This window comes from Nocardia sp. NPDC051981 (assembly GCF_040680715.1).
GTDB lineage: Bacteria > Actinomycetota > Actinomycetes > Mycobacteriales > Mycobacteriaceae > Nocardia.
The window spans coordinates 281,035-338,705 of record NZ_JBFAXK010000005.1 but is presented as its reverse complement, the minus strand read 5'-3'; the positions used below and the strand labels follow the sequence as shown (position 1 = coordinate 338,705).

Annotated in this window: 44 protein-coding genes and 3 pseudogenes (2 of these 47 only partly in view); 23 read left to right on the top strand and 24 right to left on the bottom strand. The window is 67.8% G+C overall.

From position 1 onward, the window contains the following. The 4 genes from AB0L60_RS12945 to AB0L60_RS12930 all read right to left on the bottom strand — a co-directional run. Positions 1 to 1,910, bottom strand: the 5' portion of a protein-coding gene (locus AB0L60_RS12945; protein ID WP_364611837.1) for a Pls/PosA family non-ribosomal peptide synthetase. The gene continues 1,990 nt to the left of window position 1, outside the view; 1,910 of the gene's 3,900 nt are visible here — the first part of the coding sequence; the start codon lies at positions 1,908 to 1,910; its stop codon lies off the left edge, out of view. A gap of 164 nt (positions 1,911 to 2,074) precedes the next feature. Then, positions 2,075 to 3,019: a PHB depolymerase family esterase gene (locus tag AB0L60_RS12940; protein ID WP_364611834.1), complete on the bottom strand. Its 945-nt coding sequence runs from the start codon at positions 3,017 to 3,019 to the stop codon at positions 2,075 to 2,077. 47 nt (positions 3,020 to 3,066) lie between these two features. Then, the gene (locus AB0L60_RS12935; protein WP_364611831.1) at positions 3,067 to 3,603 is read right to left on the bottom strand and encodes a gluconokinase; all 537 of its coding nucleotides are present in this window, start codon (positions 3,601 to 3,603) and stop codon (positions 3,067 to 3,069) included. 8 nt (positions 3,604 to 3,611) lie between these two features. Further along, positions 3,612 to 5,021, bottom strand: coding sequence for a gluconate:H+ symporter (locus tag AB0L60_RS12930; RefSeq protein ID WP_364611828.1), 1,410 nt, complete (start codon positions 5,019 to 5,021; stop codon positions 3,612 to 3,614). 141 nt (positions 5,022 to 5,162) lie between these two features. On the opposite strand from AB0L60_RS12930, the gene AB0L60_RS12925 reads away from it, so the two are divergent. Next, on the top strand, positions 5,163 to 5,882 hold the full coding sequence (locus AB0L60_RS12925) for an FCD domain-containing protein (RefSeq protein WP_364611825.1): 720 nt from the start codon (positions 5,163 to 5,165) through the stop codon (positions 5,880 to 5,882). Positions 5,883 to 5,930: 48 nt separating this feature from the next. On the opposite strand, the gene AB0L60_RS12920 is transcribed toward AB0L60_RS12925, so the two are convergent. Then, entirely contained in the window at positions 5,931 to 6,377 is a 447-nt protein-coding gene (locus tag AB0L60_RS12920; protein ID WP_364611822.1) for a hypothetical protein, read from the bottom strand. A 249-nt stretch (positions 6,378 to 6,626) separates the two neighbouring features. On the opposite strand from AB0L60_RS12920, the gene AB0L60_RS12915 reads away from it, so the two are divergent. From AB0L60_RS12915 to AB0L60_RS12905, 3 genes are all read left to right on the top strand, one after another. Next, positions 6,627 to 8,129, top strand: coding sequence for a serine/threonine-protein kinase (locus AB0L60_RS12915; protein WP_364611819.1), 1,503 nt, complete (start codon positions 6,627 to 6,629; stop codon positions 8,127 to 8,129). Positions 8,130 to 8,307: 178 nt separating this feature from the next. Further along, positions 8,308 to 9,522, top strand: coding sequence for a cytochrome P450 (locus AB0L60_RS12910; RefSeq protein ID WP_364611816.1), 1,215 nt, complete (start codon positions 8,308 to 8,310; stop codon positions 9,520 to 9,522). Positions 9,523 to 9,532: 10 nt separating this feature from the next. Next, positions 9,533 to 10,762: a cytochrome P450 gene (locus AB0L60_RS12905; protein ID WP_364611813.1), complete on the top strand. Its 1,230-nt coding sequence runs from the start codon at positions 9,533 to 9,535 to the stop codon at positions 10,760 to 10,762. Between the two features lie 95 nt (positions 10,763 to 10,857). Here AB0L60_RS12905 and AB0L60_RS12900 read toward each other — a convergent pair whose 3' ends face one another. After that, complete coding sequence (locus AB0L60_RS12900) at positions 10,858 to 12,276, bottom strand: amidase (RefSeq protein ID WP_364611810.1); 1,419 nt, start codon at positions 12,274 to 12,276, stop codon at positions 10,858 to 10,860. Between the two features lie 265 nt (positions 12,277 to 12,541). Between AB0L60_RS12900 and AB0L60_RS12895 the strand changes: the two genes are divergently transcribed. Both AB0L60_RS12895 and AB0L60_RS12890 read left to right on the top strand, forming a co-directional pair. Beyond that, entirely contained in the window at positions 12,542 to 12,949 is a 408-nt protein-coding gene (locus AB0L60_RS12895) for a hypothetical protein (RefSeq protein ID WP_364611807.1), read from the top strand. A gap of 212 nt (positions 12,950 to 13,161) precedes the next feature. Then, positions 13,162 to 14,187, top strand: coding sequence for an alpha/beta hydrolase family protein (locus AB0L60_RS12890; RefSeq protein ID WP_364611804.1), 1,026 nt, complete (start codon positions 13,162 to 13,164; stop codon positions 14,185 to 14,187). Between the two features lie 10 nt (positions 14,188 to 14,197). Here AB0L60_RS12890 and AB0L60_RS12885 read toward each other — a convergent pair whose 3' ends face one another. Next, the gene (locus tag AB0L60_RS12885; protein WP_364611801.1) at positions 14,198 to 14,722 is read right to left on the bottom strand and encodes a PadR family transcriptional regulator; all 525 of its coding nucleotides are present in this window, start codon (positions 14,720 to 14,722) and stop codon (positions 14,198 to 14,200) included. 118 nt (positions 14,723 to 14,840) lie between these two features. Here AB0L60_RS12885 and AB0L60_RS12880 point away from each other — a divergent pair, with 118 nt between their 5' ends. Continuing rightward, entirely contained in the window at positions 14,841 to 16,145 is a 1,305-nt protein-coding gene (locus AB0L60_RS12880) for a carotenoid oxygenase family protein (protein ID WP_364611798.1), read from the top strand. A gap of 215 nt (positions 16,146 to 16,360) precedes the next feature. Here the strand turns inward: AB0L60_RS12880 and AB0L60_RS12875 are convergent, their stop codons facing one another. Both AB0L60_RS12875 and AB0L60_RS12870 read right to left on the bottom strand, forming a co-directional pair. Beyond that, positions 16,361 to 17,893, bottom strand: a complete 1,533-nt coding sequence (locus AB0L60_RS12875) for a hypothetical protein (RefSeq protein WP_364611795.1) — start codon at positions 17,891 to 17,893, stop codon at positions 16,361 to 16,363. After that, a complete protein-coding gene (locus AB0L60_RS12870; RefSeq protein WP_364611792.1) occupies positions 17,893 to 18,519 on the bottom strand; it encodes a hypothetical protein in 627 nt (208 codons plus the stop codon). Before AB0L60_RS12870 ends, AB0L60_RS12875 begins: the two co-directional genes overlap by 1 nt. A gap of 119 nt (positions 18,520 to 18,638) precedes the next feature. Here AB0L60_RS12870 and AB0L60_RS12865 point away from each other — a divergent pair, with 119 nt between their 5' ends. The 3 genes from AB0L60_RS12865 to AB0L60_RS12855 all read left to right on the top strand — a co-directional run bounded on the left by AB0L60_RS12865 (position 18,639) and on the right by AB0L60_RS12855 (position 21,627). Beyond that, positions 18,639 to 19,016 (top strand): hypothetical protein, encoded by a 378-nt coding sequence (locus tag AB0L60_RS12865; protein WP_364611789.1) that lies wholly within the window; start codon positions 18,639 to 18,641, stop codon positions 19,014 to 19,016. A gap of 603 nt (positions 19,017 to 19,619) precedes the next feature. Continuing rightward, a complete protein-coding gene (locus AB0L60_RS12860; protein WP_354845378.1) occupies positions 19,620 to 21,251 on the top strand; it encodes an ABC-F family ATP-binding cassette domain-containing protein in 1,632 nt (543 codons plus the stop codon). A gap of 130 nt (positions 21,252 to 21,381) precedes the next feature. After that, the gene (locus AB0L60_RS12855; protein WP_033087059.1) at positions 21,382 to 21,627 is read left to right on the top strand and encodes a helix-turn-helix domain-containing protein; all 246 of its coding nucleotides are present in this window, start codon (positions 21,382 to 21,384) and stop codon (positions 21,625 to 21,627) included. A gap of 157 nt (positions 21,628 to 21,784) precedes the next feature. On the opposite strand, the gene AB0L60_RS12850 is transcribed toward AB0L60_RS12855, so the two are convergent. From AB0L60_RS12850 to AB0L60_RS12835, 4 genes are all read right to left on the bottom strand, one after another. Further along, positions 21,785 to 22,744 (bottom strand): MvdC/MvdD family ATP grasp protein, encoded by a 960-nt coding sequence (locus AB0L60_RS12850; RefSeq protein WP_364611784.1) that lies wholly within the window; start codon positions 22,742 to 22,744, stop codon positions 21,785 to 21,787. Between the two features lie 11 nt (positions 22,745 to 22,755). Beyond that, positions 22,756 to 23,220 carry a hypothetical protein gene (locus AB0L60_RS12845; RefSeq protein ID WP_364611781.1) on the bottom strand — a complete coding sequence of 155 codons (465 nt, stop codon included), beginning with the start codon at positions 23,218 to 23,220 and terminating at the stop codon, positions 22,756 to 22,758. A 192-nt stretch (positions 23,221 to 23,412) separates the two neighbouring features. Next, positions 23,413 to 23,829, bottom strand: coding sequence for an acyl-CoA thioesterase (locus tag AB0L60_RS12840; RefSeq protein ID WP_364611778.1), 417 nt, complete (start codon positions 23,827 to 23,829; stop codon positions 23,413 to 23,415). A gap of 345 nt (positions 23,830 to 24,174) precedes the next feature. Next, entirely contained in the window at positions 24,175 to 24,672 is a 498-nt protein-coding gene (locus tag AB0L60_RS12835; protein WP_364611775.1) for a cupin domain-containing protein, read from the bottom strand. Between the two features lie 71 nt (positions 24,673 to 24,743). On the opposite strand from AB0L60_RS12835, the gene AB0L60_RS12830 reads away from it, so the two are divergent. Further along, complete coding sequence (locus tag AB0L60_RS12830) at positions 24,744 to 25,250, top strand: MarR family transcriptional regulator (RefSeq protein WP_364611772.1); 507 nt, start codon at positions 24,744 to 24,746, stop codon at positions 25,248 to 25,250. 159 nt (positions 25,251 to 25,409) lie between these two features. Further along, positions 25,410 to 25,569, top strand: a pseudogene (locus tag AB0L60_RS12825) (SfnB family sulfur acquisition oxidoreductase); the annotation flags it as partial. Between the two features lie 81 nt (positions 25,570 to 25,650). Here the strand turns inward: AB0L60_RS12825 and AB0L60_RS12820 are convergent. Both AB0L60_RS12820 and acnA read right to left on the bottom strand, forming a co-directional pair. Further along, positions 25,651 to 26,217 (bottom strand): helix-turn-helix domain-containing protein, encoded by a 567-nt coding sequence (locus AB0L60_RS12820; protein WP_364611769.1) that lies wholly within the window; start codon positions 26,215 to 26,217, stop codon positions 25,651 to 25,653. A 201-nt stretch (positions 26,218 to 26,418) separates the two neighbouring features. Continuing rightward, entirely contained in the window at positions 26,419 to 29,211 is a 2,793-nt protein-coding gene (gene acnA / locus AB0L60_RS12815) for an aconitate hydratase AcnA (RefSeq protein WP_364611766.1), read from the bottom strand. A 248-nt stretch (positions 29,212 to 29,459) separates the two neighbouring features. Here acnA and AB0L60_RS12810 point away from each other — a divergent pair, with 248 nt between their 5' ends. Both AB0L60_RS12810 and AB0L60_RS12805 read left to right on the top strand, forming a co-directional pair. After that, entirely contained in the window at positions 29,460 to 29,999 is a 540-nt protein-coding gene (locus tag AB0L60_RS12810; RefSeq protein ID WP_364611763.1) for a DUF6676 family protein, read from the top strand. A gap of 297 nt (positions 30,000 to 30,296) precedes the next feature. Next, on the top strand, positions 30,297 to 31,712 hold the full coding sequence (locus AB0L60_RS12805) for an NlpC/P60 family protein (RefSeq protein WP_364611760.1): 1,416 nt from the start codon (positions 30,297 to 30,299) through the stop codon (positions 31,710 to 31,712). A gap of 766 nt (positions 31,713 to 32,478) precedes the next feature. Here AB0L60_RS12805 and AB0L60_RS12800 read toward each other — a convergent pair. Further along, a complete protein-coding gene (locus tag AB0L60_RS12800) occupies positions 32,479 to 33,477 on the bottom strand; it encodes a hypothetical protein (RefSeq protein ID WP_364611757.1) in 999 nt (332 codons plus the stop codon). A 125-nt stretch (positions 33,478 to 33,602) separates the two neighbouring features. On the opposite strand from AB0L60_RS12800, the gene AB0L60_RS12795 reads away from it, so the two are divergent. Both AB0L60_RS12795 and AB0L60_RS12790 read left to right on the top strand, forming a co-directional pair. Beyond that, on the top strand, positions 33,603 to 33,902 hold the full coding sequence (locus AB0L60_RS12795; RefSeq protein WP_364611754.1) for a helix-turn-helix transcriptional regulator: 300 nt from the start codon (positions 33,603 to 33,605) through the stop codon (positions 33,900 to 33,902). Next, positions 33,899 to 34,672: a hypothetical protein gene (locus AB0L60_RS12790; RefSeq protein WP_364611751.1), complete on the top strand. Its 774-nt coding sequence runs from the start codon at positions 33,899 to 33,901 to the stop codon at positions 34,670 to 34,672. Before AB0L60_RS12795 ends, AB0L60_RS12790 begins: the two co-directional genes overlap by 4 nt. 186 nt (positions 34,673 to 34,858) lie before the next feature. On the opposite strand, the pseudogene AB0L60_RS12785 reads toward AB0L60_RS12790, so the two are convergent. Both AB0L60_RS12785 and AB0L60_RS12780 read right to left on the bottom strand, forming a co-directional pair. Continuing rightward, positions 34,859 to 35,062: pseudogene (locus AB0L60_RS12785) on the bottom strand (response regulator transcription factor); the annotation flags it as partial. A 614-nt stretch (positions 35,063 to 35,676) separates the two neighbouring features. Continuing rightward, positions 35,677 to 36,588 carry a LysR family transcriptional regulator gene (locus AB0L60_RS12780; RefSeq protein ID WP_364611748.1) on the bottom strand — a complete coding sequence of 304 codons (912 nt, stop codon included), beginning with the start codon at positions 36,586 to 36,588 and terminating at the stop codon, positions 35,677 to 35,679. A gap of 102 nt (positions 36,589 to 36,690) precedes the next feature. Between AB0L60_RS12780 and AB0L60_RS12775 the strand changes: the two genes are divergently transcribed. Beyond that, positions 36,691 to 37,599, top strand: a complete 909-nt coding sequence (locus AB0L60_RS12775; protein WP_364611745.1) for a DMT family transporter — start codon at positions 36,691 to 36,693, stop codon at positions 37,597 to 37,599. Positions 37,600 to 37,755: 156 nt separating this feature from the next. Then, a complete protein-coding gene (locus AB0L60_RS12770) occupies positions 37,756 to 38,289 on the top strand; it encodes a TetR/AcrR family transcriptional regulator (protein WP_364611742.1) in 534 nt (177 codons plus the stop codon). Between the two features lie 240 nt (positions 38,290 to 38,529). On the opposite strand, the gene AB0L60_RS12765 is transcribed toward AB0L60_RS12770, so the two are convergent. Beyond that, positions 38,530 to 39,519 (bottom strand): WYL domain-containing protein, encoded by a 990-nt coding sequence (locus AB0L60_RS12765; protein ID WP_364611739.1) that lies wholly within the window; start codon positions 39,517 to 39,519, stop codon positions 38,530 to 38,532. Positions 39,520 to 39,633: 114 nt separating this feature from the next. Here AB0L60_RS12765 and AB0L60_RS12760 point away from each other — a divergent pair, with 114 nt between their 5' ends. Both AB0L60_RS12760 and AB0L60_RS12755 read left to right on the top strand, forming a co-directional pair. Beyond that, entirely contained in the window at positions 39,634 to 40,095 is a 462-nt protein-coding gene (locus tag AB0L60_RS12760; RefSeq protein WP_364611736.1) for a VOC family protein, read from the top strand. A 447-nt stretch (positions 40,096 to 40,542) separates the two neighbouring features. Beyond that, the gene (locus tag AB0L60_RS12755; RefSeq protein WP_364611733.1) at positions 40,543 to 41,013 is read left to right on the top strand and encodes a diadenosine tetraphosphate hydrolase; all 471 of its coding nucleotides are present in this window, start codon (positions 40,543 to 40,545) and stop codon (positions 41,011 to 41,013) included. A 73-nt stretch (positions 41,014 to 41,086) separates the two neighbouring features. Here the strand turns inward: AB0L60_RS12755 and AB0L60_RS12750 are convergent. The 3 genes and pseudogenes from AB0L60_RS12750 to AB0L60_RS12740 form a co-directional block, all read right to left on the bottom strand. Continuing rightward, positions 41,087 to 41,947, bottom strand: a pseudogene (locus AB0L60_RS12750) (cupin domain-containing protein); the annotation flags it as partial. Between the two features lie 106 nt (positions 41,948 to 42,053). Further along, positions 42,054 to 42,749 carry an alpha/beta hydrolase gene (locus tag AB0L60_RS12745; RefSeq protein ID WP_364611730.1) on the bottom strand — a complete coding sequence of 232 codons (696 nt, stop codon included), beginning with the start codon at positions 42,747 to 42,749 and terminating at the stop codon, positions 42,054 to 42,056. A gap of 275 nt (positions 42,750 to 43,024) precedes the next feature. Next, a complete protein-coding gene (locus AB0L60_RS12740) occupies positions 43,025 to 43,630 on the bottom strand; it encodes a TetR/AcrR family transcriptional regulator (protein WP_364611727.1) in 606 nt (201 codons plus the stop codon). Between the two features lie 56 nt (positions 43,631 to 43,686). Here AB0L60_RS12740 and AB0L60_RS12735 point away from each other — a divergent pair, with 56 nt between their 5' ends. Continuing rightward, complete coding sequence (locus AB0L60_RS12735; protein ID WP_364611724.1) at positions 43,687 to 44,925, top strand: cytochrome P450; 1,239 nt, start codon at positions 43,687 to 43,689, stop codon at positions 44,923 to 44,925. 64 nt (positions 44,926 to 44,989) lie between these two features. Then, positions 44,990 to 45,337, top strand: coding sequence for a nuclear transport factor 2 family protein (locus AB0L60_RS12730; RefSeq protein ID WP_364611721.1), 348 nt, complete (start codon positions 44,990 to 44,992; stop codon positions 45,335 to 45,337). Here AB0L60_RS12730 and AB0L60_RS12725 read toward each other — a convergent pair. Beyond that, the gene (locus AB0L60_RS12725; protein ID WP_364611718.1) at positions 45,322 to 45,636 is read right to left on the bottom strand and encodes a TMEM175 family protein; all 315 of its coding nucleotides are present in this window, start codon (positions 45,634 to 45,636) and stop codon (positions 45,322 to 45,324) included. The genes AB0L60_RS12730 and AB0L60_RS12725 overlap by 16 nt on opposite strands. A 774-nt stretch (positions 45,637 to 46,410) precedes the next feature. Between AB0L60_RS12725 and AB0L60_RS12720 the strand changes: the two genes are divergently transcribed. Continuing rightward, positions 46,411 to 47,103, top strand: a complete 693-nt coding sequence (locus AB0L60_RS12720) for a hypothetical protein (protein WP_364611715.1) — start codon at positions 46,411 to 46,413, stop codon at positions 47,101 to 47,103. 9 nt (positions 47,104 to 47,112) lie between these two features. On the opposite strand, the gene AB0L60_RS12715 is transcribed toward AB0L60_RS12720, so the two are convergent. Continuing rightward, on the bottom strand, positions 47,113 to 57,671 hold the 3' portion of the coding sequence (locus tag AB0L60_RS12715; RefSeq protein ID WP_364611712.1) for an amino acid adenylation domain-containing protein. The gene runs 7,654 nt beyond the window's last position; the window shows 10,559 of its 18,213 coding nt (coding positions 7,655-18,213); its start codon lies beyond the right edge, outside the window; it ends in the stop codon at positions 47,113 to 47,115.

The following is a 57,671-nucleotide window of genomic DNA, read 5'->3' as shown; positions in this document are numbered from 1 at the left end:
CCCGACCGGGCGGCGACATTGCCGACGATCGCCAGCCAGGTCAGCCATTGCAGACCGGTCAGGGTGGTGAGCGGAATCGTCGCCAGCACCTGGAACAGCTGTGCCGACCGGGGCACCGGCCGGACCAGTCGCTCCTCGACCGCGGCGGTCGGCGCGAAACCGTCGAGCAGGGCGGCCAGAGCGCCCAGTCGCGGATGGTCGTAGAGGTCCGCGACGGCGATGCGCGGCTGCCGTTCCCGCAGCGCCGCCACCAGCTGGGCGGCCGCCAGCGAGCCACCGCCCAGATCGAAGAAGTCGGCGTCCGGGTCGGTGACCTCCGCGCCGAGAATCGAATCCCACAGTCCCGCGACCCACCGCTCGGTCTCGGATAGACCGTTCTCGGGGGTGGCGGCGATGGCCTTGGGCAGCGGCCAGGGCAGCGCGTCGCGGTCGACCTTGCCGGAGGTACGGGTGGGCAGTTCCCCGACCACGGCCAGCCGCGGCACCAGCGGGGCAGGAAGCTGTTCGGCGAGAATGGTTCTCGCGGCGGTGAGGTCGAAATCGGCGCCGGGTCCGGTCAGGTAGCCGACCAGGATCTTGTTGCCCGCCTTGGTGGTCCGGATCGCGGCCGCCGCGCCCGTCACACCCGGCAGATGCTGCAGCGCGTTGTCGATCTCGCCGAGCTCGATGCGGCGGCCACCCAGTTTGATCTGATCGTCGGCCCGGCCCAGGAAGACCAGTCCCTCGCGATCGTTGCGCACCAGATCGCCACTGCGGTAGGCGCGTTCCCAGCCGACCGACGGCAGCGGCGCGTACTTCTCCGCATCCTTGGCCGGGTCGAGATAGCGCGCCAGCCCGACGCCGCCGATGACCAGCTCACCGGATTCGCCCTCGCCCACCGGATCTCCGGCCGCGTCGACGACGGTCAGGTCCCAGCCGTCCAGCGGCAGCCCGATCCGGATGGGGAAGCCGCCGTCCAGCAGCGCGGCGCAGGCCACCACGGTGGCCTCGGTGGGGCCATAGGTGTTCCACACCTCGCGCTCGGAATCCTGGTCGCCGGCAAGCCGTTCGGCCAGCTCGGGCGGCACCGCCTCACCGCCGAAGATGAGCAGCCGCACGGGCTCGAGCGCCTCGGCGGGCCAGGTGGCCGCCAGCGTGGGCACGGTCGAGACGATGCTGATCTCCCGGCGGACCAGCCACGGCCCCAGATCGGCGCCGGTCCGCACCAGCGCGCGCGGCGCCGGGACCAGGCAGGCGCCGTTGCGCCACGCCAGCCACATCTCCTCGCACGAGGCGTCGAAGGCGACCGACAGTCCGGCCAGCACCCGATCCCCGGGACCGATCGGCGCGTCCTGGAGGAACAGCCGTGCCTCGGCATCGACGAACGCCGCGGCATTGCGATGGGTCACCGCAACACCTTTCGGTGTGCCGGTGGAGCCGGAGGTGAAGATGATCCACGCGTCGTCGGCGGGCGTGGGCGCGGCCGTCGACATCACGCCGTCGCCGGATTCCCTTGCCACTCCGGTGGATTCGATCCCGGCCGCGGTCACGATGGCCGAGACCCGGGCCTCCCCGAACACCAGCCGGGCGCGTTCGTCGGGATCATCGGCGTCCACCGGCACGTACGCGGCTCCGGCGTGCAGGACCGCGAGGATCGTGATGTACAGCCCGCGCGTGCCGGACGGCATCCGCACCCCGACCCGGTCGCCCGCCCGCACCCCGGCCGCGGCCAGGCGCTCGACCTCGAGCGCGATCTCCGCGAGCAGCTCCGCGTATCCGAGTTCCACCTCACCGTCGTCGAGGGCGGGTGCGTCGGGGTACGCCGCGGCGGTGGCGGCGAGAATATCGACCAGGGTGCGGGCCGGCGGTGCGAGGGCGGCCCGCAGCATCGGGTTCGCGACTATCTCGGTATCGGCCTGCTGTTGCGGCATTAGGTGCTCCCCACCTCTCGTGGAACCATCCGGCGCTTGTGCGTTGGTTGTTTCATACGAGAGTTACCGACAGGCAAACTGTGAGGCGGCCATTGGTCCACGGTACCGGTACGTCCCGGTCGTCCCGTGTTCACCTGGCGGTGATGCGTGGATTCACCCGGCGGCTAGGCGTGGAACTGGGCGAAGAATTGCCAGATCACGTCGGTGGCGTCGAACTGGTGGGTGACCTTGCCGACAATCACCTGCGGCAGGTATTGCGGGCCGTCCGGCCAGGTGTGGCCGCCCTCGGCGATCGAATAGAGCTGGACCTCGGCGCCGTTCGCGCAGTCGGAGGACTGGACGGTCACGGTGGTGCCGTCGTCGGTGCGCTGCGGGAGCGTGGTCGTGGTTGCCGCGTCGCAGGAGTTCTTCTCCCGCCACAGCTGCTGGGTGGCGTCGACCGAGAGCACCGGGCTCGAGCCCGCGCCGTGGTGGCCGGAGGTGACGCGCACGACACCGCCGCCATAGGGGACGATCGGGTCGGAGGTGCCGTGGATCTCCAGGATTGGCAGGGAATGGGTTGGGGTGCAAGCGGATACGTCGGCCTGGGGGAGCGGGCCCGCCACCGGGGCGATGGCCGCCAGCTTCCCGGACAGGCGGCAGCCGAGGTCCTCGGTGAACATGCCGCCATTGGACATGCCGGTGGTGTAGACGCGGGTGGGGTCCACGGAGTCGTTCGCGATGATCCGGTCGATCACGGCCGCAACGAAGCCCACGTCGTCGATATTCGCGGCGCTGGCATTGGTGTCGTCGCCGCGGCCGTCGTTCCAGGACTTCTCGTAGCCGTTCGGGTAGACGGCGATGAAACCGTCGGCGTCGGAGGCTCTGTCGAAGCCGAAGGAACCGGCCATGTTCTCGGCATTGCCGCCGCCACCGTGGAAGGCGAGCACGGCGGGCAGCAGGCCCTGGGGTCGGTTGGCGGGGTAGTGGACGATGTATTGCCGCTGCAATCCACCGTATTCGAGGGTGACGGTGGTGTCGCCGGCGGCGCGGGCCTGCGGGTGCCCGCACCCGGCGGCCATGAAGGCGGTGGACAGCAGGATCGCCGCGGCGAATCTCGGTGCGTGCACGCGAGTGATCGTAGAGAGGCAGCCTGAAGCTGAGCTGAAGCTTTGTGTCAGCTGTGAGCCTGGATGGCGGCCAGTGCCGCGGCGGCGACTTCGCGTGGGGGAGGGCCGATTTCGATGCTGAGAATATGCTCGTCGGGACCCGGCGCCTCCAGGGTGCCGAGCTGGGAATCGAGCAGGCCCGGCGGCATGAAATGGTCCATGCGCGCGGTGAGGCGGCGCTGCAACTCGTCCCGGGATCCCGTGAGATGCAGGAAGGTCAGCACCGCGCCGGGGTGCCCGACGAGGCTGCCGCGCAGCACGTCCCGGTAGGAGCGTTTCAAGGCCGAGCAGGTCACGACGGCCGAGCGGCCCGCCGTGAACTCGTCGGACATCCAGGCCGCGATGGCCTCCAGCCACGGCTCCCGATCGGCGTCGGTGAGGGCGTGGCCCGCGGCCATCTTGGCGATATTGGCGGGCGGGTGCAGGTCGTCGCCCTCCAGGAGATCCCAGCCCAGGCTGCTGACCAGCATGCCCGCGACCGTGGATTTCCCGGATCCGGCGACGCCCATGAGCACCACGATCTGCGGTCGCGCGGGGGTTGCCATCACTGCTCCTAGACGACCGCGCTCAGGGCGAGCACGCCCGCCAGCCCGGCCAGTGAGATCACGCATTCCATCAGGCTCCACGACTTCAGCGTCTGCACGACGTCCAGGCGCAGATACTCCTTGACCATCCAGAACCCGGCGTCGTTGACGTGCGACAGGAACAGCGAGCCCGAGCCGATCGCCAGCACCATGAGCGAGACGTGGGAGGTGCTGAGCCCGGCCGCGACCGGAGCGAGAATGCCCGACGCCGTCACCGTCGCGACGGTGGCCGACCCGGTGGCGACCCGGATCAGGGCGGCCACGAACCAGGCCAGCAGCAGCACCGGCAGGCTGCTGTCACGAATCGCGTCGGCGATGGTGCCGGCGATACCGGTGTCGACCAGCACCTGTTTGAAGCCGCCGCCCGCGCCGACGATCAGCAGAATTCCCGCGACCGGCGGCAGCGCGCTGTTCATGGTGTCCGCCAGGGCGTCCCGCGTCATGCGGCCGCCACGGCCGAGCACGATCATGCCCACGATCAGCGCGATACCCAGTGCGACGACCGGGGTGCCGAGCACATCGAGAACCTTCTTCACCTGGGACCCGGACTTCGGCGAGACCACGTCGAAGACCGCGCTGCCCAGCATCAGCACGACCGGCAGCAGGATGGTGGCCAGCGTGGCGGTGAAGCTCGGCCGCGGCCCCTGCTCCGCGGCGGGTCGCCCGGCGGGGCCACCGGTCGAGAACAGTTCCGGCACCGGCACATTCACCCAGCGCGCGACCAGCTTCCCGAACAGCGGCCCCGCGATGATCACCGTCGGCACCGCCACCAGCACGCCGAGACCCAGCGTCAGTCCGAGATCGGCCTTGAGGGCCGCCACCGCGACCAGCGGACCCGGGTGCGGCGGCACCAGCCCGTGCATGGCCGACAGGCCCGCCAGCGCCGGAATCGCCACCGCCATCAGGGGAAGTCGCGACCGGTTGGCGACCAGCAGGATGACCGGCATCAGCAGCACCACGCCGATCTCGAAGAACATGGGCAGGCCGATGATCGCGCCCACCAGGCCCATCACCCACGGCAGCGCCCGCGGCCCGGCCCGGTTCACCAGGGTGTCGACCACCTGATCCGCGCCGCCGGAATCGGCGAGCAGCTTGCCGAACATGGCGCCGAAGCCGATCAGGATGCCGACGCTGCCCATGGTCGAGCCGAAGCCCTTCACGAAGGAGGCCACGGTGTCGGCCGCGCCCAGCCGGGCGACGAGCCCGACCGCGACCGCGCCGATGGCCAGCGCCAGGAACGGATGCATTTTCAGCCAGGTGATGAGGCCGACGATGAGCGCGACACCGAGCACGGCCGCGGTGATGAGCTGGGCGCTGCCGGTGTGCCGGGTGGCCGCGTCGGCCAGGTTCGCGGCAGCGAGGGGTTCGAGGTTGGGCATGACGCTTCTTCGAGTCGAGGTGGAGTGATCCAGGGCACAGAGCCCAATATGGAGGACTATATCAAGCCGTATCGCTAATAAGTACTACGTATTCCCCTCTGGATGCCGATAGATATGCCTCGGATGTGTGACACTGAACCCATGGTCGACCGTGCCGAGTCCTTGCCCCTGCACGAATCGGTGCTGGATCGGCTAGGCGCCGACATCGCCTCCGGCGGCATCGCGCCCGGCACGCGCATCTCCTCCGATGAGATCGCCACCCGCTTCGACGTCTCCCGCACCGTGGCCCGCGAGGTCGTGCGGGTGCTGGAATCCCTGGGCATGGTCAGCATCCGCCGGCGCGCGGGTATCACCGTGCTGGACCCCGCGCACTGGCATGCGCTGGACCCCAAGCTGATCCGCTGGCAGCTCGCCGGCCCGCACCGCTTCGCCCAGCTGGCCTGGCTGGCCGAACTCCGTTCCGGCATCGAACCACTGGCCGCGCGCGGGGCCGCCGCGCACGCGACGCCGGAGCAGTGCGCGGCCCTGACCGCGGCGGTCATGGGCATGTCGGCCACGGCCCGCGCCGCCAACAGTGCCGCCTATCTCGACCACGACATCGCCTTCCACGCCACCCTGCTGGCCGCGTCCGGCAATCCGCTGCTGCAGGTCTTCGCCCCGATCATTCGCGAAGTCCTCACCGGCAGAACCGAACACGAGCTCATGCCGGCGCAGGCCAATCCGCAGGCCCTGCAGCTGCACGCCGCCGTCGCCGCGGCGATCCAGTCCGGCGACGGCCCCGTCGCCGAATCCGCCATGCGCGAGATCGTGTCCGAATCCGCCACCGCGATCGCCTGCCTGCGGCCGGCGACGCCCGAATAGCGCTGCGGCCAGGGCACACAGCGCTCGCTCAGGGCACACAGCGCCTGCTCAGGGCACGATCAGATACCACTCCGCCCACGGGCCCTGCAGCGGCCAGCTGTTGGCGAACAGCTTGGCAAGTCCCATCCCGACCCACAGGTCGACCGTCTGGGTCTCACCCGGACCAGCGCCGGTGCGCACATAGACATCCCGCGAGCCGCCGCCCGCGGACCCCAGCCAGCCCAGCACGATGTGATTGCCGCACGGCCCACCCAGATAGCCCCTCGGTGTCACGTGCGCGGTCACATGGCCGGGCATGCCGTGCGCGGCCTCCAGACCCACCGCGATTTGTCCCGCACAGAAATTCGCGTCCCCGAAGGTGAACACCGTGGTGCCGAACGGCGCCCACTGCGGCAGCCAATCCGCCTGCGCCGGGGCCGCGCTCACCCCGCCGACGCCCAACGCGAGCCCGGCGGCCGCGATCACCCCCGCCAGCATCCGTACAGTCCTCATCATCGGATGTCCTTCCGGCCGGCCGAATTCCACGACCGCACAGCCCGGCTCCCGCCATCCGGCCCAGGACGACCCCGACGACTCGCCCCGTTGCGCGCGGAAGTCGTTCCCCTCCAGCGTATCCAATCCGCACCCCCCGTTTACCCCCGTTTCGTGCCGGATGCCGGGCCGCGGAACCTGCTGGGGCGGGCGGCGGACTCGGCCCCGGCTGGCCGGTATTGTCTGCGGTGCACGTGGATCGGGAGGATTTGGTTGGCTGAGCAGCTCCGAACCGGCGTGGTCTTCGCCGGATATCGGGTCGAGCGACTACTGGGTGCCGGTGGGATGGGCGAGGTGTATCTGGCCCATGATCGGGACCTACCCAGGTTCGTCGCATTGAAGCTGCTCAATCGCGTGGCCAGCGATGACGACGAGACCCGGCAGCGTTTCCTGCGGGAGGCGAACATCATTGCCCGGCTGTCACATCCGAACATCGTCACCATCTACGCCCGCGGCGAGGAACAGGGACAGCTGTGGCTGGCCATGGCCTACGTCGACGGCTCCGATCTGGCCGCCGAACTGCTGGACGGGCCCCTGGAGCCCGCCCGCGCCGCCGCCATCACCGCCGACCTGGCACGCGCCCTTGACTACGCCCACGAGGCGGGCGTGCTGCACCGCGACGTCAAGCCCGCCAATGTGCTGCTGACCGCCCAGCCGCGAGAGTGGGCGCTGCTCACCGACTTCGGCATCGCCGAGTCCCGGCACGAGGTGCGCGGCATCACCGAGAACGGTGAGGTGGTGGCCAGTTTCCAGTACACCGCGCCGGAGCGTTTCAGCGGCGAGGCCCGGGTCGATCGCCGCGCCGACGTCTACTCCCTCGGCTGCACGCTGTTCGAAATGCTCACCGGTGCACCGCCGTTTGCCGACACGGATCTGCCGCGGCTGATCTACCGGCACGTCCGGGCTCCGGTGCCCTCGGTGCGGGAACGGAATCCGGCGCTGCCCGCCGCTCTGGATCCGGTGCTGGCCCGGGCGATGGCGAAGAATCCCCGGGCCCGATTCGCCAGCTGCATCGAGCTGTCGGTCGCGGTGAGCGAGGCGATCGAGAGCGCGCGGCCTCGGACACCGGCGCCGTCGCTTCGGGAGACGCACAGCCACAAGGCGATTCCATCGTCGCGCCAATGGACGCGATCGCGCACCCTGCTGGTGTTCCTGGCCGTGGCGCTGCTGGCCGGAGCGGCGGCCGCCGCCGTCGGAATCCTGACCACGCTCGCCGACTCCGGCCCGCACAGTGCGGCCGGGGCCCCGACCAGCTCCACGGCGGCAGGACCCACCCGCCGCAGCACGAGCATCGTCCCCACCTCGATCACCGCGTCCGCGGGCGCGGGCGCGGCCGCCGACGGCTGCCAGTCCCGCCGCACCCCCGACGGGGTGACCGGCACCGATCCGGGCGGCATCGCCAGCGGCCCCGACGCCGTCCTCGCTTTCGAGTACGCCTACTACGTGCTCCGCTCCGGCAGCGTCGCACGGGAATTCGTGGCCGAGGACGCGGCGAACGTCGCGGACGCCGCCAAGATTCAGAGCGGCATCGACTCGCTGCCCATCGGCACCCGCTACTGCGTGCAGGTCAGCCGGATCGCCGCCGCCGACGACGACCACTGGGCGGTGAAGGTCGCCCAGCAGCGTCCCGGCGAACTTCAGGACGTCTTCACCCAGACCGTCACCACCCGCACCGTCGGCAGCCGCACGCTCATCACCTCGATTGTCGAGGAGTAGGACCGGCGGTTGCCGTTTCACAAAAGGGGTGGGTGTGCTGCCAGGCTGCTAGGGTTCGAAGCGTTGACTCGACGGGGACGACCCGGTGGGTCCGGTGAAAGTCGTTCGTCGGTAGGGAGTTTCGGACTTGGAGTCGACAGGATCGTGGAGCGGGGTCTCGGGGGCTGGGGGCTGCCCGGTGCGCGGAGGGTCGCCGGTCGGCCTGGCAGAACGCCGGATTCTATTGGGGACACCGGAATTCGCGGCCGATCCGCACCGCGCGTACCGCGAGATGCGCCGCCAGTACGGCTCCATGGTGCCCATCGAGCTGGCGCCCGGGGTGCCCGCGACGCTGGTGGTGAGCTATCGGACAGCGCTGCGAATCCTCAATGATCCCGAGCACTTTCCGGCCGATCCGCGGGTCTGGCAGGAGGGTATCCCCGAGGATTCGCCCATCCGGCCGATGATGCAGTGGTACCCCAACGCGCTGCGCAATGCGGGCGCCGAGCATACCCGCTACCGGCAGGCATACACCGCCGGTATCGACGGGATCGACCTGCACGCCGTGCATTCCACGGTCGAGGAGATCGCGGCCCGGCTCATCGCGGGCCTGGCCGCCGAGGGCGGCGCGGACCTGGTGTCGCAGTACGCGCTGCCGCTGGTGTTCGAGGTGCTCAACCAATTGGTCGGCTGCCCAGCGGATATCGGCCAGCGGGTGGCCACCGGCATGGCCGCGCTGTTCGACACCGTGAATGCCGCGTGGGGCATGCAGACCCTGGCCGAGGCGCTCATGGAGCTCATCGCCATGCGCCGCGCCGAGCCCGGCGACGACGTCACCTCGCGCATGGCCCATCACCCGGCCGCGCTGAACGACGAGGAGATGCTGTACCAGCTGGTCAGCTTCTACGGCGCGGGCCTCGAGCCCATGCAGAACCTGATCAGTAACACCCTGCTGCTCATGCTCACCGACGAACGTTTCGGCGGAGACATGCTGGGCGGCAGCCTATCCACCCGCGACGCACTCGACGAGGTGCTCTTCAACGACCCGCCGATGGCCAACTTCTCCATCAGCTACCCGCGTCAGCCCATCCTCATCGACACCACCTGGCTGCCCGCCCATCAGCCGGTCCTGATCAGCCTCGCCGCCTGCAACAACGATCCCGAGATCGCGGGCGGCGACCGCACCGGCAACCGGTCGCACCTTGCCTGGAGCGCGGGCCCGCACGCCTGCCCCGCCCGATCGGTGGCCTACCTGGTCGCGCAGACCGCCATCGACCAGCTGCTGGACGCGGTGCCGGACCTGACGCTGGCCGTCCCGAAACACAACATCTCCTGGCGACCCGGTCCGTTCCACCGCGCCATGGTGGCACTGCCGGTCGAATTCCCGATCAGTCCCGCGCCGCGCGCGGTGTAAGGAGCGCTCCATGTCCCAGAGCCCGATCGTGCTGGATGTCACCGGCACCGACATCCAGGGCGAATCCGCCCGGATTCGCGAGCAGGGCCCCGTCACGCTGGTCGAGCTGCCCGGCGGCGTGACGGCGTGGTCGGTCACCGACCAGGCCGTGCTCAAGACCCTGCTGGCCGATGCCCGCGTCTCCAAGGATCCGCGCCAGCACTGGTCCGCGTTCATCAACGGCGAGATCACCGAGGCCTGGCCGCTGCTGCCCTGGGTGGCCGTGGAGAACATGTTCACCGCCTACGGCGCCGACCACCGCCGGCTGCGAAAGCTGGTGTCCCCGGCCTTCACCCACCGCCGGACCACCGCCATGCGCGAACGCATCGAGGCCATCGTCGCCGAGCTGCTCGACGAGCTGGCCGCGCTCCCGGCGGGCTCGGTCGCCGATCTGCGCTCGCTCTACGCCTATCCGGTGCCGATCCGCGTGATCAGCGGCCTCATGGGGGTGCCCGAGCACCTCGACGCCGCCATCCACAAGTGCGTCGACGGTTTCTTCGACGGGTCCCTGTCCGCCGAGGAGTCGATGGCCAACTTCCTCGAAATGTACGAGCGCGTGGGCGAACTCGTCGCCTACCGCCGCGACAACCCGGGCGACGACATCACCACCGCCATGATCGCCGCCCGCGACGACGAGGACGGCTCGCAGCTGGCCGACAAGGAACTCGTCGAAACCCTCATGCTCGTCATCAATGCCGGGCACGAGACCACGGTGAACCTGCTCGACCAGGCCATCGTCGCCCTGCTCACCCACCCTGAGCAGCTGGCCGCGGTCGTCGCCGAGCAGGCGTCGTGGAACGACGTCATCGAGGAGACCCTGCGATTCCAGTCGCCGGTGGCGCACCTGCCGCTGCGATACGCGGTGGAGGACATCGAGATCGACGGCTTCACCATCCCCCAGGGCGAGGCCATCCTGGCCTCCTACGCCGGCGCCAGCCGGGACCCGCGGATCCACGGTGCGACCGCCGACAGCTTCGACATCCACCGGGATACCAAGGACCAGCACGTCGCCTTCGGCTACGGCGCCCACCACTGCCTGGGCGCCCCGCTGGCCCGGCTCGAGGCCGCCATCGCGCTGCCCGCCCTGTTCGAGCGCTTCCCGAACCTCCAGCTGGCCACGGACGCAACCGAATTGACCCCGCTGGGCAGCTTCATCTCCAACGGGCACACCAGCCTGCCGGTGCGGCTGGGCGGCGAGTAGTCACGACCGTTGGCGGGCCGGGTTCGCGCCCGGCCCGCGAGCGCGGCTCCGCGGCGGGGCTCGACAGTGGCTCCGCCTCGGGCTTCGAGAGTGAATCAGCCCGCGGCGATGGGCGGCCGCACGGTGCCGAATCCGGTGGCCTGCTCGAAGGCGTGCCCGACCTCCAGAACCAGGTGGTCGGCGCGATGCGGTCCGACGATCTGCAACCCCACCGGCAGCCACGCCGTGGTGAATCCGGCGGGCACCGACAGGGCCGGACAACCGGTGGCACTGATGAAATACGCCGACCGCATCCAATCCAGATAGGTGTACATCGGCTCGCCGTCCACCGTGTCCGGATACTCGAGCTCCACATCGAACGGCGGCACCTGGCTCACCGGCAGCAGCAGCACGTCATAACGTTCGAAGAACTCCCGCATCCGATGGAACAGCATCGTGTGCAGCACTTCGGCCTCGGCGATGTCGCGCCCGCTCAGCGCCAGCCCCTGCTCGATATTCCACACCAGCGACGGCTTGACCCGATCCCGGTGCGCCAGTAGGGGTTCCAGCGCCAGCGCGAACAACCACGCGCGCAGCGTCCGGAAAACCTGTTCTGCCCCCGATAGATCCGGGCAGTCCTCGGTCACGACCGCACCGAGTTCGGAGAACACCCGGACCGCCGGTTCGAGCACCTCCCGCACCGCCCGATCGACCGGCACCGCGCCGCCCAGGTCCGGCGACCACGCCACCCGCAGCCCGCGCAGATCCCGGTCCAGGGATCCGGTGAAGATCGAGCCGGGTTCGGCGATCGCGATGGGACTGCGCGGATCGGGGCCCGCCAGCACCGACAGCAGCAGCGCCGCATCGGCCACCGTGCGCGCCATCGGCCCCTGCACCGTCAGCGTTCCCCACGCGTAGGGGTCCGGCCAGGTCGGCACCCGGCCCGGCGACGGCCGGAAGCCCACCACATTGCAGAACGATGCCGGATTGCGCAGCGACCCGCCCATATCGCTGCCGTCGGCCAGCGGCTGCAGACCGCACGCCAGCGCGGCCGCGGCGCCGCCGCTGCTGCCGCCCGCCGACTTGCCGAGATCGTAGGGATTGCGGGTGGCCCCGAAGATCGGATTCACGGTGTGCGAGCCGGCCCCGAACTCCGGCACATTGGTCTTGCCCACGGTGATGACCCCGGCCGCGTGCAGCCGCTCGATCAGCAACTCGTCGCGCTGGGGGATCTGCCGCGCCAGCAGCGGGCTGCCGTAGGTGGTGCGGATGCCCGCGGTGTCGTGGGTGTCCTTGTGCGCCATCGGAATTCCGTGCAGGGGACCCGGTTCGGCCCCGGCGGCCACCCGCTGGTCGGCGGCGCGGGCGGCGTCGAGCGCCTGCTCGCCGACCAGGGTGACGATGGCATTGACCTTGGGATTGATCCGCTCGATCCGATCCAGGTGGGCGCGTACCACCTCGACCGCCGAGACCTGGCGGGCGCGCAGCCAGCCGGCCAGCTCCCGCGCGGACGCGTAACAGATGTCGGAATCCACCGGCGCTCCTCATGATCCGGATGCGATTGCCTCGGCTCCCATAGTGACGCCCGCAGCCCGAATCCTCGACCCCTGTCGTGCACCCGGATGCCCGGCTCGATGGCTGCCGCGTGGTTGCGGGGTGGATGCGGGACCTGCCGCGCAGTGTGGTTCCCCCGCTTTCCGGGGGCCGCCCGTTGGGCGCTCGAGCTTCGGCGCGATACTGGCCGGGCGTCTTTCCACGTGTGTTCAGCGATCCAGATCCGTCACACAGGAGGAACGAAACATGGTCACCATTCGAAACCATCACCGCTCGACCGTCACCGCCGCTGTCGCCGCGGCCCTGGGCGCGGGAGTGCTGCTCGCCGCGGCGCCCGCGCTGGCCGCCAACTCCATCACGGTCGAGTCGGCGGGAGCCTCGTCGATCGGCATCGACTACACGTGCGAGGCGTCCGCGGGCGTCGCCGGCATCCTGGCCATGGTCGGCGATCCGAACGCGGACCGACCGGCCGCCACCGGCCAGCAGGACTCGTTCACCTGCGACGGCGCCGAGCACGCCGCGAGCATCGCGCTCACCCCGGTGGCGGGGGAGACGCCGCTGGTATCGGGCGCCCCCGTGCAGGTCCGGGTCGCGCTGGTCGATCAGAGCCAGACCGTCGTCTCCGGGACTGCGAGGTTGCTCACTCTTGGCTGAGCCTTCGGTGCGCAAGCTGTTTTCTGCGCGACAACATTCTGAAACCTGCCGTTAGACTCCGGCTGCCAGACTCGCCGCCGCGCGCCCGATGAGCATTCCGTCGGGCCGCGGACGGCGTCGCCGTCGGAGTAGAACAGTCGCCAGGTCATGCGTGCCGGCGGCACGCGAGAACCAGGACCCAGGACGTGCTTTACCGCTCGATCATGTGCAGCATGGCAGTAATGGCTGCGGCGGGGCTCGTCTCGCTGTCCGCGACACCCTTCGATCCGGCGGCGCGCGCCCAACCGGATGTGGTGACGCCCGCCGATCCGGGGACCGCGCCGACGGCGCCGGACGGCTCGGCGATTGTCGGCACCCGGCGCATCGACGAGCGGCACCTCCAACTCACTGTGCACTCCGCCGTCATGAACCTCGACTTTCCGGTGGATGTGCAGTTGCCCGCCGACCGGTCCGCGCGCCGCCCGGTGCTCTACATGCTCAGCGGCGGCAGCGGCGGCAAGGGCGCGGCCTCCTGGGATCGCCGCACCAATGCCTTCGACTTCCTGGCCGACAAGGACGTCAATGTCGTGCAGCCCATCGGCGGCGCGGCGTCCTATTACGCCGATTGGCGGCAGCCGGATCCGCGGCTGGGCGTCATGAAGTGGTCGACCTACCTCACCGAGGAGCTGCCCCCGCTGATCGATGTTGCGCTGGGCACCAATGGCGTGAACGGCCTTGTCGGAGTATCGATGTCGGGGACGTCGGTCCTGCAGCTGCCGATCGCCAAACCCGGCCTGTACCGCTCGGTGGCGGCCTTCAGCGGCTGTGCGCGGATCGCCGATCCAGTGGGTGAGATGTATGTCCGGATCACGGTCGGGTTCGGTGGCGGCGACGCCGGCAATATGTACGGCCCGTCCGGTGACCCGATGTGGGCGGCCAACGATCCCTACCTGCACGCCGAGGCGCTGCGCGGGCTCGACCTGTACCTGTCCAGCGGCAACGGCATGCCCGGGCCGCACGACAAGGCCGGGGACCGCCACTTCGCCGGTGCCGGAGACAGTCTCGCGAACCAGATCCTGGTGGGCGGCATTCTCGAGGCCGCCGTCGACCAGTGCACGCACGCCATGGCCGACCGGCTCGCCGACCTGGGCATCCCGGCCACCGTGGAACTGCACCCCTACGGCACCCACTCCTGGGGTTACTGGGACGACGAGCTTCCCGCCTCCTGGCCGGTGCTGGCCCACGGGCTCGGGTTGTAGCGCGAGCCGGTCAATCCTGTTCCGGCGGTAGCTGTTCCAGCGCCCATCGGGCCCAGTCCCGGTTCATGGCGGTGGCCCGGGCGCCGTATTCCAGCGCGAGGTGGCCGTAATGGGACAGGTTGCTGTCGGTCCAGTCGATGTTCTGCTCGAGTTCGCCCAGTTCGGCGTGGGCCTGCTCGGCGCGTTCCGCGATGCCGGCCAGATAGGCGCGGGCCTGCTCGGGCGGCAGGATGCCGAGGAAGAACACGCGCAATAGCGTGTCATTGCGCGTCACCTGTTTCGGCCGGGTGGTGGTGAGCCAGGTGCGCAGGTCGTCGAGCCCGGCGTCGGTGATGGTGTATTCCTTGCGGCCGCGCGGGCCTTCGTCGCTCACGGCGATGAATCCGGTGTCGGCGAGTTTGGTGAGCTCGGTGTAGATCTGGCTCTGTGTGGCGGGCCAGACATTGGCCAGCGAGTGCTTGAAGGTCCGCAGCAGGTCGTAGCCGCTGGCTGGACCGTCGGACAGCAGCCCGAGCAGGGCGTACCGGAGACTCATGCGCTCATCTTACATTCCAGTATTGACATGTCGAGGATGGAGGCCCAAGCTTGGACATGTCAGAACTGGAATGTCGCGACGTCGAGGAGCCCGCTCCTTCGGCAGGCAGGTATCGAACATGACCACACCTCCCCATCTCACCGGCAACTACGCGCCCGTCGCCGACGAGCTCACCACCCACGACCTACCCTGCACCGGAACGATTCCCGAGGAACTCACCGGCTGGTACCTGCGCAACGGGCCCAACCCGCACGCGGCGGCCTCCAAACACTGGTTCCTCGGCGACGGCATGGTGCACGGCGTGCGGATCGAAGGCGGGCGCGCGGTGTCCTATCGCAATCGGTGGGTGCGCACCAGCACCTTCACCGACGGCGCCCGGGGCATCGACGAGCAGGGCCGGCGGGATTTCACTGCGGGGGTGGCGAACACGCACGTCATCCGGCACGCCGGACGCACGTTCGCGCTCGTCGAATCCTCGTTTCCCTACGAATTGACCTGCGATCTGGACACTCTGGGACCGCACGATTTCGACGGCAAGCTCACCACCGCCATGACCGCGCACCCGAAGACCTGCCCGGTCACGGGGGAGCTGCACTTCTTCGGCTACGACTTCTTCGAGCCCTACCTGACCTATCACCGCGCCGACGCGGCCGGCACGCTCGAGCTCAGCCGCCAGATCGATGTCCCGGCCGCGACCATGCACCACGACTTCGCGCTCACCGCGAACCACGTCGTATTCATGGATCTGCCGGTGGTTTTCGACCTGCCGACCGCCATGACCGGTGCCGGCATGCCGTTCCGGTGGAGCGACGACTACCAGGCCCGCCTCGGCGTCCTGCGCCGCGACGACCCGCACGGCGAGGTGCGCTGGTTCGCCATCGAACCCTGCTACGTCTTCCACACCCTCAACGCGCACGAGGAAGACGGCCGGATCGTGCTGCACGCCATGCGTTATCGGAGCATGTGGCGCACCGACTCCCGCGACTTCGACGAGGGCGCGACACTGTGGCGCTGGACCCTCGACCTCGCCACCGGGGCGGTCCGCGAGGACCAACTCGACGACCGCATCGCCGAATTCCCGCGCATCGACGACCGCCTCGCGGGCCTGAACGCCAGCCACGGACACGTGTCGGTCTCCGACGGCGGCGCCGGCGCGCTGCTCCGCTACGACCTCCACACCGGCTCGAGCGCCGCCCACACCTTCGGCCCCGGCCGCCTCCCCGCCGAGGCATCCTTCGCCCCCGCCGACGAGACCCCGGGCGGCGCAGGCTATCTCATGTCCTACGTCTACGACTCCGCCGAGGACCGCAGCGACCTCGTCATCCTCGACGCCACCGACCTGGCGGCCGCACCGGTGGCCACCATCCACCTGCCCCGCCGCATCCCGCACGGCTTCCACGGCAACTGGCTGCCCGACCACTGAGACGCGGTGGTAGTCGGGCCACCGACCCGTGCCGGTTCCCGGCCCTGCCCCTTGGCGGACAACCTCCGGGTGGTCATCGTGGAGCTCGATCCGGCCCAGCCGACCCGGCTGCAGGGAGGCGACCGCCATCGATCACGGCTTCCCGCATGCCTTTCTGTGTCAACCGGTGACTCGCAGCGTCATCGCGGGCGAGTCGACCGTCACACCTCAGTGAATCAGCGGGTGCGGGACAGCGTCAGGCCGAGACCCTCGATACTGAATTCGTTCGTGGTGACGCGGACCGGCGCATCGGTGAAACGGTGTCCCGCGAGGGCGGTCTGGAGGAACTCGCGGACCGGTGCCGGCTGATCCGGGAGGGTGGCGAGGGTGTCCGCGGGGATCTCCACGGTGCCGTCGAAAGCCCTGGGCTGATCGGTGATTCCGGACGCCTGGACCGTCTGGCGGAGTCCGTCCACGGTGTGCAGGGTCAGGTCGAGGTGGCTGCCGTCGACGAGTTCCAGGCGCAGCGGGGTGGGGGAGACCGCGACATCGAAGGACTCGATCCGCACGGCGACGCCCGACGCGGTCCGGCCCGCGTAGGTGTACGGCGATGCCGCCACGGTGTCATCGGCCGAGTGGTCGGTGTTGTCCAGCAGGCGGCCTGCCAGCGGGAGGTCGGTGGGCACGAAATCCCAATGGTCGGCGGTGAGTTCCTTCACCCAATAGCCGGTGCGCCCGCCGTCGACGCCCTCGACACGCAATTCACGTGCGTCGGAACCGATTCCGGTCTTGTGCACGGAAACCCTATCGGTGATCCGGCCGGGAATCCTGGGCTGCCGCAGCCAGTCCGGCGCGGGCAGCTGGATCGCCGCGTAGTGACCGTCGATCCGCTCACCGAGCATGTCGGGCGCCGCGGGCCGTCCCCGCTGGTCCTCGTAGGAGTAGCGGAAGAACACCTTGTCCGCGCCGGAGATGTCGAAATCGTAGAGCCGCGTGTAGAGATTGCCGAACCGATCCACGACCAGCGTGGTCGATCCGCTGGTGGACAGCGCCACCGCGCGGAAGCGGCCCTGGTCGGGTGTGGACATCTCGTAGCTGTGGTCCAGCGGCAGCCACGGGTCCACGTAGTGGATGCGGTGACCGTCGTCGGTGAGTGCGAAAACGTGCGACACCTTCGCGCCGCCGACATTGTGGTCATTGCCGGCGGTGTCGCGCCAGAGGTGATCCTCGTTGGGCGACAGCACCGACCAGGTCCAGGCGATCGTGCCCGGCGGCAGGGTGTTGCCGGGGCCGGTCCACAGTGGTGTGCCGTAGCGGCTGCTCCAGTTCCAGTCCGCGGGTGCGCTCAGGATGTGGTCCATGGTGAAGAAGCGGCCGTCGACGTCGATGGCCATGAGTTCGTCGTCGTCCGCCGAGACTCCGGCGATCCGGCCCGTCATGCACCCGGGCAGCGGTAGCGTGCGCCAACCGCCGTGCGCGGCTGCCTGTTTCACGTAGACGGACCCGTCGCGCACGGCGAAGGACCAGCGGCGGTTGAACGTCTCCGCGGTGGTCCGCAGGAACACCTGATCCGGTAGCGGGATTGCGGCGGCCGGGAATGCGTCGAGTCCGGCGGTGGTCTCGTCCGCACCCAGTTCGGGCGTGCCGACGGTGCCGAGCAGTGTGCACGCGGGCGGTTCGGCGGACGCGATCTGCGGGGGCGCCGCCACCGCGAGCGCGAGTCCGGCGGCCGCGGCGAGCATGCCGCGCCGCACTGCGGGTTCGACCATCACAACCACCCGAGGGAGCCGAAGACGATCAGGGCGAGGGCGTCGATCCCCAGAATCGCGCCCACGGCAATGGCTTTCGCCCGCACCGTCTTCAGGTCGTGGACATAGAAGCAGGCGACGAAGAACGGCACGTATCCGAACAGCCAGATGAGGTACGGGAAGCCCGCGTGCCACCAGGACCAATCCCAGGTCAGCACACCCGCCTTGTTCAGCAGCACCTCCACGCCGACCGCGGCCGCGGAGTTCGCCGCGATGAGGACCGGCCGGTTGGGCAGGCCCAGGATGCGAACCTCCTTGGGCGGCAGCATCTTCGCCGCGGCCACACCCATGATGGCGAACATGAAGCAGATCTCGATATTGAGGCCGATCAGGATCTGATACGCCGTGGGCCCGGTCGCGCCCCACACCGGCGCGCGCCCGGTGGCGTGGAAGACCAGCGAGTTCCAGATCTCGTTGAACCAGTCCATGCCCCACAGGGCCAGCCCCGCGAACAGCACATTCCAGTTCCGCCGTTCGACCTCGGTCGCATAGACGTAGATGACGACCAGCAGCAGCGGAATCACGTACCACTTGAACTGGCTGCTGTCCCGCAACAGCTCGAGCGCGGCCCGCGCGTGATCGGTCATCGCCGAACCCCTCCTCATCACCGTTGAGCCTGGCGAGTGTGTGACAAATCAACGTGAAATGTCAACATGTAAGCCAGAATTGCCGGTGCCGGGATCGGACCCGAAGCAACACCATCCCGATGTGGCAGTGGATCGGTGGCGATCCGGCCGGCACCTTCGGCTACCGAGATCGCAGCATTCGAGAACCGGCCGGTGCATCCGTATTATTTTCCTGCTGTCGGGCAGGCGTCCTTTATTGCCAGACCGACCAATTTGGCCGCGTCGTCGTGCGAAAGGTGAATTCCGGTCGTGCCATTGTTCAGGTCGGTGCGGAAGCTGGTCGCCAGGGAGTAAATAGCGGCAGTCGATTCGGAACCCGATTGAAAATCATATCCGCCCTCACATTCGGGTCGTTCGAAATGACCTCGGGCGGCTGCGGCGTCGTGCAGGAACTGTGTTCGGTGGTGAGCCCCGACGTCGAGGACAGCGTGGACTGGGGTGGATGCCAGGTGTCATGAGGCCCCTGCCACGGCCCGGCACCCTGCGGAAAGTCGTTCATCGCTGATCCTGTCGACCAGAGTGGAATTCGGGTGTGCACGCTGCGCGGAAATTGCCACCCGTCCAGTTCGATTACGCTACTCACTAATTCGAATGCAACACTTACGTTCAGACTTCCCGAGTCGGGAGAGACTCACATGAGCTGAATCGAATAGAGTCGATGGCTGCGCTACCAAGCCCATGCCGAATCCAAATAGATACCGGGTGAGTAGAGGTGTCGACGCGACAATCCGACCCGCCATCATCCCAATTCATCGTCAATCGGAATGCGTGTCGTTCCCTATTCGCCACGGCGGTGCGCGCCCCACGAACCACCGGCGATGCGCCTTGCGAGCGTCACCGGCGATGCGCCCCGCGGTCGGCCCTCGCCGGGGTTGCCGTCGCGCGCCGACCGGCTCCGGGAGTGTGACCGCCGTTACCCGGTTCCCGGTCTGCGGTAGCGAAGGATGTGCTCGATTCGGTCCAGGGCGGTGGCCCCGGTAAAATCGGTGGTTCTTGTGTGCCGCGATGGCGCACACTCGTTCAGTTAACTACCGGCATCCGCTGTACCCGAGGAGACGCTTGTGATCACCGCGACCGACCTGGAGGTCCGGGCCGGAGTCCGCACCCTGCTGACAGCGCCGGGGTCGGCGCTGCGGGTGCAGGCCGGGGATCGGATCGGGCTGGTGGGGCGCAATGGTGCCGGGAAGACCACCACGCTGCGCATTCTCGCCGGTGAGGGTGAACCCTACGCGGGCAAGGTCATCCGTTCCGGTGAAATCGGCTATCTGCCCCAGGATCCGCGCGAGGGCAACCTCGATGTGCTCGCCAAGGACCGCGTGCTGTCGGCGCGTGGGCTCGACGCCCTGCTGCGCGATATGGAGAAGCAGCAGGCGCTCATGGCGGAGGTCGCCGACGATGCCGAACGCGAGAAGGCCATCCGCAAATACGGCCGGCTCGAGGAGCGCTTCTCCGCCCTCGGCGGCTACGTGGCCGAGAGCGAGGCCGCCCGCATCTGCCATAGCCTGGGCCTGCCCGACCGGGTGCTGAACCAGCAGCTGCGCACCCTCTCCGGCGGTCAGCGCCGCCGAATCGAGTTGGCGCGCATCCTGTTCAGCGCCTCCGACGGCAGTGGCGGCAAGTCCGACACCACGCTGCTGCTGGACGAGCCCACCAACCACCTCGACGCCGACTCCATCACCTGGCTGCGCAGCTTCCTGCAGAACCACGACGGCGGCCTCATCGTCATCTCCCACGATGTCGACCTGCTCGGCGACGTGGTCAACAAGGTGTGGTTCCTCGATGCCGTGCGCGGCGAGGCCGACATCTACAACATGGGCTGGAAGAAGTACCTCGACGCCCGCGCCACCGACGAGCAGCGCCGTGTCCGCGAGCGCGCGAATGCCGAGAAGAAGGCGTCCGCGCTCAAGCAGCAGGCCGCCAAGCTCGGCGCGAAGGCCACGAAAGCCGCTGCGGCACACCAGATGGTCAAGCGCGCCGAGCGCATGCTGGCCGAGGCCGACGAGATCCGGGTGGCCGACAAGGTCGCGCGCATCAAGTTCCCCGAACCGGCCCCCTGCGGCAAGACGCCACTGATGGCCACGAACCTGACCAAGCTCTATGGGTCGCTGGAGATCTTCACCGGCGTGAACCTGGCCATCGACAAGGGCAGCCGGGTCGTGATCCTCGGCCTCAACGGTGCTGGCAAGACCACCATGCTCCGGCTGTTGGCCGGGGTGGAGACCCTGACCGCGGGCCAGATCGAGCCCGGACGCGGCTTGAAAGTCGGATATTTCGCCCAGGAGCACGACACTCTGGACGATCAGGCCACGGTCTGGGAGAACATCCGCCACGCCGCACCCGATGCAGGCGAACAGGATCTGCGCGGTCTGCTCGGCGCGTTCATGTTCTCCGGCCCGCAGCTGGAGCAGCCCGCCGGCACCCTGTCCGGTGGCGAGAAGACCCGGCTGGCGCTGGCCGGTCTGGTCTCCTCGGCCGCGAATGTCCTTCTGCTGGACGAACCTACGAACAACCTCGACCCCGTCTCGCGTGAACAGGTGCTCGACGCGCTGCGCAGTTACGCGGGCGCGGTCGTCCTGGTGACCCACGACCCGGGTGCGGCCGAGGCGCTCAACCCCGAGCGGGTCATCATGCTCCCCGACGGCACCGAGGATCACTGGTCGCAGGATTACCTGGAACTGATCCAGCTGGCGTGAGAGTGCTCCTCCCGCACGGAAAAACGCGTGGTCGCCAAAAGTCGGTGACTCACATCACAGCGTTTCGTTGATCACAGGCATCCGAGTCTCTAACCTGGAATCAGGCGCCCACGGCGACTCGGAGGAAGCCATGAGTGACAGGCCCGCACAGGGTAAAGCCGTATTGGGTAAAGGCACGCGCGTCACCGGGAAATCCCGCGATCGCCTGCAATCCCAGTTGAAGAAGCAGTACGAGGCCGGAGCCAGCATCCGGTCCCTGGCCCGGGAGACCGGGCGGTCGTATGGCTTCATCCACAACGTGCTCGTGGAGTCGCATGTGCAACTCCGCAGCCGGGGCGGTGCGAACCGCCGCAAGGCCGCCAAGGCCGGCAAGTAGCGTCTTTCCCTTTTCCGGGAGTGGATTGCGGGTTCTCGACCGGCGAAAGCCGGTCGACGACTTGCGATTCAGGACGACCAGCCGCGAATTCGGGCGATACGGTGGGATGTTCGACGATCAGCCGTGATGTTCGAGGAAGCGCGATGGCGTGCGGCCGCTAGGGCATGACGGTCCCGTCGCCGAGAACCAGTAGGTTTGCGAGGCTCTGGAAAATCGGCAGACCGGTCTTGATTTCGAGATAGGCGAACTGTCCCTGGGGGTTCACCTCCAGGAAGTAGAACTCGCCGTCGAGACCCACCCGCAGGTCGAGCACGCCGAAAGCCAGTCCCAGCGCGCCCATCAGCGTGGTGAGCGATTTGCTCACCGAGGCGGGCAGGCGATCCGCGGTGAAGGCCACCGACGTGTCCAGGCGCGAATCCACCCGTCCCACACCGGATTGCGAGTCGATGCGCACCACCCACTCGATGCCGTCCACCCAGACGATACGCAGATCGCTCTCGGCCTGGATGTAGTCCTGAAAGATGGTGGGGGAGTTGCGGATCGTGGCCAGCCGGTCGAAATCCGCCGGGGTGAACAGCCGGGTCTCGGTGAACGCGCCGCGCCCGGTGCCGGTGCGCTTGTAAACCACTGACCCGGGCCGGGATTCGATGAAGGCGCGCGCCTCGTCGGGATCATTGGTGACGAGGGTCTCCGGGACCGCGAAGCCGGCGCGGTGGGCCGTCTCCAGTTGCACGACCTTGCGGCTGGCGGTGCGGTCGGCCCCGGGGTCGTTGACCCACAGGGCCGGGATCGACCACAGCAGTCCCTGGAGGAAACCGTCGCATTCGGCGCGGCGGAAGGTGTCGTCCTCCTCGGACAGACCGGCCGGTACAGCGCAGGTATGGGGCCGGCGCCACCACACCGAGGTGACGTCGTCGAGCCCGAAGATGTGCGACAGGCTGCGGTAGGAGCCGTCCCCGCCGAGTCGGAAAGTGCCGTTCTCGCGTGGGAAGTCGCGCATATCGAGGCGAATCGGGTTGTGCCCGTGGTGTTTGCGCAGGGTGGCGGCGAGGGCGTCGCCGTGGAGGTCCTCGGCCTCGGTGACGATGAGCACCGATCCCATGGTGCGGGCGGCCATGCGCGCTTCCGTCAGTCCAGGCTGTCGCAGGCGATGCCGTCGTCGCTGCCGAGGTGCGATCGGGTCTGGCAACAGGTCATGGTGGCCCCGCCGGCACCGGGACGAGTGGTGAGATCCAGTCCGCGGGCCCAGATTTCGGTGAGCTCGCGCAGTTCGTCGTCGCCCCGCGCGGGACTGTGGTCCGGCGACAGGGTGAGGGGACGATCGGTGACCTCGACACGGCGGCGCCGCGTGAAATCGGCAGTGGCGCCGGACCGTACGCGCACCAGCACCGGGCGGCCCTCACAGCTGCCCTGCGCCGTCGCAGCATCCCACCGGGTGATGTCGAGGACATCGGTCCGATGGAAGGTCCAGGTGGTGCCGTCGCCGACACGCACGCTGATACTTCGCTCCGTGGCTGCGACAAGGTAGCCCGGTAGCGGTGGCGAGGTGCTGGCGAGGATCGCCGATCCCGTTCGGTGCAGGGCGCCGGTCATGCTGAACTCCGATCTGCTCGGGATTTGCTGCGGGGCCGAGCGTGATCTGAATCATATCCCGCTGGGCACCGAATTCGGTCCGCAACGAGAGATTTCAGCTACTCCGGCAAACTCTGGCGGATTTTCGGAAACCGCTCCCGCCGAAAGATTTTCGCAGAAAAACTCGGACCGGCCGGTGTGGTAGGTGTCCGATCAGAGACCGAGGATGTCCGGCGAGTCGGCCACCGCCCGCAGGGCCGCACCGGGATCCGCAACCAGTTTGCGGGCGGCGAGATCGAGAATGCCGGAGACGACATCGATCTCCGCCGACACCGTGCCGTCGAGTTTCACAATCTGCTGGCGCATCCGGAAGATCTTGCCGCCGGTCCATTCGAATTCGCAGCTCACCGCGACCTCGTCGCCCAGATGCAATTCGCGCAGGTACTTGACCGTCTGTTCCAGCACCACCGGCCCGATTCCCGCGGCCACCATCTTCTCGCCCGGCAGCCCGCCCGCTCGCAGCAGCTCCCAGCGCGCGTGCTCGGCGTACTGCAGATAGACGGCCTGATTCAGGTGCCCATTGATATCGAGCTCGTACCCGCGGACGGTGATGGGGACAGAGAACGCCATGAACGTACCAACCCGGCTCGCGGCAATGATCATTCCGCGTTTTCGGTGGTCTGTGGCACACCCCCCGCCGGCGACCACCGGGCTACTGGGGAGTCAGGACGGCGTTCTCGCGTATAGCGGCGGGTTGCCGTGCCACTCTCGGTGCCGGTGCATGACCGGTGGATCGGTCATCGTGCCCTGAATTGCGCGCCCGGGATCGTGGCGGTGCAACGGGAACCGATCGGTGTAGCCGATGTGCCGCACGGCCCGCCGCTGGAATCACGCGATCATCGATTCGGTTCGGCGGATTCCCCTGCGGCAGTGCGGGTTTCACGGTGTCGCGGGTCCGGGAGGATGAGCGCGGGGTCAGGCGCGGTTGGCGTTGCGCTCGGCCCACCACCGCGGCGCCTCGATGAAGTGGTTGTCGTAGTCCTGCTGGGCGGCCTCGATATCGGCCGGGGTGGCCTCGCCGTGGGCGAGCCGCTCCAGGAAACGGAAGTAGCCGTGACGTTCGACGCCGGGCATGAGGGCGATGAGGATGCGGGCCGGGCTGTCGGGGGCCGCGCCGAAGGCGTGCGGCATGAACTTGGGGACGACGATCGCGCCGCCCGCGCCGACGGTGACGATCTTGTCCCCGGCCAGGACCTGGAGTTCGCCGTCGGCCACGTAGAACAGCTCGTCGGACAGGGTGTGGTAATGCGGCATGGCGCCGTCGGCGCCGCGGGTCATGGTCACCTCGACGGTGCTCACCGACCCGCCCGCCTCATTGGAGTCGATGAGCAGCCGCACCGAGACGGGCTCGCCGCCGATGATCTCGGCGTCCTGCGGCTGGCGGATGGCGGCGGGGCGGGAAGCGGTGGTCATGTCGAACTCCATGTGATTCGGTGGGAGATAATTCGCTACCGAACTATATGTCGTCGAATAGAGTGTTGTCCATGGGTGAGAAGAAGACCGACGCCGTGGACGTGATCCAGGAGCAGTGGCGGCGGGAGCGGCCGGACCTGGACGGCGTGGCCATGGCCATCATCGGGCGGCTGGGCCGGCTCACCGTGGTGGCGACCGAGCGGATCGAATCCGTGTTCACGGCACACGGATTGCAGCGCGGCGAGTTCGATGTGCTTGCGACACTGCGGCGTTCGGGCGAGCCCTACGAACTCAACCCCTCCGGCCTCGCCGACACCCTCATGATGTCGCGAGCCGGCATGACCGGCCGCCTGGACCGGCTCGAGAAGGCGGGACTGGTCCGGCGGATCGCCGACCCGGGCGACCGGCGCGCGATCAAGGTCGGGCTCACCGACCGCGGCCTGCACCTCATCGACATCGTCGTCACCGAGCATTTCGACAACGAAACCCGGATCCTCTCCGTGCTCTCCGACCAGGAGCGCGCGTCCCTCGATCGCATCACCCGGCGCCTGCTGACCGAGCTCGAACGCGAGGGCTGACCCGGGCCCCGGTGCGGGCCGAGGGCCGCACCCTCCGCGGATCGTTTCAATACCGGCCGCGGGTTTTGCTCAGGAGGCCGCGATCCGGGATCGTGAGCGGCGGCTGCCGCACTCGGAGGTGCACCGGCTGGCCGCCAGCGGGCTGCTCGCGATCACCGTCTCCGCCGCGGAGCGCTCACGGCCGCAACACAGTTCGTGCGCACCCCCCAGCCGCCCGTGGTTCGAGGCCGGTGTCGACCGCGCGATCGACGACCCATTGCTGATCCAGCGGTTCGGCGAGCCGAGCGTGACGGTCACCGCGGCCGAGGCCTCCCTGACGGTCGCGGCGGAAGTGCGGTGATCCGTTCCGCGGGGCAACTCGCCGAGGGATGATCTCAGCGCCCGGCGACCTACGGGTTCGTCACTGCCTGCGGCGGACCGAGGCTTCCACGAGGTCGAGGACGGCTTCGAGGTTGTCGTTGGCGTGGCCGGAGGCGATGCGGGCGATGAGGCCGTCGAGGACCAGGTCGAGGTAGCCGAGGAGGACTTCGGTGGGGACGTCGTCGCGCAGGGCGCCGGCGGCCTTGCGGCGTTCGAGGCGGGCGACGGTGGCGGCGGTGAGTTCTTCGGAGCGTTCTTCCCAGTTGGCCCGGAATTCGGGGTCGTTGCGCAGGCGGCGGGCGATCTCCAGGCGGGTGCCCAGCCAATCGAAATCCTCTGGGCGGGCCAGCATATCGCGCATGACCTGGATCAGACCCTGGGTGGCCGCGACCTCGGCCATGCGGCCGGCGTCTTCCTGGGCCAGGGCCAGGAACAGGGCGTCCTTGTCGCGGAAGTGGTGGAAGATCGCGCCCCGCGACAGACCGGTCGCTTCCTCCAGTCGACGCACGGTGGCGCCCTCGTAGCCGAACTCGGCGAAGCAGCGGCGGGCTCCGTCGAGAATCTGGCTGCGCCGGGCGGCGAGGTGGTCGTCACTGACCTTGGGCACTGGCTCCTCCGAAACGTGTTGTGCGGGTTCTCCTTATCGATCTTGCGACCAGATTGGGGAACCCGCACGAGCGACGAGCGAAGCGGCCCGGGATCGGGCCGCGTGGCGGGCGGCGGACCTGCGACAATCGCGAGATCCACCGCCTGCCACCACGTCTCGGCTTCGAAACAGCCCTTCGAAACCGAGACGGTATCGCGGTGGTTAGCCGCGAATCATGTTGCGCAGCACGTACTGCAGGATGCCGCCGTTGCGGTAGTAGTCCGCCTCACCGGGGGTGTCGATGCGGACCACCGCGTCGAAGACGACCTTCTCGCCGTTCTCCTTGGTGGCGGTCACCTTCATGGTCTTCGGAGTCACACCCTCGTTCAGCTTGGTGATGCCCTCGATGTCGAAGACCTCGGTGCCGTCCAGGCCCAGCGACGCGGCGGACTCGCCGGCCGGGAACTGCAGCGGCACAACGCCCATGCCGATCAGGTTCGAGCGGTGGATGCGCTCGAACGACTCGGTGATGACGGCCTTGACGCCCAGCAGACGGGTGCCCTTGGCGGCCCAGTCACGCGAGGAACCCGAGCCGTACTCCTTGCCGCCCAGCACGACCAGCGGGATGCCCGCGGCCTGGTAGTTCTGCGAGGCGTCGTAGATGAAGGCCTGCGGGCCGCCGTCCTGGGTGAAGTCGCGGGTGTAGCCACCCGAGACGTCGTCCAGCAGCTGGTTGCGGAGACGGATGTTGGCGAAGGTGCCGCGGATCATCACCTCGTGGTTACCACGACGCGAGCCCAGCGAGTTGTAGTCCTTGCGCGCAACGCCGTTGGCGTCCAGGTACTGCGCGGCCGGGGTGCCCGGCTTGATCGGACCGGCGGGGGAGATGTGGTCGGTGGTGACCGAGTCGCCCAGCAGCGCCAGCACGCGCGCGCCCTTGATGTCCTCGACCGGGGCCGGCTCCATCGACATGCCGTCGAAGTAGGGGGCCTTACGGACGTAGGTGGACTTCTCGTCCCACGCGAAGGTGTCGCCCTCCGGGGTGTTGAGGCCCTGCCAGCGCTGGTCACCGTCGAACACGGTGGCGTAGGACTTGGTGAACATGTCCCGGCTGATCGCCGACTTGATGGTGTCGTCGATCTCCTGCGCGGACGGCCAGATGTCCTTCAGGAAGACGTCGTTGCCGTTCTGGTCCTTGCCCAGGGCGTCGGTCTCGAAGTCGAAGTCCATGGTGCCCGCGAGCGCGTACGCGATGACCAGCGGCGGCGAGGCCAGGTAGTTCATCTTGACGTCGGGCGAGATACGGCCTTCGAAGTTGCGGTTGCCCGAGAGCACCGCGGTGACCGACAGGTCGTTGTCGTTGATCGCGGCCGAGATCTGCTCCGGCAGCGGACCGGTGTTGCCGATGCAGGTGGTGCAGCCGAAGCCGCCCACGTAGAAGCCCAGCTTCTCCAGGTACGGCCAGAGACCGGCCTTCTCGTAGTAGTCGGCGACGACCTGCGAGCCCGGGGCCATGTTGGTCTTGACCCACGGCTTGGACGCGAGGCCCTTCTCGACGGCGTTGCGGGCCAGCAGGGCCGCGCCGATCATGACCGACGGGTTGGAGGTGTTGGTGCAGGAGGTGATGCCCGCGACCACGACGGCGCCGTGATCCAGGACGAATTCACCGCGCTCCGGGTCGGAGACCTTGATCGGCTTCGACGGGCGACCGGCGCTGCCGTTGGCGGCGGTCGGCACGGCCGAACCGTCGGAGGCGGTGCCGGAGGCGACCGGGTCGCTGGCCGGGAAGGACTCTTCCAGCGCCTCGTCCAGGGCGGTGTGCGGGACGGGGTCGTTGGTGTAGGTGCGGATGTCCTGACGGAACTGGGTCTTGCTGTCCGACAGCAGGATCCGGTCCTGCGGGCGCTTCGGGCCGGCGATGGACGGCACCACGGTGCTCAGGTCCAGCTCCAGGTACTCCGAGTAGGCCGGCTCGTTGTCGGCGTCGTGCCACAGGCCCTGCTCCTTGGCGTACGCCTCGACGAGCGCGAGCTGCTCGTCGCTGCGGCCGGTCAGGCGCAGGTAGCTGATGGTCTCCTCGTCGATCGGGAAGATCGCGGCGGTGGAGCCGAATTCAGGGGACATGTTGCCCAGGGTGGCGCGGTTGGCCAGCGGCACCTCGGCGACGCCCTTGCCGTAGAACTCGACGAACTTGCCGACCACACCGTGCTTGCGCAGCATGTCGGTGACGGTGAGCACGACGTCGGTGGCGGTCACGCCCGGCTTGATCTCACCGGTCAGCTTGAAGCCGACGACGCGCGGGATCAGCATGGAGACCGGCTGGCCCAGCATGGCGGCCTCGGCCTCGATGCCGCCGACGCCCCAGCCCAGCACGCCCAGGCCGTTGACCATGGTGGTGTGCGAGTCGGTGCCGACACAGGTGTCGGGGTAGGCCTGGCCGTTGCGGACCATGACGGTGGGCGCCAGGTACTCGATGTTGACCTGGTGCACGATGCCGACGCCCGGCGGGACGACCTTGAAGTCGTCGAACGCGCCCTGGCCCCAGCGCAGGAACTGGTAACGCTCGCCGTTGCGCTCGTACTCCAGATCGACGTTGCGCTCGAGGGCGTCGGCGGTGCCGAACACGTCGAGGATGACCGAGTGGTCGATGACCATGTCGGCGGGAGACAGCGGGTTGACCTTGTTCGGGTCGCCGCCGAGGGTGGTGACGGCCTCACGCATGGTGGCGAGGTCGACGATGCAGGGCACGCCGGTGAAGTCCTGCATGATCACGCGGGCGGGCGTGAACTGGATCTCGGTGTCCGGCTCGGCGTTCGGGTCCCAGTTCGCGAGGGCGCGGATCTGGTCGGCGGTAATGTTGGCGCCGTCCTCGGTGCGAAGCAGGTTCTCCGCGAGGACCTTCAGGGCGTAGGGCAGCTTCTCGGTGCCGGGCACGGCCGAGAGGCGGAAGATCTCGTAAGAGTTGCTTCCGACCTCGAGGGTGCCCTTGGCGCCGAAGGTATCGATACTCGTCACGTTCAGCTCCACTCGTCTGTGAATGGGAGGGCCACCGGCGGGGCTGTGCCGATGGCTCGTCGAGGCGCGGGCCTCGTCCGTCTTCCGACATTAACAGTACGCTTGTCCTGTGAGCACATCGGGGGCGGGTTATCGGGCCGTCGGGCCCGGGATTCCGCCCAGCGCGAGACACGATTTCGCGCGATCGGTGAGGTGACTTGCATGGCGCGGTGAGGTGATATGACACGCCGTCCCGTACCCTGCGTTTCGTGACCGCTCCGCACTCCTCGGTTTTCACGCCCTCGAAGGCGGAACTACCGCCGAACACCGACCTGAATGCCATCATCGCCGATCTCGCCGATGATCATGTCGCCGCCCCCACCGAACGCGATCAGGAGGCCCTCGCCGCCATCGCCGCCGACGCGCGTGAGCACGGCGTTCAGCTCGACATCATTGTGGTGCAGGGCAATCCGGGCATCGAGGCGAACCTGCGCGATCTGGCCAACGAGGTCGGCAAGATCGAGCACGGCACCGTGGTGGTCTTCAGCGACGACTGGGTGGGCACCTACAGCGACCAGTTCACCCGCGGGCACCTGGAGTGGGCCGAGGACAAGGCCAAGTATCGCGGCCCCGAGCACACCACCGACGCCGCGCGGGTTTTCGTGGATCGGCTCGAGCAGCCGGAGACCGTGTCGTGGACGGTGATCACACTGGTCATCCTCGGTGTGCTGATCGCGACGATCGGCGGGTTGTACGCAGTGAAGGTGCGGCGCGGGCAGCCGGCGGGTGCGCCGACGCCGGTCGGGTAGCGCGTTCGCGTCGGGAGGCGGTGTCTCCGTTCGGGGTTCGGGTTCGTCCCGGGCCCCTTTTTCATGCCCGGATCAGGTGTGCAGAGTCCGGTTTGTTCGCGACACGCCGAAAACGTACCGAGTGTCGCGTGTTGTGACGCATGGTGATTGTGGGATTTACCTGCAACTTCTTGGCTACCAGCGAATTACATGCATGTGATTGTGGCGTGCCTGAGCGGCGGGATCCTGAACGTGCCGTACGGTTTCGCGATGGCACGTTTGGGGATTTTGTGCCGGATGGGACTCCAGGGAGGTGCGATGCGACGACCGGCGAAGCGACTACGACGCCCGGCGCGGGTCGCTACGGAGTTGCTCGTAGTGCTCATCGTTTTGGCATTGCCCATGGCCGGCGGGCACGCGGTACCACCGCCACCCCCCAACCCCAGCGACAGCGACCTCAATGCCGCAGGCGCCCAGGTCGACGCCGGCGTCGGCGAGGTCGGCGCCCTCATCAACCAGGTGGCCGCCGCCGAACAGCAGCTGCGGCAACTCGACGACGCGGTCGCCGGTCGCCGTGAGGCCGTCAACAAGGCCCTGGTGGATCTGCAGATGGCCCGCGACGCCGCCGACACCGCCGCCCGCGCCGTCGCCCAGTGCCAGCAGGATCTGACCGACGCCGGCGCGAAAGTCGATATCGCGCACGGGAATTTCGACAAATACGTCGCCCAGGTCTACATGCGCCCCGGCTCCACCTCGCTGGTCAGCTATCTGGCCGCGCCCAGCCCCGAGATCGCGCTCAACCGCGCGCAGGTGCTGACCATCGCCTCCAAGAACCAGCAGCAGGTGGTCGACGGCCTGCGTCACGCCCAGATCGACCAGGCCAACAAGACCTCCGCCGCCAAACAGGCCCAGCAGGCCGCCGACGCCGCCGCGGCCGCCGCCGACGCCAAGAAGACCGAGGCCCAGAACGCGGTCACGGCCGCCCAGGCCGAACTCGACCAGCAGAACATCCGCCGCAACGACCTTGTCGGGCAGCGTGATTCGGCCCAGCAGCGGCTGGACGCGGCCCGCGCCAATGTCGCGGGCCTGCAGAGCCAGCGCGACACCTTCGTCGCCTGGGACCAGCAGCGCAAGGCCGAGGAGGCCGCGGCCCGCGCCGCCGCGGTAGCCGCTGCTGCTCGCGTGGCCGCCGACCGTGCCGCCGCCGATCGCGCCGGCCAGGTCGGCCAGGGCCACCGCCCGCACGTCGTGCAGGACACCTCACCGCCACCGAAGCGCTCCATCCAGCCCAGCCGGCCACCGGGCTCCAACGCACAGCTCATCGAGACCGTGGTCGACCGTGCCATGTCCCAGCTGGGCGTCGTCTACGCCTGGGGCGGCGGCGACGAGAACGGCCCCACCCTTGGCATCCGTGACGGCGGCACCGCCGACAGCTACGGCGACTACAACAAGACCGGCTTCGACTGCTCCGGCCTGATGATCTACGCCTTCGCCGGCATCGGCGTCTCCCTACCCCACTACTCCGGCTACCAATACACCATGGGCACAAGGGTTCCCGTCGCCGAACGCGCCCGCGGCGACATGCTCTTCTGGGGCCCCGGCGGCAGCGAACACGTCGCCCTCTATCTCGGCAACAACAAGATGATCGAGGCCCCCCAGAGCGGCGAGGTCGTCCGCGTGGCCGCCGTCCGCGAAGACGGCATCATGCCCTACGCGGTCCGCATCGTCTCTTGATCATCGATTGACAGCCGGATGGGTGACATCCGACCGGGACGCTGGCTGGCTGTGCCCAGGGCGCCGCTACCATATCCGATTCTACGGTGACCACGTATCACAGATGCCTGCACACGTAGTCGGCGCAAGCATTGCTCGATTCATCAGCGACTACCGCCGCTGTCATGGCGGTCGGGGGCCGGGGTGGGCCGAGATCGCCGCCGCCGCAGTCGATCCCCGTGGTGTCCCACTGTTCTTCAACCTCTCGACGCTCGCGCCCAGCGACGCTGGCTAATGGCTGACGGTTGGATCCGGATCCACCGTGAACATCTTCGTAGAGGTCCTCGTGGCGATGCCGACGCATTCCGGTCGCGTCGCAAGCATTCCGCCGCCGGTCTGGCGACTGCGTCGTAACGTTGAGTCCGCGAGGCGTCGCGATCATGATGTGGTTCGGCGCGATCTGGTCGTTCCCGAAACCTATGGACAGTCACTCAGGCTGGAGCGCGAATCCTGTAAGAGACCGAGCTGTCCGCGGCGAAAGTCCATGCTGAGGTCAATCGACCCTGGTTGACCATGTCCCGCGCTGGCCGGTTCGGTCAGTGCGCCATGCGGCGCACCCCACATCGCGGAACTGTCCTGTCGATGCTGGCGGATCTCGGAGTCGTCAGCGTTATCCACGTATGAAGCTTGGACCGACCGGCTACCGGCCGCCGTGCATCCGTGACACGTTCTGAACGATCTTGGACCGTTATGGGTTCAACGCCGCTGGTGGCCGGATCAGAAGCAGTTATGAGTGGTTGCGCGGCGCGACAAGGCCGAAGGTCACGCTTCCGACGATGACTGCGCCGCCGGTCGCCAGCAGGAGCAGCCCCAGGGGCGAGTGTTCGGTGACATCGCCGAGCAGGGACCAGATCGCGGCGCGCAGGGCCACCGTGGCCGGTACTGCTAGCGCGGCGGCCGTGGCGGCGGCGCGGACTGCGCGATGTATCCGGTTCGGCCGCGGGGCTGGGGCTATGAAGACGAGGACGTGGTTGCCGAGCATGGCCATCCCAAAGAACCCGCTGGTGGCGACGACTATTGCGAAGACGATCAGCAGCGGGTCGGTCCACCTCTCGCCGATGGCTTGCGTGGCTGTGACCGCTGCCCCCGCGGCCACGGCCGCCACCGCAAGAACGGCGATGTCGTGACGGCGGGTGAACGCCGCAGCTGACCTGTAGTGGGAGGGGCGGACAATGGCCCGGCCGCCGGTGAGCACTGCGGCCAGGGGTTCGATGTCGTCGAGCCAATCACCATCGTGCACTCGCTCGGATACTGGCAATCGCAGCGCTTTTCGCTGCAGCATCAGCCCGGCGGCGGTGACGGCGGTGAGGACTGTGAGTGCGGTGATCAATACCGGCGTGGTCGTCGCGGTCCAAGCCGTGCGATCGGCGTCGACCGCGACCGCGATCCAGTCCGTCGCCGCAGTCATCGCCACGAGCCCCGTACTCGCGGCGGCGGTCCGTGCCAGCTGTGCGACGCGGAAGGCTGGTTGTGTTTGATCGTTGCGCCACAACAGCATTCGCAGTGCCATCAGCAACAGCACTGCTGGTACCACGAATTCGGTGAACGACACCACCACGTCGTACGGGTCGTCGTGCCACGGGCTCGCCGCCCGTACGGTCTTGGCCTGCGTCGTGGTCCATGCGAAGGCGACGAACCCGGCCCCTGCCACAACGGAGGCCATCAACGCCGCACTCGTGACACCCCGGACCTGGCTGCCGACCGATATCACCTGTTCATCTCCCACCGCCGCTGCTCCCTTCTGACCGGCAGAGCCGTCAACCACATGCATAGTACGCGCTGCGTACTACGTGGTGCGAGCTACGCAATGTGTACTAGTCTGCTGGGAAGGGGTCGAACGAGGAGGTCCTGATGCTCGCCAACGACGCACAGGTACTGGTGCTGTGCGCGCTTGCCGAGGGGCCGTTGCACGGCTACGCGATCAATGCCGCGATCGAGCACTTGGTCGGTGATCGGCTTGCGGCCGGCAGCCTGTACGGGGCGCTGGCACGGCTCGAAGCCAAAGGGTTGATCGAGGCTGTCGATGGTGTCGGGCGGCAGCGCCCGGTTCGCCTGACCCCGCAGGGCGCCGCGTTGCTGGAACGGGAACTGCGTGCCATGGCAGAGGTGTCGAGGACCGGATTGCGGCGTCTGGGGGTGAGCCCGGCGTGACCAGCTGCACGCAAATCCTCGTGCGGTTGTTGTATCCGCGGCCCTACCTCGACCGGTGGGGTGAGGACCTGTGCGACGCCGCACGTTCCGAGGGGTGGCGATCCTGGCCGAATCTGGTGGCGAGCGCGGCCGCCATCTGGCTGCAACCGGCGATCTGGCCGCCTCGTCACCGCGGGCAGCGCACCGCCCGCGCGACCGCGATGGTCCTCGCGGTCGCCGGTTACGGATGGTTCATCGCGAATCTCATTACCGAGGACGCCGGCCCCGTCCTCAGGCAGGTGCTGCGGGGCTGCGCGGCGGCCCTGCTGGTGGGGTGCGCGCTGGTGACACCGTTGCCACATCCGAACCGGACCGCGCTGGCTGCGGTGGCATGGCGGTCCACGCGATATTTCGCTGTTCCGGTGGTCCTGGTCGCGACGGTGGTGATCACCGTGCATGGCAGTGTGCTGCCCCGGATTCCGCCGGTGCCGATCCGGCTGGCTGTCGTATCGGTGTGGTGGATCGGTTGGCTGCTGGTCGTCGGCGCAGGTTCACGAGTCCTGGCCAACCTCGGCCCCGACACCGTCATCGCACCGAGTCGCCGGCGAGCTGGTGCCGGCGGCGTGGTCCTGGCCGCGGTCGCCGTGGTCACCGGCGCGGTCTTGCTGATCTTCGCCTTCTCCGGTGCCCGATTCGATCCGTTCGCAGCCGGCTGCGGTGCACTCACCCTGGTGTTCGCGGTCACGGGAACCGCAGCGCTTTGCGAGCTCCCATCTCTTGCAGACGACTAGCCCACAGCCCCGACACACGAAATCCCGCTTCCCGCAACCGAACAGAAAGCTCAGAAGCTGTCCGTGAATCCGGGGCGCGGGACTGCCGGATACGCCGTACGGCGAGTGTGCTTGCAACGTGGCGATTGTCGGCAACGGGCTCGACGAGTACCGACGGTGTCGTCCGCTCGGGTGGGAGGTGTGCCCTCAGCGGTCGACGCAGCCGGATTCGTAGGCCAGGATCACCGCCTGGGTGCGGTCTCTGGCACCGAGTTTGGGAAGAATTCCGCTGACATGGGTTTTGACGGTCTGGGTGGCGATATGGAGTCGTTCGGCGATCTCCCTGTTGGACAGTCCACGCGTCATCATCAACAGCACGTTCACTTCACGGTCGGTGAGGGCGGCGCGTGCGAACTGCGCACGGATGGACAAGGCGGTCTGGCACGCACAGCCGATCGCCGCAGCGGAAACTATATTCAGGTTGAACGCCGCAAGCGCAGCATCTGAATCATGGCCACACACAGCAGGTGTGGCGACAGTACCCCCCAAATGGCCACAGCAGCAACTACCTTGGAGATTGATCTTCTGGCGGCGCTCCGGAAGGAATGAGCGGGGCTTCCTCTAGCCGCACTCATGTGGAAGAAATGGACACATCGATGAGACGAAATCGTGGACAGAACGGTGAGAAAACTGCATGAAAACGCAGAACACGAGAGCTCCATCTGACAAATATGATGCGAACCTACACGACGATTGATGATGATCGAGCTGATTGACGGTGATGCGCGCCTGCGGTCACGACGTGCATGCCACCTGCCTGGTGGGGGCGGCGAGCTTGCTCGCGCGCGGCAGGTGAGTGGACGGGACACCCCTGCCTCTGGTTGCCGCCAGCGAGGCTGTCGGGATACTCGGTGCGGTAGCCGGGGCGCCCACCGTCTATTGGTTCTGGAGCGGAATCGATTCCACCGTGCTTATGGACCGGCTACCGGCAAACCACTCACCTGAGTTCGCACCCGCTATCGAACCTACCTTGACGACTGGTGTCGAGACGCTGGTGGTTGCTGCGCTGACCTGGTTCGAGACCGTGCTGTGTCCACCATGTGGGCGACAGCCGGATGCCATGGCCGATCGGAGGGGCCGCAAAGGTACAGGGACCGTTCGAGATTGTGTTTGATCGGAACCAAGACCAGGTCGTCGCCTTCCATACCCGCAGCGGACTCGGGTACCACGGTCACCCCGATTCCTGCCCTGACCATGGAGAACAAGGTGCTCAGCTGGCGCACCCGATGTGTGGGCCGGAATTCGGAGCGGGCACGGCGGTGCAACTCCCGGATGTGCGGCTCGCAGCCGCCCGTCGACAGCAGCAGCGGGTCGTCGGTGAGGTCGGCAATGTCGACGACCGCCTCGGCGGCCAGCGGATGATCCCTTCTCATGACCGCACGGAAGGCGTCTCGCGCCAGCAGTACCGCTCGCGGCGGTGCTTCGGACGGGTCGACGAGCACCGCCGCATCCGCGGTCGCATCACCGAGCCACCCAGCCACTTCGGCGTCTTCGCCTTCCAGCACAACAACTCTCACTCGGGGCAGTTCGACCTCCCAGGCGTTGAGGAGATCAGGAAGCAAGGCGTGACAAGCGGTCGGCGGTGCCGCGAGTGTGATCGAACCGGAAGGGATACCGGTACGGCCTCGCAGCACGTCCTCGGCGGCCATGGTGGCCGCCACCGCGACCCGGGCATGCTCGAGAATGCCCCGGCCCAGGGCGGTGGGGGTGACGGGGAACTCTCGCGTCACCACAGGCTGTCCGCTGAGGCGCTCGAGCGCTGCGATGGTGTGCGATACGGCGGACTGGCTGACGCCGAGTTCGGCTGCGGCCGAGCCGAATCCGCCGGCGTCCACGACCGCAACCAGAGTCCTGAGGTGTGTTAGTGAGATGTCCATGAATCTTCCTCATGATGTGACCAATTCATGTCATTGGACTCATATATAGCTCACCGGCAGACTGAAACGCGACCGAACGACTCGCGTGAAAGGGGCCCTCCGATGACCCTGGTCGAAGCCAGAGCGCGAATGAGGGCCAGTTGGGTGCCGAAGTTCGCTGTGCTGTCCGGGATTTGGGGTGCCAGTTTCGTTCTCATCAAGCTCGCCGTCGATGCAGGTGTCGCCTCGGTGTGGGTCGCGTTATGGCGGTGTGCCTTCGGCGCGCTCACGCTGGCCGTCGTGTGTGCGGTGCGCCGGGAGGCGCTACCGCGCACACGGTCGACATGGGGCCATGCTGCTGTGATAGCCCTGCTGCTCAACGCGATTCCCTTCACGCTGTTCGCGCTGGCCGAGCAACACATCAGCTCGGTGCTGGCCGGCCTGATCAACGCGACGACCCCGATCATGACAATGGGCTTCACCATCCTGCTGGTCCCCGGTGAGCCGCTGACCCGACGTCGGGTCGAAGGTGTCCTGATCGGGTTTGCAGGCGTGGCTTGCCTGCTCGGAGTCTGGCGGGGCATGGATGCCGACACGGTGGGCGGCGTTGTCGCCTGTCTGGGCGCCACCCTCTGCTACGGTGCTGGATTCGCCTACACCCGCAGGTTCTTCACCAAGCCGGGAAGTTCGCCAGCGGTCCTGTCACTCACCCAGTTACTCACCGCCACACTGGAATTGGCTCTGCTTGCCCTGCTGGCCGGTCGTGTCCCGACCGCACCGGGGTGGCCTGGCGCTGTCGGCCTGATCGTGCTTGGCGTGTTCGGCACGGGCTACGCGTTCGTGCTCAACATGCAGGTGATCGCCTCCGTCGGGGCGACGGTCGCCTCGACGATCACCTACGTCGTCCCGATCTGGTCCACCGTCCTGGGTGCAGTGTTGTTGTCCGAAACTGTCGGCTGGAATGCTGTCGTCGGCGGGATCGTCATCGTCACGGGCATTGTCGTGGCGCGCTCCCGGCCTGCCTTGAAATGAACCCGGTCGGTCGGAGATGTCGTTCCCTCTGCGGCCTGATCGCGGTGCTGCGGTACGCGATCAGAGGCTTGACGTCCGAGGCCCTGTGGGATGCCTCTTGGAGGAATCCCACAAAAACTCGTTCGCAGCTCCGTGTCGACTTCCAGCTTCGGTAACGTGCAAGAACACGGTGTGCACGGTGTCGCACTGACCGATCTGCTCGAGCAGCGCAACACGTCCCCAGACGCGCTGTATCGCCACTTCCCGTTCGGGAAGGGCCAACTCGTGGAGACAGCGGCGAAATCCATGTCCCGGATCGGGTACTCGCACGTGGGCAGGCTCGCCGACGCACTAGCCACTGCCGCTTCACTGGAAGATTGGCTGGATCAACTGTTCGCCTTCTGGCGGTTTCCCTTGGAGTCCACCGATTATCGGGCGGGTTCGTTCATGATGGCTGCTGCCGTTGACGGGCTGGATCCGGATGTGCAGTTCGCGGCCGGCCGGTCGTTCGCCGAATGGACCGCGCGGCTCGCCGACGGACTCATCGCTGTCGGAATCGAACAAACGAAGGCGTGCTCGCTGGCCGGATTCCTGCTCTCGTCGATCGAAGGCGCCGTGGTCCAGAGCCGCGCCCTCAAATCCAGCCACCCGTTCGATGACAGTCGAACTCAGCTCGCCGATCTGATCCGGTATCACGTGGCCACTCGTTGATGGTCGAACCGATTCCGAATCGCGGACCCAAAAGTGGTGCATTTCCGAATGATTCGTGAGCAGCGTGGGCAGCCCCGGTGCGCGCACGATTGGGATAGGTGTGCCGGCACGTGCCGGATCTGCTGCTGGAATACGCTGATGGCAGGTTGGCGGTGTTGGATGTGAAATCGCCTGCCCGCGTGAACGATCCGAATCCGGGAGGCGGGGTGTCAGGTTCCGGTGGCGACGGTGCCATCGAACCTATGTCGTCGTGCGTGCGGCGTGGGCTGCGCGGCGCGACAGTTCGGCGAAGGCGTCACGTAGCGGATCCGGGCCTATGACTTCGATTTCGGTGTCGAAACGCGCCAGCGTCGCTGCGAGTGCGGGCCAGGACCAGGAGCCGGTCAGCAGTCTGGTTCGGGTGGGGCCGAGTTCCTCGACGATGCCGTCGGCGGCGAAGGGGGCCACCTGGGTGGCGGGGAGATCGAGGATCACCTCGCCTTGGCATGGCCAGGAGTTCGCGCCTTCGGAGCCTTTGAACCGGGCAGAGAGGAAGGAGGCGATGTCGCCACCTGGCAGTTGCCTTGGGGTGAAGCGCGGTCCGTTGGGGACACGAAGCGTCATCCGGTCGGCACGGTAGATACGCCAGTCCGAGCGCTGCGGGTTCCATCCGATGAGGTACCAGCGTCCACTGTGGACCACGAGGTGGTGGGGCTGAACTCGTCGCGGCGGCTGGGGATAGGTGTCGTGCGGCGGTATCGGCGACTGGTAGTCGAACCGCAGTTCCTCTCTGGATCGGATGGCCGCGCTCAGCGCGAGCAGGACTTGGGGGTCGGCCCGGCGCGCGGCTGGTTCGACGGCCGTGATTTCGAGCATGTCGATGCGCTGGCGCAGGCGAGAAGGCAGGACCTGGCGGACGGTCGGCAGCGCTCGTGCCGCAGCCTCTTCGATACCCGCCCCGGTCCCGGCCGCGATCCGCAATGCCACGGCCAGCGCGACGGCCTGCTCGTCATCGAACAGCAGTGGCGGCAGTTCGATGCCCGCTTCGAGCCGATAGCCGCCCTCGGGTCCCTTCACCGCCCGGACGAGGTAGCCGAGCTCGCGCAGGCGATCGACATCGCGGCGCACCGTGCGTTCGCTGACACCGAGCCTCTGGGCGAGCAGGCCTCCCGGCCAGTCACGGCGGACCTGCAGCAGCGACAGCAGCGAGAGCAGGCGGCGGGAGGTCACTGTCGAGGAGGCGGTCGGCATGGTCGCCAGGCTGCCATAGGTAGCGGACGTTCCCTGTCCGGTATTGCTGACAGGGTGGCTCTCGTCGCGGGAAAGACCCCGCGTCGAAACCACTTGTGAAGGGACCGAATCACCATGTCGGTAAACGCTGTTGCCCACCTCAACTTCCACGGACAGGCTCGCGCGGCCCTGGAGTTCTACCAGTCGGTGTTCGGCGGGCAACTCTCTGTGGCCAGCTACGGTGACTTCGGGATGCCCGCCGAGTTGCCGGACGCCACCAAGGTCGTGTTCGGCCAGGTGATCGCCGACAACGGATTTCGGGTCATGGCCTATGACGTGCCCGGTGAGACAGCGCCGGTCGCCCAGGGCGCGCCCACCACCCGTCGCGAGAACGGCGCCACCATCACCGCGGAGCCGTTCTTCCTCTCCGTGCGCGGTGACACGGTCGAGGAGGTCGGCGCGTTGTGGGAACGCCTCGCGGCCGGTGGGGCGGTCATCGAGGAATTCGGTCCGGCCCAGTGGGCGCCCGGTTTCGGGATGCTGCGCGATCGCTTCGGCATCACCTGGATCGTCGACGTCGCGCGAGCAGCCCAGTAACAGTGCTCCGATCGCTGAGCCCCGGCCATGACTGGGAGGCCGACGATCGTTCCGGACAGAAACCACTCCACGCCAGAGGAATTCGTCGACAACGCTCGGACACGACAAGTGCTCTCCGATGTCCGGTCGCGGGTTTCGGTCGGCGTCACCTCCCACGGCGAGGACGGGGTGATCCTTCCCTGAAAGACACCCCTCCTCGCTGAACCCACTACCTCCGCAATGCGGATCCGTTCTCGGCGCATTCGTTCGGTCGTGGCCCAGCATGATTTTGTAAGGCGACAGGCAGTCCCGACTTAGAATGGGCAGAGCCCAGCGAGGCCGGATCGGCTGTCGATGCCCCACAAGGGTGCGTCCCACCCGAGTGGGGCACACGTCAGCGCATCTCGAGTGGGTCGTCCCACTCGGCACCTGTCTGTACAGCGGATGCGGGCTCGCTAATGTGTGGAGATGAGCGATTGGCGCAATGACCGGATCGGCAGCGCCTTGCGTGGGGCGAATCCGACAGTGATGTGTCGGCTCACGGCCGGGTTCGCCGTCATCGGTGATACTCAGTTCCTGCCCGGCTATTCACTGCTGCTGACCGATGATCCTGCGGTGCAACGCCTTTCCGAGTTGTCGCGCCCGCGGCGTGCAGCGTTTCTTGCCGATATGGATCTGTTGGGGGAGGCGGTCGAGCGGGCGTGTACGCGACTGGATCCGGCCTTCCGGCGGGTGAATCTGGAGATCCTCGGCAACACCGATGCCTTCCTGCACGTTCATGTGTGGCCGCGATTCGATTGGGAGCCAGGCGATCTGGTGGGCGGCCCGGTGTGGCTTTATCCGCCCGATCGGTGGACCGATGAGCGCTATGCACTCGGCACGCTCCATGACCAGATCCGGCAGGCGATCACCGGCGAGCTGCATACGCTGTCCGCCTGAGAGCGGCGCTGCGAATCGGCCGATCGCGATCCCGGGGCGATCGCGTTCGCGCTGGCGAGTTCGCTCGCGCACTCTACGAGTCCCGCCCCGAGCTCGCCCACGCCGTGGTCGACGTCGAACCGAAACTCACCCGCATCCTCACCGCCCTGCTGATCGGGCTCGAGACAGCATCCTGACCGCTGATCCCTCCGAGATTCGCGCGGGCGCAGCGGAATTGAATATCGCTAGTTATCACATCGCCGAGGCACTCGAGGCAGGCGGCCAGGGGCGCGGCGGCCGAACCAGTGCGACGCCGGTGAGCGGACTCGGATGAGATGCCGGGGCCGGATCGCCGTCGTCGCTCATGTCCCGTGGATCGGCTCGGCGGGTCTGGCGAGCTCGGTCTGACGCCACTGGCCCGGCGGTTGCCCATGACGGCGGCGGAAGGCGGCGGCGAAGGCGTTGGGTGAGGTGTAGCCGGTGCTGTCGGGTTCTGTTCGAAGCAGGCACGCATCGCCAGAACCAGCAGCACGTCGAGAAGCCGATCGAGGACGGTTTGCTGTCCGGGGGCCGGTCCGCTCAGCTCGCGCGACAGCATGGCGATGACATCGTGCAGGGGATCACCGGCGGCGGTGCGCAGGAGCAGGATCGGGGGCAGGGTCCGGATCGGGCCGTGGCCGACGTCACCAGCGAATCGATATGCGCCACACAGGAATACCGTCGCATTCCGGAGTTCGGCGTGCTGGTCGTCGGTGTGGAGTTCGCGGAAGCGTTCCGGTGAGATACAGGCTGCTCGCGCTTCGTGTGCGATGTGGTGGCCAGGGCCGCCGCGGACCAGTGCCAGGTCGCCGGGATTCAGTTCGATCGCGTCCGTGTGATCGTCGAGCCACAGCCATGCGCGGCCCTGTACGACGGTGTGCGCGGTCAGCTGAATGGTGCCAGGCAGCAGCAGCCCCCACGGGGGCTGCGCGACCGACCGGGCGAAGACCCCACCCGACGCGCGGGCACACGCTAGATGGGATCCAACGCCTGCTGAAGCTCTTCCCGCTGTTCGAGGCCGGCTATGCCCCCTGGCAGGATTTCGCGGCGGTGCGGATCACGTCGATCACCAGGCTGGGCTGGGACAGCATCGGGACGTGACTGCTGTCCGCCTCGTAGGTGCTGGCGTTCATGCGTTTCGCGCAGAAGCGCTCCAGCTCGGGATGCACGGTGCGGTCGTTTCTGGCCACGATGTACCAGCTCGGTTTCGACTTCCATGCGGTGCCTGCTACCTGCTGGTCGAAGAGGTCCGCGGCGGGGACACCCTGGGTCGCGAGCACGAGTTGCTGTTCCTGTTCGGAGAGATCGCCCGCGAAGTACTCGATACCGTCCGGTCGCAACCAGATTCGACCCTCGGCGATCTCGATGTGCGCGAACAGATCCGTCGTCGGGAACTTGGCCTGCAGACTCTGCGACGTCTCGTCCTCGTCCGGGGCGAGTGCGGCGATGTAGACGAGTCCCGCGACCCGGTCATCGGTCCCCGCGGCTGTGATGACGGTGCCGCCGTACGAGTGACCGACGAGGATGGCCGGGCTGCTGACCCGGCCCAGTGCCCGCTTGATCGCGGCGACATCACCTTCCAGGGTGTCGAGGCTGTTCTGCGTGGACACCACCTCGTGTCCCTCCGCCTGCAGTGTGGGAATCACCTTGCTGAAGCAGGACCCGTCGGCCCATAAACCGTGAGCGAACACGATGCTCGGTGTGGTCGGCGTCGACATGATGCGCACCCTTCCTCGGCACGGATCAGCCGGATCCGCACCGCACTAGGTTGGTTCTCCGTCTTCGAGCCGTGACGGCCGGATCGGCCCCCACAGGCATTCATCGTCCTCCCACGACCCACACTGGGGCCGAGCTTTCGCGAGGTTCTGTAGAACCCACCCGCGTGCGCATGCCATTCGAACTGCCGGAGTCGGCGCAGCCGGGTGGCCCCGCGCGGCGGTGGGTGCGATGCCGGGGACGCCGGAGGCTCTGACCTTGGTTGACCCCGTCGGGGTTATGGTTCGGTCTTCAGCCCGAGAGCCGGTACGAGTCGGCGGCGCAGGTAGCCGCGCAGGCGTTCGGAGTCGCTCGTGGCGGGGGTGTCGAATTGCAGGATCGAGATGAGGAATCTGATTGTCGTTTCCGCGATTTCGTCGAGGTCCAGTTCCAGGTCGGGCTCGTATCGGTGGATGGGTTCGAGATAGTGCCGGGCCAGCCGCAGTGACTCTGGTGTCATCAGTGTGGCGAGCCACTCGGCGTCGGCGGAGTCTGCCGAGGACAGGGCGGTCCGCTGGGTTTCACGCAGTAGTCGCGCTCCCGCGACGGTGGCCTCCACCACGAAATCCGCTGCCGTGGACGCATGGCTCGCCTCGTCGACGATGTGCTGGAACAACCCGGCCGAGACATGCGTCGCGGCGAGTTCGATCAACTCTTCGCGGCCGCTGAAGTGTGCGTAGACGGTCGGTCGTGAGACACGCGCCTCGGCGGCGACCACGCTGATCGACGTGCGCGCGCGACCCAACCGGATCAGGCATCGGGCCGCGGCCTCGACGAGCCGCTGCCGCGCGCCCGCGCCGTCCATCGGTGGATCCCCACCCCAGGCCAACTTCGGAGCTGTCACAGTGGGCCATCCTAGGTTCTTTACATATTTATCTATAAATGTATAGCTTGTAACATATGGCTGAGTCGCTCTCGTCCGTGGATCTCACCGATCTGGACAACTTCGCCGCGGGCTTCCCGCACGGCCTGTTCGCCCTGCACCGCACCGAATCTCCCGTGTACTGGCACGAGCCCACTGCGCACACTCCCGACGGTGAGGGGTTCTGGTCGGTGGCGACCTACGCCGAGACCAAGGAGGTCCTGACCAGTCCCACGACCTACTCCTCCGAGACCGGCGGCGACCGGCCCTACGGCGGCACCGTGCTGCAGGACCTGCCGATGGCGGGCGTCGTGTTGAACATGATGGACGATCCGCGGCACTCCAGGATTCGGCGTCTGGTGTCGAAAGGCTTGACGCCCAGGACGGTTCGCAACCTGGAAGAGGATCTGCGGGCGCGTACCGGGCGCCTGCTGGACACCGTCGTCAGTGGTGGCGACCACGACTTTCTCACCGAGATCGCGGCCGAGCTTCCGATGCAGGCGATCTGCTTCCTGCTCGGTATCCCCGAGGCGGATCGTCACCGCCTGTTCGGGCTCATCGAGCATGTCTTCGATATTCCCGACGGTCAGGACTACCTGACCATGAGCCCGGAACGGACGGCGGCGATGGGCGAACTCTACGAGTACGGCTTGGCGCAGATCGCCCAGCGCCGGGCAGATCCGGGCGCGGACATGCTGTCGCTGGTCGTCCACGCGGAGATGCCGGACGAGGACCCGCCGCGCCTGTCCGACGAGGAGTTGCGATCGTTCTTCAATCTGCTGTTCTCCGGCGGCTCCGACACCACCCGCAACGCCATCGCGGCCGGACTTCTCGCGCTGATCGAAAACCCTTCGCAGCTGGCCGAATTGCGTGACAACCCGGAACTGCTGCCGGTCGCCATCGAGGAGATCGTGCGCTGGACCGCGCCGTCTCCGTCGAAGCGCCGCACCGTCACCCGCCCAGTCGAACTGGCCGGGCACCGGCTGGAGCCGGGCCAGAAGGTATTGGTCTGGGAGGCCTCGGCCAACCGTGACGAGCTCCGATTCGACCACGCCGACCGCTTCGATATCCATCGAGACCCAAACCCGCACTTGGGATTCGGTCAGGGCATCCATTTCTGCCTCGGCGCGCATCTGGCCCGCTTGGAGATGCGGGTCGTATTCGAGGAGCTGTTCGCCCGCTTCGACGGCTTCGAACTCGCCGGACCGGTCGAGTGGACACGCAGCAGCCGCCACACCGGACTGCGTCACCTACCGCTGCGCATGACCGCACGCTGACCGAATTCATTGCTGCCCTGCGGCACTCGCCAAGCAGACCCTCGCGCAGAAGAAGGTTGTTTCCATGGGCAAAGCTCGACAACTCGCCGACCACTATGTGGACAGGGTCAACGCTGGTGACCTCGACGGCATCGTCGCACTGTTCGCCGACAACGCCGAGTTGCTCAATCCGTTCGGGCATTTCGCCGGTTCCGACCAGATTCGCGGCTTCTACGAGAAGACCGTCTTCGCGGTCACCCCCAGGGTCACCGCCGCCGGGTGGATCGAGCAGGACAACCGAATCGCCTTCGAGCTCCAAGCGCGAGTCGACGGCTACGACGCGGTCCAATACGCTATGGACCATCTCACCGTCGCGGCCGACGGCGACCACATCGCACGCATGGCCCTCTACTACCGTCAAGTTTCGCAGTGACCCCGCGCTGATCCAAAGATGACGATGCCCACATAGAGTCCGATGGCCAGTCGGTCGTCGTGGTGAGCGTAGACGTCGAGCACGGTGGCCACCGGAATCGCGGCAATCGCGATCAGCCACAACATGTTCACGCGAATCAGCAAGGCCGTATACCCCGTGGCACGCTCGAACAGGCGATGATGATCCCGCCAGTAGGCGCTGATGACGACGAAGCTGATCCCGGCGGCTGTCAGCGCATAGCTGTTGTCCGCCAGGAACTTCGAGGTGCTCGAGTCCGCAACGCCGCGCGCTGTCGACAAACGGCAACGCGTTCAGCGTTATCGCAATGGCCACCACGGCATCACTGAAGAAGACCAGCCGCTGCAACCCGCGCTCGCTGTGGTTCGGACCTGACGAGGCGTGTTTCCGATCGCTCACTCCGCCGACTGTAAGGCCGGATCCGAGAGGGTGGCCACATTTGTGCGATGCCCCGGAGCCACCCGATTCCAATCCACAACGCCGACAGCAGAATGGGTTCCAGCGCGTTCCGGAAACAGCCGCATTGGCGTCTGCGAACTCGATCTGAACCAACCCCGGCGACGGAATGTAGGTGCGCCATATGGCAGCGGTCGCGGGCGGTTCGCATACATGGTCTCTCCACGTTGAGCTTTCGTGGAACGTATGTAGCACTTGCTCGTTTCACAACGCTGAATAAAGCGGCGGCCCGATGAGAATCCGGCGCCGCCAATTCTCATAGGAGTCGTCGACATTGCGATCCCGCGCCGCCCTGGCCCAGGTCCGCGGTCAGAAGCAGCGCTGGCTCGAACTGAGTAATTCGATGACAAGTAGCTAACGGCTGGCGCGGTTGGCGGGATATCGACCGGGTGCATTCGGATCGCGGAGGGTGCTGCGCGACGTCTGATACGGCCACGGATTTGCCAGGTGCGCATGGAATTCGGCATTTCTTCCCGATCCAGCCGTGCCTGCCGCTTAAGCTATCTACGCCGTACGACAAATGCTCGATGTAGAGAAGCTTTGAGCCCAGGAGGTGCGGAATGCCGGAAGCCAGCCGTTGGTGCCACTCACGTCCACTATTGATTGCGAGTTTTTTGCCGGTTGCCGTCATCCTCGGAACCGGAGTCGCCGCGGCATCCCCGGACGGCACCGCGCCGCCACCTGCCGCGCTACCCGCGACAGCGGACTGGCTATCACTGAGGCAGTTCGCGCAGGGGCAGGATCCGTTCGCGCTGCCGACCGAACTCGCTCCGCTCGTCCAGTTGCCGGTCGGCCTCGCACCCGCGGTCGATATGAGCAGCGGCGATCCAGCAGTCGGCGCGGCGAATCCGCTTGCCGCCGCAGGTTGGACCGGATTCGAGAATGTGGACGCGGCGGACTCGATGCCGACCGTGGATCAGCAACCGGTCCAGACGTTCTGCGCGTACCTCCCGGTGGATCCCCAGAGATGCTCCGTCGCGGTCGTCGACGCGGGCGTCGGCGCGGCAATCGGTGCAGGCCTCGGCGCGGGAGTGTCCGCGCCCGTCGCGATAGGTGCGGGCCTGGTCGGGGCCGCCGCCGGGTTCGTCGTTGGTATCCCGTTCCTGCCAACCGGTTTGGTTGTCGGCCCGCTCCTCGGCGCGGCTGTCGGCGTGGCCGTCGTCGCCGGACCGGCCGCCCTGCTCGGTGGGGCGCTCGGGGCGTCGGTCGGGGCGATACTGGGCCTCGCTTCGCCCCTCCCGCCGCCGGGCGGCCCGACCGATGGATCCGGCGCACCCGTCACTTCGCCGTAAAGGACGCGGTCATCGCTCCAATCGAGTATTGAGAATCCGGGCGATCTGAGCAACGGCGCCCGGTTCGGTCATCGCGAGGTGGGCCGCATCGATGTCGAAGGCCGAGATCCGACCACGGATCACCTGCGCCCACCCCTCGTGACCCGCGGCATCGGATCGCCTGTCCTGTGTCGCGGTGAAATAGAGCATGTCGCTGTCCAGGACCGCCGGCCGCCAGGCACTGGCTGCCCGGATCGCCAGGTTGTAGGCGTCGGTCAGGCGCTCGATCCGGGCTGCGTCGATGCCGAGGCCGCCCCCGAGGTGCCGTTCGATCAGATCGGCGGCCTCCTCGGCGGTCGCATCGGCGCTCACGAAATCGACGCCCATGACCGGGCCGAGATTGCTGATCAGCTCTCCGGCCGTGACGGCGCGGACCGTCGACTCGTCGACACCGCCCACTTCGGCGTCCAGCAGTGCCAGTAGCGCGACCTCTTCCCCGGCGGCGCGCATCTCGACGGCAATCGCGTGGGCGATCACGCCACCCAGCGACCAGCCGAGGAGGTGATAGGGGCCGTGTGGCTGAACCGCGCGAATCTCCTCGAAGTAGCGTTCCGCCATGTCCTGGATCGACGTCGGACCGGGGTCCTCGCCGCCGATCTGCGGCGCCTGAATGCCGTAGATCGGCCGGCCGGCGGCGAGGTACCTGTCGAATGTGCGGTAACACCACGATAGGCCCAGGGCCGGGTGGATACAGAACAGCGGCGGTTGCTCACCGCCGGTCCGGATGGGCAGCAGTACATCGAAGCCGATGTCGGTCCGCTCGACGGTGGTACCGGAGCGCATTCCGGATTCGATTCGTTTCGCCAGGTCGGCCGGGCAGGGATCGGACAGCATCCAGCTGATCGGAATCTCGTAGTCGAGTCCCTTGCGCAATTCGCTCACCACTTGCACCGACTTCAGCGAGTTGCCACCCAAGGCGTAGAAGTCGTCGTCGGCGCCCACCCGATCCACACCGAGGACCGCTCCGAACGCCCGCGCGACCTCCTCCTCCAGCCACGACGAGGGCTCCCTGAACTCTCCCACCGTGAGCACCGGCTCCGGTAGTCGCGCACGGTCCAACTTGCCCGACACGGTGAGGGGCACCGTGTCGAGTGCCATCACCGTGGTGGGCACCATGTAGTCGGGCAGTTCGCCGGCCGCGTGCGCCAGGACCGCCGCGGTGTCGATCGTCGCGCCCGCGGCGGGCACCACGTAGCCGACGAGGTGGTCCGCCGTACCGGTGGTGTGCACCACGGCGATCGCGCGGGCGACGCCCGGGTGCTCGGCGAGTACGGCCTCGATTTCACCGAGTTCGATGCGCAGGCCGCGCAGCTTCACCTGGAAATCGGTGCGGCCCAGGTATTCCAATTCGCCGCTGTGACGCCAGCGCACCAGGTCGCCCGTGCGGTACAGGCGCCCGCCGTCACCGTACGGGTCGGCCACGAACCGTTCCGCGGTCAGGCCCGGACGTGACTGATAGCCGCGCGCGAGCTGGGCGCCCGCCAGGTACAGCTCCCCGGCGACGCCGGGCGGTACCGGATGTAACCGGTCGTCGAGCACGTATGCCCGCGCGTTCCATACCGGTGAGCCGATCGGCATGGTGCCGCTGTCGGATTCGATCACCCGATGCGCGGTTGCGGCCACGGTGAACTCGGTCGGCCCGTACAGGTTGTGCAACTCGACCCCGGGCCAGGTTCGCCGCACGTCGGCCACCACGTCGGGGCCGAATGCCTCACCACCCACCAGGAGCGTCCGCACCGACTCCAGCGACTCCGCAGGCACCGCGTCCGCGAATACCGCCAGCATCGACGGTACGAGCGCGGTGATCGTGACCCGCTGGGCGGCAATGGTTTCGGCGAGATACGCGAGGTCGGCATGCCCGTCGGCGCGCGCGATCACCAGCCGCGCCCCCATCGCCAGGGTAGTGAACACTTCCCATACCGACATGTCGAACGTAGCCGGGGACTTCTGCAGCACCACGTCGTTCGACGTCAGCGCGTAGGCCTCGGCGTGCCACCGCAGCTGGTTCACCACCGAACAATGCGATACCGCAACACCTTTCGGCCGACCGGTCGACCCCGAAGTGAAGAGCACGTAGGCGACGTTGTGCGGTCGCAGCGGTGCGAGCCGATCGGCGTCGGTGACCGGCGCTTCATCGAATCCGGACAGCTCCAGCCCATCGAGGGTCGACAGCTCCAACACCGGCGTGGCGATCGACAGCATGTACTCGATGCGGTCGGCCGGAAGGTCCGGATCGACCGGCACGTACCCACCGCCGGCGGCGTGTACCGCGTACATGGCGGTGATCTGGTCCAGTGAACGCCGCATACGCAGCGCCACCAGCGACTCCGGACCGACGCCACGGCCGATCAACCACCGCGCCAACCGGTGTACGCGAGAAGCGAATTCCGCATAACTCAGCGACTGTTCGCCGAACATCACCGCGGGCCGGTCCGCATGCGCCTGTGCGGAGTCGGCGAAGACCGAGGCGAGCGTCTCGCCCGGAGGAAGCCGGTGATCGGTCGAATTCCACTGCTTCAGAACGGCTTCCCGCTCATCGGCGCCAAGCAGATCCACCTCGTGTACCGGCTGCGCCGAGTCGGCCACCAGTGCGCCGAGCAACCGCAGCAGGCGATCGGCGAGCGTGGTCACCGTGGCCGCGTCGAAGAGATCGCTCGCGTACGTGACCGCGCCGCTGATGCCGGCCGGGGCACCGGTGGAGTCGTAGGAATCCGACACCGTGACCAGCAGATCGAACAGCGCGGTGTCCGTCTCGGCCGTCACGGCCGATACCGAGACCCCCGGAAGGTCGAACTCGGCCTTGGCGACGTTCTGGAATGCCAGCATCACCTGGAACAGCGGATGGTGGGCATGCGACCGCACCGGGTTCAGCTCCTGCACCAGCCGCTCGAACGGCACATCGGCGTGCCCGAACGCGGCCAGATCGGTCCCGCGCACGTGCTCGAGCAGCTCGGTGAACGTCATCCCCGGGGTCAGCCGGGTCCGCAGCACCAGGGTGTTGACGAACATCCCGACCAGATCGTCGAGTTCGGGCTCGCCGCGTCCCGCGTACGGAGTGCCGATCGCTATGTCGTCCATGTCGGCCAGCCGGGCCAGCGTGGCCGCCAGCGCCGCGTGGAAGACCATGAACAGCGTCGTGTTGTTGGCTCGCGCGACCTGCTGCAATGCCGCGTGCAGATCGGCACCGACGGTGATCGGTACGCTCGCGCCCGCATAGGTCTGCACGGGCGGCCGCGGCCGGTCGGTCGGTAGCTCCAGCAAAGGCGGGAGTTCCGCCAATTCGAGTGTCCAGTAGTCGATCTGGGCGCGTAGCACCGACTCGGGATCGTGTTCGGTCCCCAGCACCGTTCGCTCCCAGATCGCGTAGTCGGCGTACTGCACCGGCAGCAGCGGCCAGCTCGGTGTCTCCCTGAGCAGGTGTGCGGTGTACGCGGTCATCATGTCCCGCGCCAGCGGGCCGAGCGACGACCCGTCGCAGGAAATGTGGTGGACCACCGCGGCCAGGACCCACTCGTGCTGCCCGAGCTCGAACAACCGGACCCGCAACGGCGCGTCGACCGTCACATCGAACACTGTCGAGACGAACGCCGACAACGACTCGGCCAGTTCCGATTCCGTCACCGGCGTCGCGGTGATCGGTGGAATCGCCTCGGCTGTGCGAAGGACAACCTGCGACGGCTCGCCGTCGGCATACGGGTAGACCGTCCGCAATACCTCGTGCCGGTTCAGTACATCCGCGATGGCCGCGCGTAGCGCGTCGAGATCCAGCTCTCCGGACAGCCGCAGGACGATCGGAATACTGTAGGCGGTCGAGCCGGGCTCGAGCCGGTTCAGGAACCACATCCGTTGCTGTGCGTACGACAGCGGAACGCGTTGCGGCCGTGGCTGTGCGGTCAGTGCCACCCGCCCGGTGTGGGCCTGCGATTCGGCCCGCGCGGCCAACCTCGCGACCGTCGGCGCCTCGAAGATCATCGACACCGGGACGGTCGCGTCGAGCGCGGCACCGATCCGGGCGGCGACGCGGGTCGCTACCAGGCTGTTGCCACCCAGTTCGAAGAAGTCGTCGTCGGCGCCGATCGGAGCGTCGATGCCGAGGACGTCGGCGTAGACGCCGGCCACTATCTCCTCCACCGGGGACGCCGGGGCCCGGAATCGCCTGGCCTGCAGGACGGGTGCGGGCAGGGCCGCGCGGTCGAGCTTTCCGTTCGGCGACAGGGGGATCGCGTCGAGGATCATCACCGCGGCGGGCACCAGGTACGACGGCAGCATCTCGGCCAGCGCCGCCCGCAACTCCTCACCCGAGAGGCTCGTTCCAGCTTCGGGCACCACATAGGACACCAGCTGCGCGGGACCCGTGCCCGTACGCCACGGCGTCGTGATCACGTATGCCACGTCCGCCCGCGCGCTCAGCGCCGCGTCGATCTCGCCCAGCTCGACCCGGTAGCCGCGGATCTTCACCTGGAAGTCGTTGCGCCCCAGGAACTCCAGGTCACCGTCGGCATTCCAGCGCACCACATCACCGGTGCGGTACATGCGGTGTCCGGGTTCCCCGAACGGGTGCGCCACGAAACGTGCCGCACTCACCGCCGCCTTGTCCAGGTACCCGCGCGCCAGCGCCGGGCCGGCCAGATACAACTCTCCGGCCACCCCCACCGGAACCGGCTGCAGCCGGGCATCCAGGACCAGCGCCTGGATGCCCTGCACCGGGGCGCCGATCGTCGGCCGGTCACCCGATCGCAGCGCACCCGTCGCCGTGGCGACGATCGTGGCCTCGGTCGGCCCGTACAGCTCCCGGAACGTCCGGGCGCCGGCGGGATCGGTTCCCGCCCAACGGTTCACCAGATCCGCCGGGACCTCGTCACCGCCGGACATCACCACCCGCACGTGGTCCAGCCCGGCCGGATCCACCGACGCGAGCGCGGCAGGGGTCATGAAGGCATGGGTCACCCGCTGCCTGCGCAGGAGCTCGGCCAACTCTCCGCCGCCGTAGATCTGCGTCGGCGCCACCACCAGCGCACCGGCCCGGCTGACCGCCATCAGGGTCTCCATCAGGGCGGCGTCGAACGACGGCGACGCGAAATGCAGCACCCTGGACGTGTGCCGGAGGTCGAGGTCGGCGCGGAGCGACGAGACGAAGTCGGCGATGCCGGAATGGGTGACGGCGACGCCCTTCGGCACCCCGGTGGATCCGGAGGTGAAGACCACGTAGGCAACGTTCGCGGCCCGCAGCGGACGGAGTCGCTCGTCATCGCCGACCGGGCCGCCCGCCAACCCGTCGATCCGCGCGGCCACGGCCGCGTCGTCGAGCACGATCCAGTTCACCGAATCGGGCAGGCGGGCAGCTGCCGACGACACCGTCACGCCCAGCGTCGCACCAGAATCCGACACCATCTGCGCGATCCGTCCTTCGGGATAGGCGGGGTCGACCGGCACGAAGGCCGCACCCGACTTCACCACCGCCCACCACGCGACGACGGACTCCATCGACCGCGCTGCCGCCACCAGCACCGAACCCTCCGGTCCGGCGCCTCGGCTGATCAGGAGCCTCGCCAGCCGGCTCGATCGCTCGTCCAGCTGTGCATACGACAACGTGGCATCTCCGGCGACGACGGCGATACCGTCGCCGTTGTCCCGGACGGCCGAGGCGAGCACTTCCGGCAGCAATCCGGGCGGCTCGGGCGCCGCCGCGGCGCGTGCACCCACCCGCGAGGTGAGCGCGGAGCGCTCGTCGGCGTCCAGCCAGTCGATATCCCCGACCACGACGGCCGGATCGTCGGCGACGGCTTCCAGGACCCGTACCAGCCGCCGGGCGATTCCCGCTGCGGTCGCCTCGTCGAACAGATCCCGCGCATAACTCATCATGCCCGAGATACCGTGCGCCACACCGGCATCGGACGATTCCGACAGCACCAGTTGCAGGTCGAACTGGGTCGCTCCGGTATCCACCTCCGCCCGGGCGACCCGGATATCGGGCAGCGCCACCTCGACGTTCGACAGATTCTCGAACGCCAGGGCCACCTGGAACAACGGATGCCGCGCCGCCGATCGCTCCGGCTTCAACTCCTCCACGATCCGCTCGAACGGCACATCCGCGTGTTCGAAAGCCAGCAGGTCCGTGTCCCGGGCACGCATCAGCAACTCGGTGAACGGCTCGCCGGTATCCACCCGGGTCCGCAATGCCAACGTGTTCACGAACATCCCGACCAGCTCGTCCAGGCCGGGCTCGCCCCGCCCCGCGATCGGGGTGCCGATCACGACGTCGTCGGTATTGCCGAGCCGCCCCAAAACCGTTGCCAGCGCGGCATGCATCACCATGAACAGCGACGATCCCCGCGACCGTGCCAGCGCAAGCAGCTGCTCGTGCAGCCTGGCTCCGATCTCCAGCGGTACCCGGCCTCCCGACAGCGACGCGACGGCCGGGCGTGGCCGGTCCGCCGGGAGGTCCAGCCGGTCCGGTGCGCCCGCGAGTGTCGAGCGCCAGAAGTCGAGCTGGGTGGACATCAACGACGCCGGATCGTCTGCGGCCCCCAGCATCTGCCGTTGCCACCACGCGAAATCCGCGTACTGCACCGCGAGTGGCTCCCACTCCGGCGCGTGCCCGGCCAGTCGCGCGGCGTATGCCACCATCACGTCATGGGCCAGTGGGCCCATCGACTGACCATCGCCCGCGATGTGATGGACCACCAGCACCAGCAGGAATTCTCCTGTGTCACTGCCGGGTTCGGCGTCGAGCTCGAACAATCCAACTCGCATCGGCACTCGGGTGGTCACATCGAATCCGCGCCGCACGAACTCGCCCACCACGTCCGGGACCGCATCCGCCGGTACCCGCACCGGCTCCACCGGCACCGCGGGCTCGTCGAAAACGACCTGCCGCGGCTCACCGGAGACTTCCGGATAGATCGTCCGCAATACTTCGTGCCGTGCGACCACGTCCGCGAGCGCGGCCGCCAGCGCTTCGGTGTTCAGCCGTCCGGACAACCGCAGCATCACCGGAATGTTGTAGGCCGGGGAATCCGGCTCGAACCGGTTCAGGAACCACATCCGCTGTTGCGCCAGCGACAGCGGCACGGGGTCGGGGTGCACTCCGGACACCAGGGGCAAGCGGCCCCCATCACCGAGTGACCCGGTGCGCGCGGCCAATTCGGCGACGGTCGGCGCCTCGAAAACCGATCGCACCGGCACTCGCATGTTCAGGGCCGCACCCAGGCGCCCCACCACCAGCGAGGCGCTCAGCGAATCGCCACCCAGCGCGAAGAAGTCGTCGTCGGCGCCCACTCCGTTCACGTCGAGCACCTGCTCGAATGTGCGCGCGACCAGCTCCTCCATCCCTGGTGCCGGCGCACGGAACTCGCGCACGACGGCAACCGGCTCGGGCAGCCGCTCACGATCCAGCTTCCCGTTGGCGGTCAGCGGTACCTCGTCCAGCACGATCACCGCGGACGGCACCATGGTCCGGGGCAGCGTCTCGGCCAGTGCCGCACGCAATTCCGCGCCCGATACCTCGGTTCCGGTCGCGGGCATGACATAGGACACCAGCTGCACCGACCGGCCGTCCTCGCGGCGTGGCACGGTGACCGCGTATGCCACATCCGCACGCGCGCCCAGCGCCGCGTCGATCTCCCCGAGCTCGATTCTGGTGCCGTGCACCTTGACCTGAAAATCGTTGCGGCCCAGGAATTCCAACTCGCCATCAGCGCTGCGGCGCACCACGTCACCGGTGCGGTACATGCGCTGACCCGGCGCCTCGAACGGGCATGCGACGAACCGCGCCGCGGTCAACCCCGTCCTGGCGACGTAGCCATCGGCCAGTCCGGCGCCGAACAAGTACAGCTCGCCCGCGATACCGTCCGGTACGGGTCGCAGCCAGGTATCCAGGACCACGGTCGCGACGGTACCGACCGGCCTGCCGATCGTGATCGCGGCACCGGGCGCCAGCGCAGCGCTGGTGGTAGCCCAGATCGTGGTCTCGGTCGGCCCGTACAGATTGACCATGGTGCGGTGCGGCGCCCACCGATCGACCAGTTCGGTCCCGACCGGCTCACCGGCCGCCGCGAGCACTCGCAGCCCGTCGAGACCGTCGGGCGAGACCGTCGCCAGCGCCGAGGGGGTCACGATGGCGTGCGAAATACGTTCATGTGCAATCAGATCCGCCAATTGGGGGCCGGCGTAGATCTCGGCGGGAGATACGACCAGCCGGCCGCCCGAACCGTGCGCCATCAACAACTCGAACACCGAGGCGTCGAAGCTGGGCGAGGCGACCTGCAGGACCACCGACATCGGGTCGGCGCCGAACAGTCGCCGTTGCGCCGAGACGATTTCGGCCAGGCCGCGATGGCTGACGAGTACGCCCTTGGGTGTTCCGGTCGACCCGGAGGTGTAGCTCACGTAGGCGATCTGATCCCGCCGGATCGGACCGCCGCGTTCGGCATCGGTGATCGGCAGGGCGGGCGCCGCGTCCACGGTGCCGAGCGCCTGGTCCCCGTCGAGGATCAGCCAATCGACGCCTTCGGGAGGACGTTTCCCGGCGGACGTATCGGTCAGCCCGAGCACGGTTCCCGAGTCGGACAGCAGAAATTCGATCCGCTCCGAGGGCAGGGCCGGATCGATCGGCAGGAATGCGGCACCGGTCTTTGCCACGGCCCACACGGTGACGGTCGCCGCCAGGGAACGCGGAAGCACGCAGGCGACGATCTGTCCCCGCCGGGCGCCGTGCCGCAGCAGGACCCGGGCCAGACGGGTGGATCGCTCGTCGAGCTGGCGGTAGGTCATGGTGGTCGTGCCGTATCGCACGGCGATCGCGTCGGGATGGGCGGCAGCGGAGGCGGCGAGTATCCGGTCGAGCGTGTCCGGGATCGTAGCTTCCGCACGGGAATCCGGCCACGATGGCCGCGGTTCCTCGTCGAGCCGCAGCTCACCGAGTCGCGTATCGGCGTTCGCGGCGAACCGGCACAGCAACTCGACGAAGCGGTCGAGGATGCGGCGCGCCGAGACGGTGTCGAATTCACGGTCATGGAACCGGAGGGTGATCCGCAGTCCTTGTGGCTCGCCGTGCTCGGGCTGCGTGGGTTCCACGATCAGGCTCAGCGGGTACGGTGTCGCGTCCAGTTCACTGAGTTCGTTCACCCGCAGGCCCGCCGAATCGACGAGCTGCTGCAGTGCCGTCCGGTCGACGGGGAACGACTGGAAGGTGAGGGCGGTGTCGAAGAGTGCGGACAGGCCGGCGCTGCGGTGGATCTCGGGCAGGCCGATGTGGTGATGCTCCAGCATGCGGGCGTGCCGCGCCTGAATGCCGATCAGCAACTCGCGGACCGTCATCGTGGGTTCGAGCGGAACGCGCACGGGAATCGTATTCAGGAACATGCCGAGCGCCTGATCGACCAGCGGCAGTTCCGGGGGGCGGCCCGACACCGAGGTACCGAAGATCACATCGGTCTCGCCGGTGAGTACCCGCAGATTCAGGGCCCAGGCCGCGGCCACGGCCGTATTGATGGTGACGGCCGTCTCCGCCGCCACGCGACGGAGTGCTCCGAAACGATCCGCCGTCACCTCGGCCCCGACCTCGGCGGCGGATACCGCGCCCGCCGCGCCGGCATCGCGGGACACTCGGGTGGGTGCGCCGACATCCGAAAAGGCCTGCGCCCATGCCGCTTTGGATGCGGCGCTGTCCTGCCGAGCCAGCCAGGCCAGATAGTCGCGGTAGGAGGGCGCGGGTCCGGCGGAGTCGATATGTTCGGGAGATCCGTAGTAGTCGAGCAGTTCTCGCATCAGCAGCGGCATCGACCAGCCGTCCAGGATCACATGGTGATTCGTGACCAGCAGCCGGAAGGACTCCGCATCGAGACGGATGAGCGTCAAGCGCAACAGCGGGGGAGCCGACAGATCGAATCCCGCCGCCGCGTCCGCTGCGGCAATCGATTCCGGGTCGGCCGGGGATTCCGCATCGGCGAGATCGATCTCCCGGAAGTCGATTTCGGCATGGCCCAGCACGATCTGGCACGGCCCGGCCGACGTCTCCGCGAAAGCGGCCCGCAGGATGTCGTGCCGGTCGACCACGGCCTGAGCGGCACGCCGCAGGCGCTCACCGTCGACCGCGCCGGAAAATCCGATCATCGTCTGGACGCTGTAGTCGTCCGCCGCATCCGGATCGAACGTCGAGTCGAAGTGCATCCCGGATTGCATGGGCGACAACGGCCATACATCGGACAGCCCGGGGTACTGCTGCTCGAGCCGGTCGATGTCCTGCTGGGTGAGCGTGACGAGCGAGGAATCCGAGGCGCGATACGGGCGATCCGCTCTCGGGAGTAGCAGGGGTTCCTCGATGGCCACCGGAGCCGCATCGCCGCCCGCCATCACGGCGAGAGCGGCAACTGTCTTGCCTTCGAACACATCTCGCGGCGTCAGCGTGAGCCCGGCGGATCTCGCCAGCGCCACCAGCCGCATCGAGACGATGCTGTCCCCGCCGAGGGCGAAGAAGTTGCTGTCGGCGGACACGGTGTCGAGATGGAGCACATCGGCGAAGAGTTTCG

Excerpts from the sequence above, each read along its gene's own strand:
- AB0L60_RS12935 (WP_364611831.1), bottom strand. The coding sequence starts at position 3,603 with ATGGCAACCCCCGCGCGACCGCAGATCGTGGTGCTCATGGGCGTCGCC.
- AB0L60_RS12930 (WP_364611828.1), bottom strand. The coding sequence starts at position 5,021 with ATGCCCAACCTCGAACCCCTCGCTGCCGCGAACCTGGCCGACGCGGCC.
- AB0L60_RS12925 (WP_364611825.1), top strand. The coding sequence starts at position 5,163 with ATGGTCGACCGTGCCGAGTCCTTGCCCCTGCACGAATCGGTGCTGGAT.
- AB0L60_RS12920 (WP_364611822.1), bottom strand. The coding sequence starts at position 6,377 with ATGATGAGGACTGTACGGATGCTGGCGGGGGTGATCGCGGCCGCCGGG.
- AB0L60_RS12905 (WP_364611813.1), top strand. The coding sequence starts at position 9,533 with ATGTCCCAGAGCCCGATCGTGCTGGATGTCACCGGCACCGACATCCAG.
- AB0L60_RS12895 (WP_364611807.1), top strand. The coding sequence starts at position 12,542 with ATGGTCACCATTCGAAACCATCACCGCTCGACCGTCACCGCCGCTGTC.
- AB0L60_RS12890 (WP_364611804.1), top strand. The coding sequence starts at position 13,162 with ATGGCAGTAATGGCTGCGGCGGGGCTCGTCTCGCTGTCCGCGACACCC.
- AB0L60_RS12885 (WP_364611801.1), bottom strand. The coding sequence starts at position 14,722 with ATGAGTCTCCGGTACGCCCTGCTCGGGCTGCTGTCCGACGGTCCAGCC.
- AB0L60_RS12880 (WP_364611798.1), top strand. The coding sequence starts at position 14,841 with ATGACCACACCTCCCCATCTCACCGGCAACTACGCGCCCGTCGCCGAC.
- AB0L60_RS12875 (WP_364611795.1), bottom strand. The coding sequence starts at position 17,893 with ATGGTCGAACCCGCAGTGCGGCGCGGCATGCTCGCCGCGGCCGCCGGA.
- AB0L60_RS12870 (WP_364611792.1), bottom strand. The coding sequence starts at position 18,519 with ATGACCGATCACGCGCGGGCCGCGCTCGAGCTGTTGCGGGACAGCAGC.
- AB0L60_RS12865 (WP_364611789.1), top strand. The coding sequence starts at position 18,639 with ATGTGGCAGTGGATCGGTGGCGATCCGGCCGGCACCTTCGGCTACCGA.
- AB0L60_RS12855 (WP_033087059.1), top strand. The coding sequence starts at position 21,382 with ATGAGTGACAGGCCCGCACAGGGTAAAGCCGTATTGGGTAAAGGCACG.
- AB0L60_RS12850 (WP_364611784.1), bottom strand. The coding sequence starts at position 22,744 with ATGGCCGCCCGCACCATGGGATCGGTGCTCATCGTCACCGAGGCCGAG.
- AB0L60_RS12845 (WP_364611781.1), bottom strand. The coding sequence starts at position 23,220 with ATGACCGGCGCCCTGCACCGAACGGGATCGGCGATCCTCGCCAGCACC.
- AB0L60_RS12840 (WP_364611778.1), bottom strand. The coding sequence starts at position 23,829 with ATGGCGTTCTCTGTCCCCATCACCGTCCGCGGGTACGAGCTCGATATC.
- AB0L60_RS12835 (WP_364611775.1), bottom strand. The coding sequence starts at position 24,672 with ATGACCACCGCTTCCCGCCCCGCCGCCATCCGCCAGCCGCAGGACGCC.
- AB0L60_RS12830 (WP_364611772.1), top strand. The coding sequence starts at position 24,744 with ATGGGTGAGAAGAAGACCGACGCCGTGGACGTGATCCAGGAGCAGTGG.
- AB0L60_RS12805 (WP_364611760.1), top strand. The coding sequence starts at position 30,297 with ATGCGACGACCGGCGAAGCGACTACGACGCCCGGCGCGGGTCGCTACG.
- AB0L60_RS12795 (WP_364611754.1), top strand. The coding sequence starts at position 33,603 with ATGCTCGCCAACGACGCACAGGTACTGGTGCTGTGCGCGCTTGCCGAG.
- AB0L60_RS12780 (WP_364611748.1), bottom strand. The coding sequence starts at position 36,588 with ATGGACATCTCACTAACACACCTCAGGACTCTGGTTGCGGTCGTGGAC.
- AB0L60_RS12775 (WP_364611745.1), top strand. The coding sequence starts at position 36,691 with ATGACCCTGGTCGAAGCCAGAGCGCGAATGAGGGCCAGTTGGGTGCCG.
- AB0L60_RS12765 (WP_364611739.1), bottom strand. The coding sequence starts at position 39,519 with ATGCCGACCGCCTCCTCGACAGTGACCTCCCGCCGCCTGCTCTCGCTG.
- AB0L60_RS12760 (WP_364611736.1), top strand. The coding sequence starts at position 39,634 with ATGTCGGTAAACGCTGTTGCCCACCTCAACTTCCACGGACAGGCTCGC.
- AB0L60_RS12755 (WP_364611733.1), top strand. The coding sequence starts at position 40,543 with ATGAGCGATTGGCGCAATGACCGGATCGGCAGCGCCTTGCGTGGGGCG.
- AB0L60_RS12745 (WP_364611730.1), bottom strand. The coding sequence starts at position 42,749 with ATGTCGACGCCGACCACACCGAGCATCGTGTTCGCTCACGGTTTATGG.
- AB0L60_RS12735 (WP_364611724.1), top strand. The coding sequence starts at position 43,687 with ATGGCTGAGTCGCTCTCGTCCGTGGATCTCACCGATCTGGACAACTTC.
- AB0L60_RS12730 (WP_364611721.1), top strand. The coding sequence starts at position 44,990 with ATGGGCAAAGCTCGACAACTCGCCGACCACTATGTGGACAGGGTCAAC.